Annotated in this window: 44 protein-coding genes and 1 pseudogene; 22 read left to right on the top strand and 23 right to left on the bottom strand. The window is 60.4% G+C overall.

The window, feature by feature from the left end:
• The 8 genes from BMY73_RS23325 to BMY73_RS23285 form a co-directional block, all read right to left on the bottom strand.
• The coding region (locus BMY73_RS23325; protein WP_092410077.1) for a hypothetical protein at positions 1-731 on the bottom strand (731 nt) is incomplete at its 3' end.
• A gap of 8 nt (positions 732-739) precedes the next feature.
• Positions 740-949 (bottom strand): type VI secretion system tube protein Hcp, encoded by a 210-nt coding sequence (locus BMY73_RS23320; protein ID WP_092410075.1) that lies wholly within the window; start codon positions 947-949, stop codon positions 740-742.
• 540 nt (positions 950-1,489) lie between these two features.
• Positions 1,490-2,212 carry a LexA family transcriptional regulator gene (locus BMY73_RS23315; RefSeq protein WP_092410073.1) on the bottom strand — a complete coding sequence of 241 codons (723 nt, stop codon included), beginning with the start codon at positions 2,210-2,212 and terminating at the stop codon, positions 1,490-1,492.
• Between the two features lie 512 nt (positions 2,213-2,724).
• Positions 2,725-3,252, bottom strand: coding sequence for an inorganic diphosphatase (ppa, locus tag BMY73_RS23310; RefSeq protein ID WP_062384817.1), 528 nt, complete (start codon positions 3,250-3,252; stop codon positions 2,725-2,727).
• A gap of 153 nt (positions 3,253-3,405) precedes the next feature.
• Positions 3,406-4,203 (bottom strand): M90 family metallopeptidase, encoded by a 798-nt coding sequence (locus BMY73_RS23305; protein WP_092410071.1) that lies wholly within the window; start codon positions 4,201-4,203, stop codon positions 3,406-3,408.
• 4 nt (positions 4,204-4,207) lie between these two features.
• Positions 4,208-4,855 carry a DedA family protein gene (locus BMY73_RS23300; RefSeq protein WP_092410069.1) on the bottom strand — a complete coding sequence of 216 codons (648 nt, stop codon included), beginning with the start codon at positions 4,853-4,855 and terminating at the stop codon, positions 4,208-4,210.
• Positions 4,856-5,155: 300 nt separating this feature from the next.
• Entirely contained in the window at positions 5,156-5,608 is a 453-nt protein-coding gene (locus tag BMY73_RS23290; protein ID WP_092410067.1) for a GNAT family N-acetyltransferase, read from the bottom strand.
• A gap of 235 nt (positions 5,609-5,843) precedes the next feature.
• Entirely contained in the window at positions 5,844-7,364 is a 1,521-nt protein-coding gene (locus BMY73_RS23285; RefSeq protein WP_092410065.1) for an acetaldehyde dehydrogenase ExaC, read from the bottom strand.
• 322 nt (positions 7,365-7,686) lie between these two features.
• Between BMY73_RS23285 and BMY73_RS23280 the strand changes: the two genes are divergently transcribed.
• The 4 genes from BMY73_RS23280 to BMY73_RS23265 all read left to right on the top strand — a co-directional run bounded on the left by BMY73_RS23280 (position 7,687) and on the right by BMY73_RS23265 (position 12,123).
• Complete coding sequence (locus BMY73_RS23280) at positions 7,687-9,603, top strand: sigma-54-dependent Fis family transcriptional regulator (protein WP_092410063.1); 1,917 nt, start codon at positions 7,687-7,689, stop codon at positions 9,601-9,603.
• Positions 9,604-9,864: 261 nt separating this feature from the next.
• The gene (gene mpl, locus BMY73_RS23275; RefSeq protein ID WP_092410061.1) at positions 9,865-11,214 is read left to right on the top strand and encodes a UDP-N-acetylmuramate:L-alanyl-gamma-D-glutamyl-meso-diaminopimelate ligase; all 1,350 of its coding nucleotides are present in this window, start codon (positions 9,865-9,867) and stop codon (positions 11,212-11,214) included.
• On the top strand, positions 11,211-11,840 hold the full coding sequence (gene ubiX / locus BMY73_RS23270) for a flavin prenyltransferase UbiX (protein WP_062384839.1): 630 nt from the start codon (positions 11,211-11,213) through the stop codon (positions 11,838-11,840). Before mpl ends, ubiX begins: the two co-directional genes overlap by 4 nt.
• Positions 11,833-12,123, top strand: coding sequence for a YceK/YidQ family lipoprotein (locus tag BMY73_RS23265; protein WP_062384963.1), 291 nt, complete (start codon positions 11,833-11,835; stop codon positions 12,121-12,123). The genes ubiX and BMY73_RS23265 overlap by 8 nt, the downstream gene beginning before the upstream one ends.
• Positions 12,124-12,281: 158 nt before the next feature.
• Here BMY73_RS23265 and BMY73_RS23260 read toward each other — a convergent pair whose 3' ends face one another.
• The 3 genes from BMY73_RS23260 to BMY73_RS23250 form a co-directional block, all read right to left on the bottom strand.
• Positions 12,282-12,923, bottom strand: a complete 642-nt coding sequence (locus BMY73_RS23260) for an oxidoreductase (RefSeq protein WP_062384842.1) — start codon at positions 12,921-12,923, stop codon at positions 12,282-12,284.
• A 128-nt stretch (positions 12,924-13,051) separates the two neighbouring features.
• A complete protein-coding gene (locus BMY73_RS23255; RefSeq protein WP_092410059.1) occupies positions 13,052-14,776 on the bottom strand; it encodes a C13 family peptidase in 1,725 nt (574 codons plus the stop codon).
• 140 nt (positions 14,777-14,916) lie between these two features.
• Positions 14,917-15,372, bottom strand: a complete 456-nt coding sequence (locus BMY73_RS23250; protein WP_062384846.1) for a MaoC family dehydratase — start codon at positions 15,370-15,372, stop codon at positions 14,917-14,919.
• Between the two features lie 329 nt (positions 15,373-15,701).
• Here BMY73_RS23250 and BMY73_RS23245 point away from each other — a divergent pair, with 329 nt between their 5' ends.
• The 3 genes from BMY73_RS23245 to BMY73_RS23235 are packed head-to-tail and all read left to right on the top strand — an operon-like array spanning position 15,702 to position 17,378.
• The gene (locus BMY73_RS23245; protein ID WP_062384849.1) at positions 15,702-16,064 is read left to right on the top strand and encodes a CidA/LrgA family protein; all 363 of its coding nucleotides are present in this window, start codon (positions 15,702-15,704) and stop codon (positions 16,062-16,064) included.
• Entirely contained in the window at positions 16,061-16,777 is a 717-nt protein-coding gene (locus BMY73_RS23240) for an LrgB family protein (protein WP_062384852.1), read from the top strand. Before BMY73_RS23245 ends, BMY73_RS23240 begins: the two co-directional genes overlap by 4 nt.
• Before the next feature lie 10 nt (positions 16,778-16,787).
• Positions 16,788-17,378 (top strand): LON peptidase substrate-binding domain-containing protein, encoded by a 591-nt coding sequence (locus BMY73_RS23235; RefSeq protein ID WP_062384855.1) that lies wholly within the window; start codon positions 16,788-16,790, stop codon positions 17,376-17,378.
• A 119-nt stretch (positions 17,379-17,497) separates the two neighbouring features.
• On the opposite strand, the gene BMY73_RS23230 is transcribed toward BMY73_RS23235, so the two are convergent.
• Positions 17,498-18,814, bottom strand: a complete 1,317-nt coding sequence (locus BMY73_RS23230) for a bifunctional DedA family/phosphatase PAP2 family protein (RefSeq protein WP_092410057.1) — start codon at positions 18,812-18,814, stop codon at positions 17,498-17,500.
• Between the two features lie 3 nt (positions 18,815-18,817).
• Positions 18,818-19,501 (bottom strand): DNA-3-methyladenine glycosylase, encoded by a 684-nt coding sequence (locus tag BMY73_RS23225; RefSeq protein ID WP_092410055.1) that lies wholly within the window; start codon positions 19,499-19,501, stop codon positions 18,818-18,820.
• Between the two features lie 344 nt (positions 19,502-19,845).
• Between BMY73_RS23225 and BMY73_RS23220 the strand changes: the two genes are divergently transcribed.
• The 12 genes and pseudogenes from BMY73_RS23220 (at position 19,846) to lipA (ending at position 31,390) form a co-directional block, all read left to right on the top strand.
• On the top strand, positions 19,846-21,120 hold the full coding sequence (locus BMY73_RS23220; RefSeq protein WP_092410053.1) for a glutamate-5-semialdehyde dehydrogenase: 1,275 nt from the start codon (positions 19,846-19,848) through the stop codon (positions 21,118-21,120).
• 73 nt (positions 21,121-21,193) lie between these two features.
• Positions 21,194-21,847: a nicotinate-nucleotide adenylyltransferase gene (gene nadD / locus BMY73_RS23215; RefSeq protein ID WP_092410079.1), complete on the top strand. Its 654-nt coding sequence runs from the start codon at positions 21,194-21,196 to the stop codon at positions 21,845-21,847.
• 114 nt (positions 21,848-21,961) lie between these two features.
• Positions 21,962-22,339 (top strand): annotated as a pseudogene (gene rsfS / locus BMY73_RS23210) (ribosome silencing factor); the annotation flags it as partial.
• A gap of 9 nt (positions 22,340-22,348) precedes the next feature.
• Positions 22,349-22,816: a 23S rRNA (pseudouridine(1915)-N(3))-methyltransferase RlmH gene (rlmH, locus tag BMY73_RS23205; RefSeq protein ID WP_062384870.1), complete on the top strand. Its 468-nt coding sequence runs from the start codon at positions 22,349-22,351 to the stop codon at positions 22,814-22,816.
• 31 nt (positions 22,817-22,847) lie between these two features.
• A complete protein-coding gene (gene mrdA, locus BMY73_RS23200) occupies positions 22,848-24,749 on the top strand; it encodes a penicillin-binding protein 2 (RefSeq protein ID WP_062384874.1) in 1,902 nt (633 codons plus the stop codon).
• A gap of 31 nt (positions 24,750-24,780) precedes the next feature.
• Positions 24,781-25,884: a rod shape-determining protein RodA gene (gene rodA / locus BMY73_RS23195; RefSeq protein WP_167362106.1), complete on the top strand. Its 1,104-nt coding sequence runs from the start codon at positions 24,781-24,783 to the stop codon at positions 25,882-25,884.
• A gap of 41 nt (positions 25,885-25,925) precedes the next feature.
• Positions 25,926-26,936: a lytic murein transglycosylase B gene (gene mltB, locus BMY73_RS23190; protein WP_092410051.1), complete on the top strand. Its 1,011-nt coding sequence runs from the start codon at positions 25,926-25,928 to the stop codon at positions 26,934-26,936.
• Positions 26,936-27,973: a septal ring lytic transglycosylase RlpA family protein gene (locus BMY73_RS23185; RefSeq protein WP_092410049.1), complete on the top strand. Its 1,038-nt coding sequence runs from the start codon at positions 26,936-26,938 to the stop codon at positions 27,971-27,973. The genes mltB and BMY73_RS23185 overlap by 1 nt, the downstream gene beginning before the upstream one ends.
• A gap of 195 nt (positions 27,974-28,168) precedes the next feature.
• A complete protein-coding gene (locus tag BMY73_RS23180) occupies positions 28,169-29,329 on the top strand; it encodes a D-alanyl-D-alanine carboxypeptidase family protein (RefSeq protein WP_062384882.1) in 1,161 nt (386 codons plus the stop codon).
• Between the two features lie 96 nt (positions 29,330-29,425).
• The gene (locus tag BMY73_RS23175; protein WP_092410047.1) at positions 29,426-29,701 is read left to right on the top strand and encodes a DUF493 domain-containing protein; all 276 of its coding nucleotides are present in this window, start codon (positions 29,426-29,428) and stop codon (positions 29,699-29,701) included.
• Positions 29,701-30,348, top strand: coding sequence for a lipoyl(octanoyl) transferase LipB (lipB, locus tag BMY73_RS23170; RefSeq protein WP_092410045.1), 648 nt, complete (start codon positions 29,701-29,703; stop codon positions 30,346-30,348). Before BMY73_RS23175 ends, lipB begins: the two co-directional genes overlap by 1 nt.
• Position 30,349: 1 nt before the next feature.
• On the top strand, positions 30,350-31,390 hold the full coding sequence (lipA, locus tag BMY73_RS23165) for a lipoyl synthase (RefSeq protein WP_062384893.1): 1,041 nt from the start codon (positions 30,350-30,352) through the stop codon (positions 31,388-31,390).
• Between the two features lie 214 nt (positions 31,391-31,604).
• Here the strand turns inward: lipA and BMY73_RS23160 are convergent, their stop codons facing one another.
• The 5 genes from BMY73_RS23160 to leuS all read right to left on the bottom strand — a co-directional run bounded on the left by BMY73_RS23160 (position 31,605) and on the right by leuS (position 37,816).
• Positions 31,605-32,939 carry a lytic murein transglycosylase gene (locus tag BMY73_RS23160; RefSeq protein WP_092410043.1) on the bottom strand — a complete coding sequence of 445 codons (1,335 nt, stop codon included), beginning with the start codon at positions 32,937-32,939 and terminating at the stop codon, positions 31,605-31,607.
• Between the two features lie 88 nt (positions 32,940-33,027).
• Positions 33,028-33,186 carry an alternative ribosome rescue factor ArfA gene (arfA, locus tag BMY73_RS23155; protein WP_062384898.1) on the bottom strand — a complete coding sequence of 53 codons (159 nt, stop codon included), beginning with the start codon at positions 33,184-33,186 and terminating at the stop codon, positions 33,028-33,030.
• 250 nt (positions 33,187-33,436) lie between these two features.
• A complete protein-coding gene (gene holA, locus BMY73_RS23150; protein WP_092410041.1) occupies positions 33,437-34,474 on the bottom strand; it encodes a DNA polymerase III subunit delta in 1,038 nt (345 codons plus the stop codon).
• Positions 34,475-34,516: 42 nt separating this feature from the next.
• The gene (gene lptE / locus BMY73_RS23145; RefSeq protein WP_062384904.1) at positions 34,517-35,122 is read right to left on the bottom strand and encodes an LPS-assembly lipoprotein LptE; all 606 of its coding nucleotides are present in this window, start codon (positions 35,120-35,122) and stop codon (positions 34,517-34,519) included.
• A gap of 87 nt (positions 35,123-35,209) precedes the next feature.
• The gene (leuS, locus tag BMY73_RS23140; RefSeq protein WP_092410039.1) at positions 35,210-37,816 is read right to left on the bottom strand and encodes a leucine--tRNA ligase; all 2,607 of its coding nucleotides are present in this window, start codon (positions 37,814-37,816) and stop codon (positions 35,210-35,212) included.
• A 301-nt stretch (positions 37,817-38,117) separates the two neighbouring features.
• Between leuS and BMY73_RS23135 the strand changes: the two genes are divergently transcribed.
• Positions 38,118-38,501 (top strand): hypothetical protein, encoded by a 384-nt coding sequence (locus tag BMY73_RS23135; protein WP_062384908.1) that lies wholly within the window; start codon positions 38,118-38,120, stop codon positions 38,499-38,501.
• Between the two features lie 86 nt (positions 38,502-38,587).
• Complete coding sequence (locus BMY73_RS23130; protein ID WP_092410037.1) at positions 38,588-39,349, top strand: YdcF family protein; 762 nt, start codon at positions 38,588-38,590, stop codon at positions 39,347-39,349.
• A gap of 124 nt (positions 39,350-39,473) precedes the next feature.
• Here the strand turns inward: BMY73_RS23130 and lnt are convergent, their stop codons facing one another.
• The 5 genes from lnt to miaB all read right to left on the bottom strand — a co-directional run bounded on the left by lnt (position 39,474) and on the right by miaB (position 44,989).
• Positions 39,474-40,994: an apolipoprotein N-acyltransferase gene (gene lnt / locus BMY73_RS23125; protein ID WP_092410035.1), complete on the bottom strand. Its 1,521-nt coding sequence runs from the start codon at positions 40,992-40,994 to the stop codon at positions 39,474-39,476.
• A gap of 26 nt (positions 40,995-41,020) precedes the next feature.
• The gene (locus BMY73_RS23120; protein WP_074757034.1) at positions 41,021-41,863 is read right to left on the bottom strand and encodes an HlyC/CorC family transporter; all 843 of its coding nucleotides are present in this window, start codon (positions 41,861-41,863) and stop codon (positions 41,021-41,023) included.
• A 5-nt stretch (positions 41,864-41,868) separates the two neighbouring features.
• On the bottom strand, positions 41,869-42,369 hold the full coding sequence (gene ybeY, locus BMY73_RS23115) for an rRNA maturation RNase YbeY (protein WP_092410033.1): 501 nt from the start codon (positions 42,367-42,369) through the stop codon (positions 41,869-41,871).
• Positions 42,362-43,366, bottom strand: coding sequence for a PhoH family protein (locus tag BMY73_RS23110; protein ID WP_092410031.1), 1,005 nt, complete (start codon positions 43,364-43,366; stop codon positions 42,362-42,364). Before BMY73_RS23110 ends, ybeY begins: the two co-directional genes overlap by 8 nt.
• Before the next feature lie 294 nt (positions 43,367-43,660).
• Positions 43,661-44,989: a tRNA (N6-isopentenyl adenosine(37)-C2)-methylthiotransferase MiaB gene (gene miaB, locus BMY73_RS23105; RefSeq protein ID WP_062384924.1), complete on the bottom strand. Its 1,329-nt coding sequence runs from the start codon at positions 44,987-44,989 to the stop codon at positions 43,661-43,663.
• Positions 44,990-45,118: 129 nt separating this feature from the next.
• Between miaB and BMY73_RS23100 the strand changes: the two genes are divergently transcribed.
• Positions 45,119-45,445 carry a DUF1820 family protein gene (locus BMY73_RS23100; protein ID WP_062384926.1) on the top strand — a complete coding sequence of 109 codons (327 nt, stop codon included), beginning with the start codon at positions 45,119-45,121 and terminating at the stop codon, positions 45,443-45,445.
• The last annotated feature ends 493 nt before the right edge of the window (positions 45,446-45,938 follow it).

The following is a 45,938-nucleotide window of genomic DNA, read 5'->3' as shown; positions in this document are numbered from 1 at the left end:
CTGCACTGTCGCTCATCCCCGGCCAGACACGCCTCTCTGATCTCCAGCGAGGTGGACGCCACTTCAAGCGCGACGCCGATGTATCCGCCTCGTTTGATGATGGTTGCCGCTTTTGCAACGCCCGCCACGGTGTCGGCGTAGCGGGCGATCTCGCCGTGTTTTGCATAGCTTTTGGTCGACAATCCCAACAGGTCCTTGATGCGGGTGTTTTTGCCCAGGCCTGAGCCGGTGCTGGCGTAGCTGCTCAACTGTTTTTGTATTTTGGCTTCCAGCAGGGTGCGCTTCTGGAAGAAGAGCTCGCGGTTCTGGAGTTTCCCGGAGGAGAAATGGCTTTTGTAGAGCGCATTGATTTCTCCCAGGCTGCCCTCGATGTTTTTGAGATGTCGGCTCCAGCCGTCAGAGATCGTACCTGTCGCGATGGAGGTTCTGTCGAGGACGTCTTGCAAGAAGTCGTAGTTCTCGATCATGTAGCTGTCTCCTGCCATGCCGTTGATGAGCAGCATGTGGTGCACCTTGGTGGCCTTTTTCATCAGGTAGGCCTCTTGGGTGGTGCAGGATTTGGTGGAGTAATCGCCAATGATGACCATCTCGCCAGCGAGCACGACAGTGTCGCGAATGTGCGCGTTGAGCGTATCGAACTTTGCCAGGGACTTCCCGGCCAGGGAGACGCTGGACTTCAGGCCCTGATAGGTTTGCATGCGTGGGTTGATGAAGCTGTAAGGCGTGGCCATGGGATACCTCAGGCGTATTTTTTGTTGCCGATTCGGTCCCATCCACCCGCGACGTTACTGCCGCCGCTGCCATTCTGTGTGTATTCGGAGCTGGCGGTGGCCGTTTTACTTTGGTGGCTGCCGAAGTTGCAGCCGGTAATTTCGATCCAGCCTTTGTGTTTGTCATCCAGAGCCTCGCCACCGATCTCATCCATCTGGATGAATGCGTCAAAGGACATAGACGTTCTCCTAACCGATTCAAGAAATGTTGCGGTTGAGGAGTTTCGGGTAATGCAAGGCTTCGGGATGTAGGCTGAGGCATTCCAAGGTGTAGGACATTTTTGAAGTGAACAGCGATGTTTCTTACGTACTCTGGATTCGGAGTGGGGACACAATCGACTACGACAGCACAAACCGTGACACTCAGTTGAATTGGGACAGGTGCCCGTTAGTAGCGCTGAGCAGCCCGCCATGGCTTGGCTCGATGAAATGCTTCCTGGAAAGCAGGATTTTTAAAAATTTGAGGCATTAAAAAGCCGGCTTGTGGCCGGCTTCTCGGTGACAGGTTTGGTTAGTTTTTGGCTATCCGCACCCATCCGCAAAAGTGCGCGCTACGAAGAGGCGCTTGTGAGGTAGACGAGGCGGTCGCGGGGACGTGGCCTGGTCGGTCACCCCTCCGCGGGTAGCCGAGGGGTGTTGAAACGAAGGCGTGCAGGATACTCATGTTCGTGGCGGATGCACACCCTTGATGCACTGCCATTTGTCCTTTTCCTTGTGAATCAAGGCATTGTCGCGGGGTGGCGGCGGTTGTTGAGGGTGGACCACCAGAAGATCCAGCCGAGGACGTTGATGTTCTGTTCCTGGATTTGTTCGGCGCTGAAGATTTCGTCGGGGTATTCGCCGGCGTTGTGGCTGCGCAGGCGCAGGCCACCGCCGGGGAGGCGGTAGAGGTATTTCACGCGCAGCATGCCGTCGTGCTCGAGGGCGTAGATTTCGCCGTCGATGACGTGGGTGCGGCCTTTGTCGACGCCGATGAGGGAGCCGTCCTGAATCTTGTCGGCCATGCTGTTGCCGACCATGGCGACGCAGATGGCGTTTTGCAGTTCGACGTCCATGGCTTCGAGGATGCGCCGCGCGAGTTTCACGCGGTGGTTGGGGACTTCGCCGACAGCCGTCTTGCCCGGGGTTTCGGTGGGCAGTTCGGTGTACAGGGGGATGTCCAGTTCTTCGCGGCCGCTGCGCTCCGGGCGCAGTTTCACAAGGCCGCCCGGGCCACGCTTGCCGCGCTCTTCGCCGGGGTGTTTGGGGCCTTCGCCCGTGCGCAGCCAGCGTGCGTTGACGCTGAGCAGTTCGGCGACTTCTTCGATGCGTGCCATGGGGATGCCGCGTTTGAACCAGTTGTTCACGTGTTGCGGCGTCACCTTTCGGTTGGCGGCGAAGTCTGTGGCGGAGAGATGGCACTCTCTCAAAAGGATGCGTAGTCGATCACCTGATGTATTCATGGATCGAAGTTTACGGAAGGTTCAAGTTTGTTTAAATGAACGAAGTGTTCAAATGAGTGGGGCGTCAAAGTTGTGAATGAGTCTCGGGATTACAGTGTTTGATGGCGCTTGTAGGGCATTTCTTTCACTGTTTTGTTTTAGGTCAACAGTGTTTGAAAGGTTGTGAGCGTGGCGGTTTTACGGGTGTATTGCAAGGTGTGGCTTTTTAGAGCGTTGGTTGTTGGGTCGCTGATGAACATGGGTGCCTTGATTGTTGCCTGAATAGGCGGATGTTTTAGTGGGGTAAACGAATTGTTTGGTAATCGATGTAATTAAACATCTGGGTGCAAAAAACGTGGGAGCTGATGCGAGTTTGAAGGCGAGGGGGCGTCAGAAGCAGAGGAGGGGGAGGTTTTGCGACTGCTTCGCAGCCGATCACGAATGAATTCGCACACGGGGGAGAGCGGGTCGATTTGCGAAGGGTTGCCGCTTCAGAACACCCGAGGCGGGCGTTCTGAAGCAAGCGAATCGGATCAGCCTTTGTAGGCAGCGACCGATTTGGTGATGGCTTCGCGGGCGGCGTCTGCGCCGGCCCAGCCTTCGATCTTCACCCATTTGCCTTTTTCGAGGTCTTTGTAGTTAGCAAAGAAGTGCTCGATCTGCTGGATCAGCAGTGGCGGCAGGTCGGTGTATTCCTTCACGTCGACGTACAGCTGGGACAGCTTGTCGTGTGGGACGGCGATGACTTTGGCGTCGCCGCCGCCGTCGTCGGTCATGTTCAGCACGCCGACTGGACGGGCGCGGATGACCGAACCAGGGGCTACCGGGTAAGGGGTGACTACCAGCACGTCCAGGGGATCGCCGTCGTCAGCCAGGGTGTTCGGGATGAAACCGTAGTTGGCCGGGTAGAACATCGGGGTGGCCATGAAACGGTCAACGAACAGGCAGTCGCTTTCTTTGTCGATCTCGTACTTGATCGGCGCGTGGTTGGCCGGGATCTCGATTGCGACGTAGATGTCATTCGGCAGGTCTTTACCGGCCGGAATCTTGCTGTAGCTCATTGGGCTTTGCCCCCTTGGTTGACCATTCGGAATGTGGCGTGCAACACCAACGTGCGACACCAAAAGTGGGCCGGATTATAGGCACATTCGGCAACGGTTGCCATGTGCGCCGATCGGCCCTGGACGTTGGTAGGAGCCTGATAGACCGGCTTTTCAGACCGAAGTGCCGGGTTGATGGGCCAACAGTCGCGCCAGCGGGTCCTGACGATAGAACGCCTTGAGCTGCTGATAAACCGCCGGGTAGGTCTCCACCAGTAAATCCGGTGCGCTGAAGAAGTATTCGCTGGTGACGGCGAAAAACTCCGCGGGGTTTTCGGCGGCGTAAGGATCGATGGCGGTTTCGGCGTCGGGGTCCGCGTCCAGCTGCCGGTTCATGTCGTCGTAAGCCGTTTGCATGGCGTCGGTCCAGTCGCTAATGCGCATATCGTTGTGCAGCGGCGGATGGCCGTTGGCGTCGCCGTTGAGCATGTCGAGCTTGTGCGCCAGTTCATGGATGACGAGGTTGTAGGCTTCCCAGCCGCCGCTCGACAGCACGCCCGGCCATGCGAGGATGACCGAGCCTTGCGACCAGGCTTCGCCGCTGTGCTCGCCGTCCCATTCATGCTCGATGCCGTTGGCGTCGCGGTGCTTCTGCGGGCTGATGAAGTCGTCGCCATACAGGACGATTTCGTGAAACCCCTGATACCAGTTCAGGTCGCCCAGTGCGAGTAACGGCAGTTGCGCCTGCGCGGCGAGAAACAGGCGCGACTCGTCATCCAGATGGACGCCTTCCAGCGCCGTGAGGTGTTTGGCTTGCAGGAACAGCACGGCGCTGTCGAGCAGGTAACGGTCCTCTTCGGCGCTCAGGCCATCGAGAATCGGCAAGCGCTGGAGGACCCGCTCCCAGAGCGCCGGGTCAACGGGATGGCGCGCCAGCGTGCGACGATTGAGCCAGCCGCGCAGCGACCACATGAAATCAGCGCGCCTCGGCAGAACGGCCCATGCGGCTGCGAACCAGCCCGATGATCATCGGCAGCAGCGAGAGCAGAATGATGACCAGCACAAGAAGGGTGAGGTTCTTCTTGATGAACGGGATGTTGCCGAAGAAGAAACCGAGCGTGACCAGACCGCCTACCCAGAGGATCGAACCCAGCACGCTGAAACTCACGAAGCGCAGGTAGTTCATCTTGCCCAAACCGGCCACGAACGGAGCGAAGGTGCGGATAATCGGCAGGAAGCGCGCCAGGGTGACGGTCTTACCGCCGTGGCGCTCGTAGAACTCGTGGGTTTTGGTCAGGTAGTCGCGACGGAAGATTTTGGAGTTGGGGTTTTTGAACAGCTTGTCGCCCACGGTCCGGCCAATCACGTAGTTGGTGCTGTCGCCGAGGATGGCGGCGGCCATCAACAGGCCGGCCAGCCAGACCGGGTCCAGGCCACCGCCCGCCGCAACGGCGCCTGCGATGAACAGCAGGGAGTCACCCGGCAGGAACGGCGTGACGACCAGCCCCGTCTCGCAAAAAATCACCAGGAACAGGATCGCGTAGACCCAGGTGCCGTATTGGGTCACCAGCATGTCGAGGTAGACGTCGAGGTGAAGGATGATGTCGAGGGGGTTGAAGTCCATGTACGGCACCTGAGTAAGAGACCCGATCCGGGTCGTGCGGGTGGTTAAGTGGAGGGATGTGGAGCGCATTATAGAGGGAAGGAGCGGGGTGGTGCTTTGGGCGATCGGGAGATTGCAACATTTGGTAGTGATGCCGCTCTTCATTCCTTGTAGGAGCGTGGCTTGTCCCGCGATCGGCTGCGAAGCAGCCGTGAAACCACTGCAGGCGAATGTCCTGAACACCGCACCCGCGGGTTTTGCTGCCGCTTCGCAGCCGATCGCGGGACAAGCCACGCTCCTACAGTTAGCGGTGAAAAACAGTTAGTTAATCGGCAGCACGTAGTTCTTGAACTGGGTGTCTTCGCGGAAGCCGATCGATTCGTAGACCTTCTGGGCGACTTCGTTGTTGGCGCTGGTGGAGACGCGCATCCGCACCGCCTGGGTTTCCCGGGCCATCTTCTTGGCTGTCTGAATCAGGTGATCGGCGACGAGCTGGCGGCGGGCGTCTTCGGCGACGTAGATGTCGTTGAGGATCCAGACGCGTTTGAGCGAGAGCGAGGAGAAGCTTGGGTAGAGCTGACAGAAGCCCAGCAGTTTGCTGTCGTCTTCATCGTGCAAGGCCAGGTAGATCACCGATTCTTCGCGACGCAGGCGCTTTTCGAGGAAGGCGCGCGAGGAGTCGGGGAAGGGCAGTTCGCCGTAAAACTCACGGTATTTGACGAACAAAGGGGTCAACAGGTCCAGGTGCTCCAGGGTGGCTTGGATGATCCGCATGGTTGGGCCTCAGCTTCATTGTGCAATGCATGAAAGGGGGAGGACGCGCCTGGCACTGGGACAGACGGTTTTGACTGTGCCTAAGCGGTTTAGAAAGCGCAATCCAAAAGCGGGCTGGATGCCTGTTTGCCAAGTCCACAACACCGCAGATCCCGTGCCAGGCTTTATTCACTCAATAAAAACGGCCTCCGAAGAGGCCGTCATGTGACGCGCTATCGCTTGATCAGAAGCTGAATCAGAAGAAGCCCAGCGGGTTGATGTCGTAGCTCACCAGCAGGTTTTTGGTCTGTTGGTAGTGTTCGAGGGCAACTTTGTGGGTTTCGCGGCCGACGCCGGACTTCTTGTAGCCACCGAACGCGGCGTGGGCCGGGTACAGGTGGTAGCAGTTGGTCCAGACGCGACCCGCTTTGATCGCACGACCCACGCGGTAGGCGCGGTTGATGTCGCGGGTCCAGACGCCAGCGCCCAGGCCGAACTCGGTGTCGTTGGCGATGGCGAGGGCTTCGGCTTCATCCTTGAAGGTGGTGACGCTGACCACCGGGCCAAAGATTTCTTCCTGGAACACGCGCATCTTGTTGTTGCCTTTGAGCAGTGTCGGCTGGATGTAGTAACCGGTTGCCAGCGAACCTTCCATTTTCTCGACCTTGCCACCGGTGAGCAGCTCGGCGCCTTCGCCCTGGGCGATGTCGAGGTAGGAGAGGATCTTGTCGAACTGCTGCTGCGACGCCTGGGCGCCGACCATGGTTTCGGTGTCCAGCGGGTCGCCGCGCTTGATCTTCAGCACCTTCTTCATCACCGCTTCCATGAACTGCGGGTAGATGGACTCCTGAACCAGGCAGCGCGAAGGGCAGGTGCAGACTTCGCCCTGGTTGAAGAACGCCAGCACCACACCCTCTGCGGCTTTGTCGATAAACTCAGGCTCGGCGCTCATCACGTCTTCGAAGTAGATGTTCGGCGACTTGCCGCCCAGCTCCACGGTGGACGGGATGATGCTGTCGGCCGCCAGTTTCATGATGTGCGAGCCGACCGGGGTCGAGCCGGTAAACGCGATTTTGGCGATACGCTTGCTGCTGGCCAGGGCTTCACCCGCTTCACGGCCATAACCCTGCACAACGTTGAGCACGCCTTTTGGCAGCAGGTCACCGATCAGTTCCATCAATACGGTGATGCCCAACGGGGTTTGCTCGGCGGGCTTGAGCACGATGCAGTTACCGGCCGCCAGTGCAGGCGCGAGCTTCCAGGCCGCCATCAACAGCGGGAAGTTCCACGGGATGATCTGACCGACCACGCCCAACGGTTCGTGAATGTGGTACGCCACGGTATTGCCGTCGATTTCAGCGGCGGAGCCTTCCTGAGCCCGCAGCACGCCTGCGAAATAACGGAAATGATCGACCGCCAGCGGAATGTCGGCGTTCAGGGTTTCGCGAACGGCTTTGCCGTTGTCCCAGGTTTCGGTGACCGCCAGCAGTTCAAGGTTCTGTTCGATGCGATCAGCGATTTTCAGCAGGGTCAGCGAGCGTTCTTGAACGGAGGTCTTGCCCCATACATCGGCAGCGGCGTGGGCAGCATCCAGGGCTTTCTCGATGTCTTCGGCAGTGGAGCGGGGAAATTCGGCGATCAGCTTGCCGGTGACCGGCGACGTATTTTCAAAATACTGGCCTTTGACCGGCGGCACGAATTCGCCACCGATGTAGTTGCCGTATTGGGTCTTGAAGGTAACGATCGAGCCTTCAGTACCGGGATGGGCATAACGCATGGTGAATATCTCCTTGCTCTTGTGATTGTGTGGGGATAACGCACGGCTGCTTGATTCAGCGGCAGTGAGGCGGCTGTGCTTGGTAAGAGCGTAGAGCAAACGGCGGGCCACTGCCGTCTGGTGCCCGGTTTATAAGGGGTTGGTTCATAAATCGGACGCTTGAGGAGTGTCCTTGTGCCAGCGTCGATACGGCCAGGGTGACACTTTGTATCGAATGTGGGACGTTCCCGCCGGGCTGCGCCTTTGGGAGCATTGCAATGACCGAGGGCGAAGAGGATGCTGGGCACAACTCCCCAGGCAGAACCTAGGAAGAACAATAAAAATGCACAGCAGCCCCTTCTCTCGACATGCCCAGCAGGTCCTGACCGTTGCCCAGGGCAACGCTCATCATCAATACGGTCCCGGTGCCGATCCGTCCATTGCCCGTTCGTGGTTGCGTTGTCTGGAGGACTATCACCTCGACCCTGCACAGGCCATGGCGCCCACTGTGCTTGAGCACGCACGGGTGCTGGAAAGCCGCGAGCGTCTGCAACAAGTGCTGACGATCGCCGGTGGCGAGATGAACAACCTGCATCAGCAGTTATCGGCCGGTCATGCCGTGCTGCTGACCGATGCGCGTGGCGTCATCCTCAATTGCGTGACGGAGCCGGGCGAGCGCAGGATTTTCGAGCGTGCCGGATTGTGGCTGGGCGCTGACTGGAGCGAAGCGCGCGAGGGGACCAATGGCATTGGCACCTGTGTGGTCGAGCGGCAGCCGGTGACGATTCATCGCGACGAGCACTTTCGCGGTCGGCACACCGGGCTGACCTGCTCGGCGAGCCCGGTGTTCGATCCGCATGGCGATCTGCTTGCGGTGCTGGACGTTTCCTCGGCTCGGCATGACGTGTCCCGGCAAAGCCAGTTTCACACCATGGCGCTGGTGAATCTGTCGGCGAAGATGATCGAAAGCAGTTATTTCCTTCGTCACTGCGACGATCAGTGGCTGCTGCGCTTCCATTTGCAGGCGGGGGCGGTCGGGCTGTTCAGCGAAGGCTTGCTGGCGTTCGATGGCGAGGGACGCATCAGTGCGCTGAATCAGAGTGCGCTGAATCTCCTCGGTCTGGTGCGCGCGGAGCTCGTCGGGCAGTCCGTGGCGTCGTTGTTTGATTGCTCGCTGGATGAACTGATGGCGCGCGCGTCTCCCGATGCGACGACCCGCTGGCCACTGCGGATGCGAGACGGGCGCGGATTTTTTGCGCTTCTGCGTGGACAGTCACGGCCCGGACCGAAAGCGCTTTCGATCCCCCTTGCGCGCGAACCGGCCTCGCAGGCGGCGCTGAGCGGGATCTGTCTTGGCGATCCGTCGCTGCAAACCGATTTTCGTCGGGCGCTCAAAGTCTTTGAGCGCGATGTGCCGCTGTTGATCAATGGCGAAACCGGTTCGGGTAAAGAGGCCTTCGCCAAGGCGGTGCACCAGGCCAGCCAGCGGGCCGGCAAGCCTTTTGTCGCGCTGAACTGTGCGGCGATTCCGGAAAGCCTCATTGAAAGCGAGCTGTTCGGTTATCGCGGCGGCAGTTTTACCGGCGCCCGCAAGGAAGGGATGCGCGGCAAGCTGCAGCAGGCCGATGGCGGCACGTTGTTTCTCGACGAAATCGGCGACATGCCGGTGGCGTTGCAGACGCGCTTGCTGCGGGTGCTGGAGGACCGGCTGGTGGTGCCGATCGGCGGCGAACCGCAATCGGTGGACGTCCGAATCATCAGCGCCACGCACCGGAATTTACTGAGTCGCGTCGAAGACGGCAGCTTCCGCGAGGACCTGTACTATCGACTCACCGGCCTGGAAATCGCTCTCCCGCCGTTGCGTGAACGCAGTGACAAGTCTCAGTTGCTGGATTTCCTGCTGGAGGAAGAGGCGGGGGGCCATGCTGTGGTGATTGAGCCCGCAGCGCGGGATTCACTGCTTGCGTTCAATTGGCCGGGTAACGTGCGGCAGATGCGCAATGTGTTGAGGACCCTGGCGGCGCTGTGCGAGGACGATCAGATTTGTGTAGCCGATTTGCCGGTGTTGATTCGTCAGGGCGTTGTGCAAAAACGCGCTGAGGTCGAACCCGGTGAGTCGCCACTGGACGATGCCGAGCGCGCTGCATTGATAGCGACCCTGGAGGCTCAAAGGTGGCACATGACCCACGCGGCGCAGGAGCTTGGGGTCAGTCGCAATACCTTGTATAGAAAGCTGCGCAAGCATGGGATTTCCCGATAAGCGCTGCGTACGCAGTCTGAATTGTGGGAGCCGGCTTGCTGGCGAATGCAGTGGGTCAGCACCATCAGCAGTGGCTGACGCTCCGCATTCGTCCGAGTGCGGCCCAGACCCTCGTAACCTCGGACGGCTCCTACAGGATCCGGGTTAACGCAAGCATCTGTGTCTATACCGCAGACCACAGTAGAAAGCCATTGCACCGATTGAACTGTGCGAATCGACCCTCTCTAAGCTAACCTGCGCGAAGGTTTAAAGAGGTTGGTCATGCACATTCATATTCTGGGTATTTGCGGCACGTTCATGGGGTCGCTGGCGGTTCTCGCCAAGGATTTGGGCCATACAGTCACCGGCTCCGATGCCAACGTCTACCCGCCGATGAGCACGCAGCTCGAAGCGCAGGGCATCACGCTGATGCAGGGTTACGACCCTGCACACCTGGAGCCTGCTCCGGATCTGGTCGTGGTCGGCAACGCCATGTCGCGCGGGAATCCGGCGGTTGAATACGTGCTCAACAAAGGCCTTCCGTATGTGTCCGGGCCTCAATGGCTGGCCGATCACGTGCTGCGCGGTCGCTGGGTATTGGCGGTTGCCGGCACCCATGGCAAGACCACCACCAGCAGCATGCTGGCCTGGGTGCTGGAGCACGCAGGCATGTCGCCCGGTTTCCTGATCGGTGGCGTTCCTCAGAATTTCGCGGTGTCCGCCCGCCTGGGGGACACGCCGTTCTTCGTGGTTGAAGCCGACGAGTACGACAGTGCGTTCTTCGACAAACGCTCGAAGTTCGTTCACTACGGCCCACGCACCGCGATCCTCAACAACCTTGAGTTCGATCACGCCGACATCTTCCCTGATCTGTCCGCCATCGAACGTCAGTTCCATCACCTGGTGCGCACCATTCCCAGCGAAGGTCTGGTGATTCATCCGACCACCGAGCCTGCGCTGGAGCGTGTGATCCAGATGGGGTGCTGGACGCCGGTACAGACCACCGGGCAGGGCGGTCAATGGCAAGCGAAGCTGCTGAGCGGAGACGGTTCGAAGTTTGAAGTCCTCTTCGAAGGCGTCGCCCAAGGCATGGTGAACTGGGGCATGACCGGTCAACACAACGTCGCCAATGCCCTCGCCACGCTGGCAGCGGCTCGGCACGTCGGCGTCGTCCCGCAACAAGGCGTCGAAGCGTTGAGTGCGTTCAAAAGCGTGAAGCGGCGCATGGAGAAAGTCGCTGAAGTGCGCGGCATCACCATTTATGACGACTTCGCTCACCACCCGACCGCCATCGCCACCACGCTGGATGGCTTGCGCAAGAAGGTTGGCGACTCGCCGATCATTGCCATCGTCGAGCCACGCTCCAACTCCATGAAGCTGGGCGCGCACCGGGACGGACTGCCCGAAAGCGTCGATCAGGCCGATCAGGTGGTCTGGTATGCGCCCGCCAATCTGGGTTGGGATCTGGGCGCAACCGCTGCTCAGTGCAAGGTGCCGGCGGTGGTCTGCGACTCGCTGGAAGGCATCATCGAGCGCGTGAAAAGTCAGGCCCAGCCCGGCACTCACGTGGTGATCATGAGCAATGGCGGCTTCGGCGGACTGCACGGCAAACTGGCTGAGGCGCTGAAATGAGCGGCCCGGAGCGCATTACGCTGGCGATGACGGGCGCGTCTGGCGCGCAATACGGCCTACGCCTGCTCGACTGCCTGGTGCGTGAAGATCGCGAAGTGCATTTCCTGATCTCCAAGGCAGCGCAGTTGGTCATGGCCACCGAGACAGACGTGACCTTGCCGCCCAAACCTCAGATGATGCAGGCGTTCCTGACGGAATACACGGGCGCTGCCGCCGGGCAGATTCGGGTGTACGGAAAAGAAGACTGGATGTCCCCGGTGGCGTCTGGTTCGGGTTCGCCGAGCGCCATGGTCGTCGTGCCGTGTTCGACCGGCACCTTGTCCGCCATTGCCACGGGCGCCTGCAACAACCTCATCGAACGCGCGGCCGACGTGACCCTCAAGGAGCGCCGTCAACTGATTCTGGTGCCGCGCGAAGCGCCGTTTTCCAGCATCCACCTGGAAAACATGCTCAAGCTGTCGAATCTGGGCGCGGTCATTCTTCCGGCCTCGCCAGGTTTCTATCACCAGCCGCAGACCATCGATGACCTGGTCGACTTCGTCGTCGCACGGGTTCTGAATCTGCTCAACATTCCTCAGGACATGCTGCCGCGTTGGGGCGAGCATCATTTTGGCGCCGATGAATAAGAAACTGTTTGTCCTCACCCTGGGCCTTCTGCTCGCCACCGGTTGTTCAACGGTGCGTACGCTGGATGCCAATCAGCCGGGCGCCCCTGTGGTGTATTCAGGCACGCGGCTGGATCTGTATGCGATTCGCGGAGGTTGCTGCGAGAAGGACCGGTTCGGTGCCGAGGCGCCGAAATACCCGATGCTGGACCTGCCGGGCAGCGCATTGCTGGACACGCTGTTGCTGCCGCTGTCGATTCTGACCGCGCTGGGCGTAGGGTTTCAGGCGACGGGTGGGTTGTAGGTCGGTAAATGACCTGCTGATAAATGACCTGCTGATAAACACCTGTGGGAGCGAGCTTGCTCGCGAATGGTCAATAGAACCGACACATTCGCATCGGTTGAAAGATCATTCGCGAGCAAGCTCACGCCCACAGGTAAGCGTCAGCTTTGATCCTGGGCTTATTTCCCCAGCCGTCTCAGTTCATCCGACTCTACCACCCGAACCCCGTCCTGCTCTTCCAGCGCCAGTCGCCAGAGTGCGCGGGCGAGTTGGCAGGCCTCAATGCCGCCGTATTTGCCGGGAATCAACCGGGAGATCGGCGCCGCCAGTTGCTCGACCAGTCGCTGGTCTTCGCGCTCGCCAATCAACAGGGAAGGGCGGGCGATGGTCAGTTGGGGCCAGTTCTGATCCTTCAGTGCTTCTTCCATTTCGCCTTTGACACGGCTGTAGAAAATGCTGGATTCAGGGTCGGCGTTTACCGCGCTGATGACCAGCAAGTGACGCGCACCCATCTCGCGAGCGCGCTTGCCAAACGCCACGACCATGTCCATGTCGACGGCGCGGAACGCATCTTGAGAGCCTGCCTGCTTGATCGTGCTGCCCAGGCAACAAAACGCGATATCGACCCGACCGCTCAGTTCGGCGAGCAGGGAGGTGAAGTCGCCTACGGGATTTTCCAGATGAGGATGTTCGGCCAGCGGCCGACGGCTGGGCGCCAGCACCCGGCTGACGGTGGGCTCATTGAGCAGACGATCGAGCAAGTGTTCGCCCGTCAGTCCAGTCGCTCCGGCAAGCAGGATGTGTTGCGGCGTCAAGTACATGGTCGTTCTCCCTTGATACGCACAAGCATAGGCGCTCTATCGGAACAGACTCTTTGCGGATAACGCTGGTTTCACAAAACTCACGAATTTTTCATGTTGCCGCGGTTTCGGCTGCCTGATGCGGAGAATCAGTGGCTGGCTGCCGCCTTCATGCCTTTCCCGACCGAAACGGTGTTCAACGCACGTTCTGCCTGACTTTTGCGCAGTTGCTGCCAGCGTGCGAGTACGCCTTTGGGCGCCCAGATCTGCGGCTCGGAGGCTTCGAAGTTTTCCTCAATCTCGCGCTGCGCCACGATGGCTTTGGCGTCGTTGAAGGCTTGCATCAGGTCATCGGTTTCCACCAGTGCCTTGCCGAATAGCGCGTCGCCAAAATACGTGAAGTCAGCCTCTTCCGAGCAACCGAACGACACACGATCTTCACGCGACGCGGTGATGACCAGGGTTCTGTCGTCTTTGATGGCCGGGATGAATCCGCCCGAATAACAGGCCGAGATCACCACCACCTTGTCTCGATTCTTCAACGGCGCGAGCACGCTCGCCATCTCGTTGGCGGGCAAGTCCGAGAGTTCGAGGCGCGGCTGGTCCAGCACCAGTTCGTGCTCCTGGGTGCCGTGACTGGTGAGGTAAATGAAGATCAGGTCTTCCGGCCCGCTGCGCTGGGCGAGGGTTTGCACCGCGCGGCTGATGTTTTCGCGTGTCGCCAGCGGGCGGTCGGTCATGTGGTCGCGATGGTTGACCAGGGTAATCTGGCCGTACGCGCCGAAGCGGCTCGACAGCAGCGAGTTGACGTAATCTGCTTCGCGCAGGAAGACACTTTGCTTGCCGTCGCCGCCGACCACCAGACTGTACAGCTCAGTCGCAGGTGTGGACGCCGGTACGGCGGCAAGGGCCTTTTCGAGTAACGGGCCCTGTGCAAGCAAACCGACTTCCAGCGGATCAGGCAGCAGTTTGCCCAGCGCATCGCGCACGCGTTGGCCGTTGGACCATGTGCCGCTTAGCACACGTCCGTCTGCCGAGGTCAGCACGCCGGCGCCGTTGTAGTTATCGTTGTCGAACTGACCGACGTAGAGGCTGCCGTCGGGCAATTTCAACCGCCCTTCGCCTGCAAAGCGCCAGTTACGGAATTGCCCTTGATAGTTGGTGCCGTCTGAACCGATCAGTTCGCCCTTACCGGTAAACGCGCCGTCCTTGAACTGGCCGGACCAGACATCGCCATCAGCGTTTTCATAGCGACCGCGACCGCTCAACTGATTGTTGTGGAAGCCGCCGACATATTGATCGCCGTCGGCGCTGGTGAAATTGCCGGTGCCCTCCAACTGGCCGTCGACGAATCTGCCACTGAATTGATTGCCCGAAGCATCGCTGCGCTGGCCTTCGCCGTTAGGTTTGCCGTGGGAGAACTGGCCTTGGTATTGACTGCCGTCTTCGAGTTCCAGGTGGCCGAGGCCGTCGTAAAGGTCGGCCTTGAATTCGCCGCGGTAACTCATGCCGTGCTCTTTGAGCGTGCCTTCGCCGTCGCGCCGCCCCAGTTTGTAGCCGCCGACGTAACTGCCGCTGCTGGTCGTCAGCGTGCCCTGACCATCGAACAAACCGTCCCGAAAGCCGCCTTTATAGACGTCGCCATTGCTCGCATGCCACTCGCCCTGACCGTTCCACTGACCTCGGGCGAACTCCCCGGCATACCAGCTGCCGTTGGGGTAGTCGATGCGACCCTTGCCCTGAAGCACGCCATTGACGACATCGCCACGGTAGCGGCCACCGTCGGGCAAGCGTGCGTCGGGCGGCAATAGCGATTCGCCGTCACCGCACGCGGTAATCAGAAGGGTAAGGGCCAGAGGAGCAAGCGCGCGCATGGTAAATCCCGAAAATGAGGTGTTTCGGCGTGATCGGATCGCGGACTTGTTTCGAGTCGCTCACACAGCCGCAGCGAGTATGCCGCAGCCGGGAAGCGCGGTGAAACAGTCTGTTACGACTGTTTCACGTTTTAGGAGGTTTACACGAAGGCGAGGGAGAGTGGTTCAGCGATGAACGCGGGTTTCTCCTGGCCTTCGATTTCAAGCGTTGCGGTGGCTTTGAGCAACCACTGGCCGGGCTTTTTCTCGGTCACTTCCGTGAGCGCAACTTTTAGACGAACGCGCGAATCGACTTTCACCGGTTGAATGAAGCGCACGCTGTCCAGGCCATAGTTGACCACCATCTTCAGACCTTCAGGCAGCACCAGCAGCGATTCCATGAGTTTGGGAATCAGCGAGAGCGAAAGAAAACCGTGGGCGATGGTCGAGCCAAACGGCGTTTGCGCCGCTTTGACCGGGTCGACGTGGATGAACTGGAAGTCGCCGGTGGCTTCGGCAAACAGATTGATCCGTTCCTGGTCGATGGTCAGCCATTCGGAACTTCCCAGTTCCTTGCCTTCATAACGTTTGAGCTCTGCAACGGGTACGTAGGGCATCGATACTCTCCTTAGTGAATTGTTTTCGGCGTGCGGTTTTGTTTTTTCAGGGATCTGCGGCTATAGGCTTCTTTATTGCTGCGCTCGACTGCGGTTGATTAGCTCATGTAGGAGCGCGCTTGCCCGCGATTGTGGCGTGTCTGTGAAGCATCCGTCGAATGACACTCCGTCATTCGCGGGCAAGCGCGCTCCTACACGTTGTTGCTGTACGCGAAGAAGATCAGCACGCCACAGGGCTGTGGTCAAGAATCTGAAGGGTTGCGAATACCGACCCATAGCTCACAAGACGGCGTGCGTATAATGGCGCCGCGAATTGGCTGGAGTTTTCTATGTTGTTAAGAGGCCTGACATGGCTGGTGCTGTTCCAGTTGGTGGGGACGGCACTGAATCATTTATTCCTGTCGATCCTGCCAGGCCCGATCATCGGGCTGGTGCTGTTGATGATCTACCTGATGATTCGCGGAGAGGTGACCGAGCCTGTCAGCCTGGCCGCCAGCAGTTTGTTGCGGTATTTGCCGTTGTTGCTGGTGCCGCCTGCGGTGGGCGTCATGGTCTATGCCGGGCAGATCGCTGACGATTTCTGGGCGATCGTCGGATCGCTGGTGTTGTCCCTGATGATCTCGCTCACCTTTGCCGGATGGTTGATGCAGAAGCTCATCGACCGTCAGGTCCGCCGTCGGGAGCCATCATGAGTCTGGATTGGCAAGGCGCATGGTTGTCCGTGATCCATCACCCTTTATTCGGCATCGCCATCACGCTGGGCGCCTACCAAATGGTGCTGGCCGGTTATGAAAAGACCCGCTGGGTCTTTCTGCAGCCGGTGCTGGTCTCGATGCTGGTGGTAATCGGCGTGCTGGTCACCTGCGGGCTGAGTTACGTCGAGTACCGCAAAAGCACCGAGATCCTCAGCATTCTGCTGGGGCCTGCGACCGTCGCGCTGGCGGTGCCGCTTTATCTGAATCTGCGGCGTATCCGGCAGTTGTTCTGGCCGGTCTTGACTACGCTGGTGATTGGCGGTGTGTTTGCGACGGCATTGTGCGTGGGGCTGGGTTACGTGCTCGGCGCCGATCATATGATCCTGATGACCATGGCGCCCAAGTCCGTGACCTCGCCCATCGCCATGCTGGTGGCGGAGCAGATTGGCGGAGTGGCGGCGCTGGCTGCGGTGTTCGTGTTGATCACAGGCGTCATCGGCGGCATATTCGGCCCCGGCTTGCTGACCCTGGCGGGCGTGCAAAGCCCGGAGGCCCGGGGCATGGCGCTGGGGCTGACCGCCCACGCGGTGGGGACGTCGGCGGCTTTGCAGGAAGGTGAGGAGTGCGGTGCCTTTGCGGCGCTGGCCATGAGTCTGATGGGTGTCGCCACGGCGTTGTTCCTGCCGTTGGCGGTGTCTCTGGTTGCTTGAGGGTGTGTCTATGTCGTTGCCGTTGTTTCCGCTGAACGCTGTGCTGTTTCCGGGGTGCGTACTCGATCTGCAGATTTTCGAGGCGCGGTACCTGGACATGATTGGCCGCTGCATGAAACAGGGTGAAGGCTTTGGCGTGGTCTGCATCACTGAGGGTAGTGAGGTGGGTGACGTGCCTGAAGGCTTTTCGCAGATCGGGTGTGAAGCGCTGGTGACCGACTTCCAGCAGCAGGACAACGGTCTGCTGGGCATTCGTGTGGTGGGCGGTCGACGGTTTCGAGTGGTCGAAGCCCAGACCCAGCGCGACAACCTGTTGCTGGCCGAGGTGGAGTGGCTGGAGGAACCGGACGAAAGACCGCTGCAGGAAGAGGACGAGGACCTGGTCGCGTTGTTGGCCGCGCTCGCTGAACACCCCATGGTGGCCGCGCTGAATATGGGCCTGACGGCCAGTGGCCAACAGTCGCTGTCCAACCAGCTCGCTTACCTGCTGCCGTTTGCCGAGGAAGACAAGATCGAACTGCTGGAAATCGACGACGCCGAAGAACGCCTCGACGCTATCCAGGATTTGCTGGATGAGATGCAGGGCGATATGCAGGCGTGACCGTGGTCAACTGAACGGTAGGATCGCACTTGCCCGCGATGGCGATACATCCCTGGCATCGATGTCGACTGACACGGCCTCATCGCGGGCAAGCGCGCTCCTACAATGCGTACCGCGCCTTAATACTCATACCGAATCAAGCCATGCGCCATCGAATGGAAGGCAAACCCTCCCAGCAGCGCGACCATGGCCGGTAGCAGCAACCACCACACCCGCAATGGCAAGGGTGGCAATACTTCTTTGTTCTGCACGAAGGCCAGACTCGCCGCACAGGTGAAGAACGCCAGCAGCATGCCTGCCAGTACGTCCGTCGGCCAGTGAACACCCAGGTACACCCGCGATACGCAGATCGATGCGGCAGGTATCGCGCCGAGCAGCAGCCAGGTCAGGCGCAACCGGGCAGGTTGCCCTCGGCCCGCGAGGACGGCCAGCGTCATGAACAGGGCGAACGACGCCGAGGCGTGTCCGCTCGGCATGCTGAAGGTCGCGAGCGGCTCCGCCAGCACCTCCGGCCGCGCCCTGGCGAACGTGTGCTTCATGCTCTGATTGATGATCGCCGCGCCCAGCGTCGTGGCGCAGGCGAAGATCGCATGCCGCCATTGGCGAGTGGCGACCAGAATGATCAGAAGCAGGGCGGCTGCGCAGAACTGTGTCCGGAAGTCGCCAAGACCAGTGACCAGGATCACGAAGTTCTGGGCGGCGGCGCTGCGGTGTTCTTGCACCAGCGTCATCACGCCCTGATCGAGGTGGGACAGATAGGGCCAGCCCAGAAACACGGCAATCAGCATGATCAGGCTGGTCAGCGCGATCAGCTTGGTGGCGTTGCGCCTGGCCCGCACGCTGCTCTGAATCGCCACGCCGAGCAGGATCGCCAGCCCCGCCCCCACAACGGCGGCCTCTGGCCAGAACCCGTCAGGCAACGGCAGGCGGATGGCCGCACCGGCTGCCCAGCCCGGCAGAATGTAGGCGACAGACCATCCGGCCGCCGCGATCAGGCTGACCCCGGCGAAGCGCACGAACGGCATGTCGAACATCCCGGCCACCATCGGCAGCATCGGGCGCAGTGGGCCGATGAAGCGCCCGACCAGCAGACTGGCAATGCCATACCGCTGGAAGTAGGTTTCAGCGCCTGCGATCCATTCCGGGTGATGGCGCAAACCCGGCAGGCGGCGAATGTTCTGATGGAAGCGCCGCCCCAGAAAGTAGGAAACGACGTCACCCAGCAGGCCGCCCAGAAAACCCAGCAGCAGCGCCTCACTCAACGGCAGGATGCCGCTGCCGGCCAGCGCGGCAATGGCGAACAACGCCACAGTGCCCGGCACCACGATGCCGGCGATGGCCAGGCATTCGAGGCACGAAACCAGAAAAATCGCAGCGCCCAGCCACGACGGGTTGATGGTCAGCCACGCGGTGATGCTGTCCAGCCATGAGCCCATGGGTCAGTGTCCTTGCTCGATAATGAAGTAATCGCGGCCTTCGACTTGCCCGCGCCGCAACGGGTTCCGCGTACAGAAACGCGCATATTCGGCATCAACGAAGCGGTACATCAGGTGCTCGTCGCGTCCGGAGGGAATGCCCAGGCGCGCGGCTTGAATGATTCGCGCAGGTCGTGGCCCGGCGTCTTCGACGAAGATCTGCTGATGATCGAAGCGCTTGGCGTCCCACATCGGCACTTTCAGGCCAAGGGCTTTGCACAACAGCGTCTGGCCGGCGCACAGCCGCTCGGGTGGGCGGAGATTGCCGCTGGCGTCGGGGTTGTTGAGTTGCATCTGCGCCAGACTGTTTTCGTCCGAGAACGCATCGACCCATGGATAAGCCGATTTGATCAGCACGGCGTTGCCCGGACCCTGCGCGCTGAAGTTCAGCGAGTCGCCGCCTCTTGCGTAATACATATAGATGTGGCCGCCTTCCAGAAACAAAGCCTTACGCTTTTCTGTATAGCCGAGCGAGGCGTGGCTGCCTTTTTCTTCAAGGTAATAAGCTTCGGTTTCGATGATTCTGGCGGACAGCCATAGCTCACCGACCTTGTGCCGGATGACTTTCCCCAGCAAATCGCGGGCAAGTGTCTGGGCGTCACGGTTGAAGAAGCTGTCGGGCAGGGCGTGGGCAGACGGGTCGGGCATGGCTTGGCGTGAGGTATCGGTATATCGGACCGCGATGATAGCAACGCCGAGCTTAATTGCACCTGAATGGCGTATCTGGGGCGGTTCAACGTGCGCGTGATCATTTCCACGCTCTGCGTGGTAATGCCGAACGTGACGCTCCGCGTCCATCATCGGCGGACGCGGAGCGTCCAAGGCTGCATTACCCACGCAGAGCGTGGGAACGATCAGGGTTGAAAGCCTGGGCTCCGGGGTTTTACCGAACAAAAACGGCTTATATCGACCATCCGCCTGTCGCCGCTGTCGTTCAGCCCGCCCGACAGCTATAATCGGCCGCTTTCTTCTCTGCCAAGACCTCTGAGACCATGACTGAGTCCGTTCTTGACTATATGACCCGTCTGGGTCGCGCCGCCCGCGAAGCTTCGCGCGTGATCGGCCGTGCCAGTACGGCGCAGAAAAACCGCGCGCTGGCCGCCACGGCTGCAGCGCTGGATGCTGCCCGTGACGAACTGACCGCCGCCAACGAGCAGGATCTGGCTGCTGGCCGCGCGAATGGTCTGGAACCTGCCTTGCTTGAACGCCTCGCCCTGACCCCGGCTCGTATCGACAGCATGATCGCCGGTCTGCGTCAGGTCGCCAGCCTTCCTGATCCGGTGGGCACGATCCGCGACATGAATTTCCAGCCTTCGGGCATTCAGGTTGGCAAGATGCGCGTGCCGCTGGGCGTGGTCGGTATCATCTACGAGTCGCGTCCGAACGTGACCATCGATGCCGCCAGCCTGTGCCTGAAGTCCGGCAACGCCACCATCCTGCGGGGCGGCTCCGAGGCGATTCACTCAAATCGCGCCATCGCCACCTGCATTCAGCGCGGTCTGGCCGAAGCCGACCTGCCGGCTGCCGTGGTGCAAGTGGTCGAAACCACCGACCGCGCCGCCGTTGGCGCGCTGATCACCATGCCTGAATACGTGGACGTCATCGTCCCGCGCGGCGGCAAAGGGCTGATCGAGCGCGTCAGCCGTGAGGCCAAGGTGCCGGTCATCAAGCACCTCGACGGGATCTGCCACGTCTACGTCAGCGCGCATGCCGACCTGACGTCTGCGCAGCGCATCTGTTTCAACGCCAAGACCTATCGCTACGGCATCTGCGGCGCTATGGAAACGCTGCTGGTGGATCAGGCGATTGCCGCTGACTTCCTGCCGCAGATGGCCGCCCAGTTCCGCGAAAAAGGGGTCGAGCTGCGTGGTTGTGAGCGTACCCGCGAGCTGATCGACGCGATCCCGGCGACCGAAGAGGACTGGCACACCGAGTATCTGGCGCCGATTCTGTCGATTCGCGTGGTGACCGGGCTGGATCAGGCCATCGAGCACATCAATCATTACGGCTCGCACCACAGCGACGCCATCCTCTCCGATTCTCAGTCTCAGACGCGCCGCTTCATGGCGGAAGTCGACTCCAGTTCGGTGATGATCAACGCGCCCACCTGCTTCGCCGACGGTTTCGAGTACGGCCTGGGTGCCGAGATCGGGATTTCCACGGACAAGATTCACGCCCGTGGGCCGGTCGGTCTGGAAGGCCTGACCTGCGAGAAGTACATCGTCGTCGGTGACGGTCGCCAGTTGCGCGGGCAGGGGCCTGTCTGACTTGGCCGAGATTCGGCAGCACGCAGGCAACCTTGCGAAAGCTGTGATCGAGCCTGCCGGGGGAGAACCTTCCATTGCACGCAAGCCGAAGCGTATCGGCATGCTGGGTGGGACGTTCGATCCGGTCCATATCGGCCATTTGCGCGGCGCGCTGGAAGTCGCCGCGCTGCTTGAACTCGATGAGTTGCGTCTGACGCCCAGCGCCCGACCGCCTCATCGCGATACGCCCAGTGTTTCGGCACAGGACCGTCTGGCGATGGTTCAGTGCGCGGTCCAGGGCGTGTCACCTTTGACGGTGGATGACCGCGAGCTGTTGCGGGACAAGCCGTCGTACACCATCGACACGCTGGAATCGATGCGCGCTGAACTGGCCGTCGATGACCAGCTGTTTTTGCTGTTGGGATGGGACGCCTTTTGCGGGCTGCCCTCCTGGCACCGGTGGGAAGAGTTGCTGGAGCACTGCCATATCGTGGTGCTGCAACGCCCGGACGCCGACAGTGAGTCGCCGGACGCCATGCGTAACTTGCTGGCGGCGCGGGCGGTCAGCGATCCGAAGGCCCTCAAGGGGCCCGGCGGACACATTACATTCGTCTGGCAGACGCCGCTTTCGGTGTCTGCCACCCAGATCCGCCAACTGCTGGCCAGCGGGAAGTCGGTACGTTTTCTGGTGCCAGACGCGGTACTGGCCTATATCGATACGCACGGGCTGTACCGTGCGTCGAACTGAAGGTGTGTTTCAACGCTGCCGAGAGCGCGAAGAAATACCCAAACATACGAGCTGAATGAGTTTTATATGACGAACAAAGATGCAGTGATTGAAAACCCGATGATCAAAGTGATCACCGATGCCCTGGAAGACGTGAAGGCGCAGGACATCCAGGTGCTGGACGTGCGCGACAAGCAGAGCATCACTGACTACATGATCATCGCGACCGGTACTTCCAACCGCCAGATCAACGCGATGCTCGACAAGGTTCGCGAAGAGGTCAAAAAGCAAGGTCTCAAGCCGTTGGGCGAAGAAGGCAAGGGCGACAGCGACTGGGTGCTGCTGGACCTGGACATCGCGATCGTGCACATGATGACCGCCTCGGCACGCCAGTTCTACGACCTGGAGCGTCTGTGGGCCGGTGCCGAGCAAAGCCGTTCGGCCAGTGCTGCACACCACAGCCCGGAAGTCGCGCATGAGCACTTCACCAAGCTGAACAAAGAGCAACAATAAGGGCTCATCGTGCGTCTGCGTCTGATTGCTGTCGGTTCACGCATGCCCAAATGGGTGGAAGAGGGTTGGCACGAATATGCCAAGCGTCTGCCATCCGAACTGGCGCTGGAACTGGTAGAGATTCCGCTCAACACCCGTGGCAAAAACGCCGACGTGGCACGCCTGATCCGTCAGGAGGGTGAGGCCATGCTGGCGAAAGTGCAGCCGGGCGAACGGATCGTCACCCTCGAAGTGCACGGCAAGCCGTGGAGCACGGAGCAGTTGTCGGTCGAGCTTGACCGCTGGCGGCTGGATTCGCGTACGGTCAACCTGATGGTCGGTGGCCCGGAAGGGCTGGCGCCGGAAGTCTGTGCCCGTGCCGAGCAGCGTTGGTCTTTGTCGCCGCTGACATTGCCGCACCCGCTGGTGCGCATTCTCATCGGTGAGCAGATTTATCGTGCCTGGACGGTGTTGTCCGGTCACCCTTATCACAAGTAGCGCTGCTGCCTTCACTGTGAACACGCCCTAAATGTCTCAGCCGATTCGCCTGAAAGACCACGAAAAGGACGCACGTCTGGTGCGCAGCCGAGTCGTGGTCGGTGCCGTGGCCGTCATCGTGCTGATTTGCGTGTTGGTGGCGCGCCTGTATTTTCTGCAGGTGATCCAGTACGACTATCACTCGACCCTGTCGGAAAACAATCGGGTGCACGTGCAACCGATCCCGCCGAGTCGTGGGCTGATCTTTGACCGCAATGGCGTGGTGATCGCGGACAACCGGCCCAGCTTCAACCTGAGCATGACTCGCGAGCGCGCGGGCGGTGAGTGGGCCAAGGTCCTTGATACGATCGTCGAAGTGCTGGAGCTGACACCGGATGACCGGATCATCTTCGAAAAACGCATGAAACAAGGGCGCCGTCCCTTCGAGCCGGTGCCGATCCTGTTCGAGCTGACCGAGGAGCAGATCGCCCGGATCGCGGTCAATCAGTTCCGCCTGCCGGGCGTGGAAGTGGTCGCGCAGTTGATTCGACACTACCCGCAAGGCGCGCATTTCGCGCACTCGGTGGGGTACATGGGGCGCATCAACGAGAAGGAGCTGAAAAGTCTCGATCCGGTGAACTACAGCGGCACCCATCACATGGGCAAGACCGGGATCGAGCGGTTCTATGAGCCCGAACTGCACGGTCAGGTGGGCTACGAGGAAGTCGAGACCAATGCGCGCGGCCGGGTATTGCGGGTCCTGAAACGAACCGATCCGGTGCCGGGCAAGGACATTGTGCTGAGCCTCGATATTCAGTTGCAGGAAGCCGCGGAAACCGCCCTGGCCGGACGTCGTGGCGCCGTGGTGGCGCTGGACCCGAACACCGGCGAAGTGCTGGCGATGGTCAGCCAGCCAAGCTTCGACCCGAACCTGTTTGTCACGGGCATCAGCTTCAAGGCTTACTCGGAATTGCGCGACTCGGTGGATCGTCCGCTGTTCAACCGTATCCTGCGGGGGCTGTACCCGCCGGGTTCGACCATCAAGCCTGCCGTGGCCATCGCCGGCCTCGACACGGGCGTGGTGACGGCCAGTACTCGAGTATTCGACCCCGGCTACTACATGCTGCCCAACTACGATCACAAATACCGTAACTGGAACCGCACCGGTGACGGCTGGGTCGATCTGGACACGGCGATCATGCGGTCCAACGACACCTATTTCTATGACCTGGCGCACAAGGTCGGCATCGACAGGCTGTCGACCTACCTGAACAAGTTCGGCATCGGGCAAAAGGTCTCACTGGACATGTTCGAAGAGTCGCCCGGTCTGATGCCGTCCCGTGACTGGAAGCGCGTCACTCGGCGTCAGGCGTGGTTCCCGGGCGAAACATTGATCCTCGGTATCGGCCAGGGCTACATGCAGGCCACGCCACTGCAACTGGCTCAGGCTACAGCGCTGGTGGCGAACAAGGGCAAATGGAACCGTCCGCATCTGGCCAGGACCATCGAAGGCCAGAAACCGGTGGATGAAAACCCGATGCCCGATATCGTCCTGCGCGACCCGTCGGACTGGGCCAAGGTCAACCACGGCATGCAACAGGTGATGCACGGGGCCCGTGGTACCGCGCGTAAAGCGGCCATCGGCGCGCAATACCGCATCGCGGGCAAGAGCGGTACGGCGCAGGTCGTCGCAATCCGTCAGGGTGAGAAGTACGACCGCTCCAAGGTGCAGGAGCGCCACCGCGACCACGCGTTGTTCGTTGGCTTTGCGCCGGCCGACAACCCGAAAATCGTGGTGGCGGTCATGATTGAAAACGGTGAATCGGGCTCCGGCGCCGCTGCACCTGTCGTGCGTCAGGTCATGGATGCCTGGCTTCTGGACCCTCAGGGTCATCTGAAACCCGAATACGCCAGCAATACACTGCCTCCGGAGACCGCGGCCCGTGAAGAGTAATTTCGACCGCATCCTCTCCAGCGAAGATGTGATGCGCCGTCGCGCCACCTTCCTGCAGAAAATCCACGTCGACGGCCCTTTGCTGATCCTGCTGCTGACACTGGCGGCGGGCAGCCTGTTCGTGCTGTATTCCGCCAGCGGCAAGAGCTGGGATCTGCTGATCAAGCAGGCCACCTCGTTCGGCATCGGGCTGGTATCGATGTTTGTGATCGCGCAGCTGGAGCCGCGCTTCATGGCCCGCTGGGTGCCGATCGCCTACGTCTTCGGCGTGCTGTTGCTGGTGGCGGTGGACGTCATGGGCCACAACGCCATGGGCGCGACGCGCTGGATCAACATTCCCGGCGTGATCCGTTTCCAGCCGTCGGAATTCATGAAGATCATCATGCCGGCGACCATCGCCTGGTACCTGTCCAAGCGCACTCTGCCTCCGCATCTGAAGCATGTGGCTGTCAGCCTCGGATTGATCGGGCTGCCGTTCATTTTGATCGTGCGTCAGCCGGACCTTGGCACCTCGTTGCTGATTCTGGCGTCCGGGACCTTCGTATTGTTCATGGCGGGCCTGCGCTGGCGCTGGATCATCAGCGTGATCGCGGCGGCGGTGCCGGTTGCGGTGGCGATGTGGTTCTTCTTCATGCACGACTATCAGAAGCAGCGCATCCTGACGTTCCTCGACCCCGAGAGCGATCCGCTGGGCACCGGCTGGAACATCATTCAGTCCAAGGCCGCGATCGGCTCAGGCGGGGTCTTTGGCAAGGGCTGGTTGCTGGGCACCCAGTCTCACCTGGATTTCCTCCCGGAAAGCCACACCGACTTCATCATTGCCGTGCTGGGCGAGGAGTTCGGTCTGGTGGGTATCTGTGCCCTGTTGCTGATCTACCTGCTGCTGATCGGTCGCGGTCTGGTCATCACGGCTCAGGCGCAGACGCTCTACGGCAAGCTGCTCGCGGGCAGTCTGACCATGACATTTTTTGTGTATGTTTTCGTCAACATCGGTATGGTCAGCGGCTTGCTGCCGGTGGTGGGCGTGCCGTTGCCCTTCATTAGTTATGGCGGAACTTCGCTGGTGACGCTGCTGTCAGCGTTTGGGGTTTTGATGTCGATCCATACTCATCGCAAGTGGATCGCTCAGGTTTGATTAAAGTGGATAACCGCTCAGGTTTTAAGGTCAGGAACTCAATGCAAGTAGTGCGTGGCTGGGCTGCTCGATATGTGCCGCTGGTCGGTCTGATGGGCATCCTCGGTTCAGTGCAGGAGTCGCTTGCGGGTGACTATGAGGGCTCTCCTCAGGTCGCCCAGTTCGTCAGTGACATGACCCGGGATTATGGATTCGCAGGCGAGCAATTGATCGAAGTGTTTCGTAATGTTGAGCGCAAACAGTCGATTCTCGACGCGATTTCCCGGCCGGCCGAGCGGGTCAAAGCATGGAAAGATTACCGTCCGATGTTCCTGACCGACGCGCGCATCGCGCGGGGCGTAGACTTCTGGCGACAGCACGAGGCAACGTTGGCGCGTGCCGAGCAAGAGTATGGCGTGCCCGCCCAGGTGATCGTCGCGATCATCGGCGTAGAAACCTTTTTTGGGCGTAATACCGGAAATTACCGGGTAATCGACGCTTTATCGACGCTGAGTTTCGACTATCCTCCCCGTGCCGAATTCTTCCGCAAGGAGCTGCGTGAGTTCCTGCTGCTGTCTCGCGAGGAGCAGGTTGACCCGCTGACCGTTAAAGGTTCGTACGCGGGCGCGATGGGGTTGCCCCAGTTCATGCCGAGCAGTTTTCGCGCGTATGCGGTGGATTTCGACGGCGATGGTCACATCAATATCTGGAACGATCCGGATGATGCCATTGGCAGTGTCGCCAGCTACTTCAAGCGTCATGGCTGGGTCGCCGGTGAGCCGGTGGTCAGCCGGGCCAGTGTGAGCGGTGATCGGGTCGATGAGGGATTGAGCCCGGGAATCGAGCCAGTGAAGACCGTTGGGGAGTTGCGAGCCTTGGGGTGGGCGAGTCATGATGCGCTGCGCGATGATATGCCAGTCACGGCGTTTCGCCTCGAAGGCGACAATGGCCCTGAATACTGGATGGGTCTGAAGAATTTTTACGCTATCACGCGTTACAACCGCAGCGTGATGTACGCCATGGCCGTGCATCAGCTGTCTGAAATGCTAGTTCAAGCTCGGGGCGTCAAGTAATGCGGTCATTGCCGATGCAACAACCATTGAAGTTGATGGCCTTCGCGGCGCTGGCATTGCTGGTCGTCAGTTGCTCCACCAGTCGACCGACCGTCCAGAAGGGCAACATCATCCGCGCGCAACCAGGACTGGACATCAACCGTGCCCACAAAGACGGTGCGCCGTGGTGGGACGTTGACGTTTCGCGTATTCCCGATGCCGTGCCGACCCTGCATACCGGCCCGTACAAGGCCAACCCGTACACCGTACTGGGCAAGACCTATTTCCCGCTCAGCGACTCCAGTCATTACATCGCGACCGGGACTGCTTCCTGGTACGGCACCAAATTCCACGGTCAGAACACGGCCAACGGTGAAGTGTATGACCTGTATGGCATGAGCGCCGCGCACAAAACGCTGCCGCTGCCCAGTTACGTGCGCGTCACCAACCTGGACAATAACCGCTCGGTGATCCTGCGGGTCAACGATCGCGGGCCGTTCTATTCGGATCGCATCATCGACCTGTCCTACGCGGCGGCGAAAAAGCTGGGTTATGCCGAAATCGGCACCGCTCGGGTCAAGGTCGAAGGCATCGACCCTGCGCAATATTGGGCGCAGCGCGGCAAGCCTGCGCCGTTGATGCTCGATCAGCCTCAGGTTGCGAGCAATCCTGCGCCACGACAGGCGCCACCGGTCGCAGCGCCAGTGATCACCGCATCGGCGGGCACCATCGAACAGTGGACACCGCCACCGGCTCAGCACGCCGCGCCGGTGTCGCCGGTCCCGATCGACGCAAAAAAAAACGCTTCCGGACAAGCGTCTGGGCTGTTTCTCCAGGTGGGAGCCTTCGCCAACCCGGACGCTGCGGAACTCCTGAGGTCGAAACTGAGCGGGATGGTTCGAGCCCCGGTTTTCGTGAGTTCGATAGCGCGCAATCAACAGACGCTCTACCGCGTACGGATGGGGCCGGTCGACACGCCGGGTGAAGCCCAGCAACTGCAAAACAGCGTAAGGTCGGCCAACCTTGGCTCGCCAAGCGTGGTTACATCGGATCAGTGACGTCAGACCAGTGATTCGCTCCTGGTAACGGGGTCGAATCGAGGCTGCCTGGCAAGCGACTTGCCGCCAGAGCATGCGTTGTCAGCAGCTTTTCACGGGTTCATCTGTAGAATGTGAGCCCGTTTGCCGGGGTAGCCCGGCACCACCGCTTTGCCCGCAAGGGCATGTTTGCCCATTAGCATTTTCGAGAGACGGATGAACATCACCACCTTTGCAAAACGCCTTTGCCTGTTAATCCCGCTATTCACCGCACCTGTCGCGTTCGCAGCAGAACAGATGACGCCGTCGGCACCTCAACTGGCTGCCAAGGCTTACGTGTTGATGGATGCCAACAGTGGCAACGTTCTGGTCGAAAACAACGGTGATCAGCGTCTGCCGCCCGCCAGTCTGACCAAGCTGATGACCGCGTACATCGCTACGCTGGAAATCCGCCGTGGCCAGATCGGTGAGAACGACCCGGTCACCGTCAGCGAGAACGCCTGGCGTACCGGCGGCTCGCGGATGTTCATCAAGGTGGGCAGTCAGGTTACGGTCAGCGACCTGCTGCACGGCATTATCATCCAGTCCGGTAACGACGCCAGCGTTGCACTGTCCGAGCACATTGCCGGCAGCGAAGACGCGTTCGCCGACATGATGAACAAGACGGCGGCTGACCTGGGGATGGTCAACAGCCACTTCATGAACCCTACCGGCCTGCCGAACCCTGATCACTATGCCACCGCCCATGACATGGCGATTCTGGCGCGTGCGATCATCCACGAAGACCCTGCTCACTACGCGATCTACTCGCAAAAGGAGTTTCTCTGGAACGGCATCAAACAGCCAAACCGCAACCTGCTGCTGTGGCGTGACAAGACCGTCGACGGTCTGAAAACCGGTCACACCGAAGAAGCCGGCTATTGCATGGTGTCCTCGGCCGTTCGTGACGGCATGCGTCTGATTGCCGTGGTGTTCGGCACCAACAGCGAGCAGGCTCGTGCAGCGGAGACCCAGAAGCTGCTGACGTATGGTTTCCGTTTCTTCGAAACCCAGACCTTCTATCAGAAGGGCACCGAACTGGCTCAGGCGCCTGTCTGGAAAGGCACCGAGCGTCAGGTCAAGGCCGGTCTGGCGGATGATCTGTCCATGACCATGCCGAAGGGCGAGATGAAGAAGCTGACGGCCAGCATGACCATCAACCCGAAACTGGTTGCGCCCATCGCCAAGGGCGACGTCATCGGTCAGGTTGAAGTGAAGCTGGACGACAAAGTCGTTCGCACCGCTAATCTCATCGCCATGGACGGAGTCGAAGAAGGTGGTATCTTCCGCCGCCTGTGGGACAGCATTCGCATGTTCTTCTACAGTCTGTTCAACTGATCGCGATTGATCACTGATTGATCGTTGCTCCGTACGCCCCTGCCGCCATCGCGGTGGGGGACTGTCCGTTTTCCGGCTTACGAGGCCGTCACTGCCATGACAGATTCCGAAGTAAAAGCACCGAAAATCGAATTCCCTTGCACTGATTATCCGATCAAGATCATCGGCGACACCGGCGTCGGGTTCAAAGACCAGGTCATTGCGATCGTCGCCAAGCACGCAACGATCAATGATGAAAAAGTGGCCGAGCGCCAGAGCAGCAACGGCAAATACACCACCTTGCAGTTGCATATTGTCGCTACAGGCCAGGATCAGCTTTACGACATTAACAGCGATTTGCGCGCTACGGGTAAAGTGCACATGGTGCTTTGATGGGCGGTTGTCTGGGCTTTCGCGATCTTGGATTGATCGACTACGAGCCCACCTGGCAAGCCATGCAGCGGTTCACGGACGGACGTGACCGCGACACGCCCGATGAAGTGTGGCTGGTGCAGCACCCGCCGGTTTTCACCCAGGGACAGTCCGGAAAACCCGAGCATCTGCTGCTTCCGGGTGATATTCCGGTGGTACAGGTCGATCGCGGTGGCCAAGTGACTTATCATGGCCCCGGTCAACTGGTGGCTTATCTGATGCTGGATGTTCGTCGCCTGGGTTATGGCGTGCGCGAGCTGGTCACGCGGATCGAGCGCAGCCTGATCGACCTGCTGGCCAGTTACGGCGTAACGGCGGCAGCCAAACCCGAAGCACCGGGGGTCTACGTCGACGGGGCGAAAATCGCGTCCCTGGGCCTTCGTATCCGTAATGGCTGTTCATTTCATGGACTGGCGCTGAATGTCGACATGGATCTGGACCCGTTTAAACGGATTAATCCCTGCGGGTATGCGGGGCTGGCGATGACCCAGCTGCGCGAACAGGCAGGCCCGATTGAATTTGCCGAGGTTAGTGCCCGGCTGCGTGCGCAGCTCGTCAAACACCTCGACTACGCTGAGCAGACGACCCTAACGGGCGGAATCGATTGATATGACTACTGCGCATGAGACGGCAGATGCCGTGCAAACCCTGATCCCGACAGCGACCGTGGCAACGCCTGAGCGTGCCGCGCGTCCAAAAGTTGAAGCGGGTGTGAAGCTGCGTGGCGCGGAAAAAGTCGCGCGCATCCCGGTAAAGATTATCCCGACGGTGGAATTGCCTAAAAAGCCGGACTGGATCCGTGTCCGTATTCCCGTTTCGCCTGAGGTCGACCGTATCAAGGCGCTGCTGCGCAAGCACAAGCTGCACAGCGTGTGCGAAGAGGCTTCTTGCCCGAACCTGGGTGAGTGCTTCTCCGGGGGGACCGCGACGTTCATGATCATGGGCGACATCTGCACCCGTCGTTGCCCGTTCTGCGACGTGGGCCATGGCCGCCCGAAAGCGCTGGACGTTGACGAGCCGAAGAACCTGGCCGTCGCGATTGCCGACCTGAAACTCAAATACGTGGTGATCACCTCGGTTGACCGCGACGACCTGCGTGACGGCGGCGCTCAGCATTTTGCTGACTGCATCCGCGAGATCCGCGCCCTGTCGCCGAACGTGCAACTGGAAACGCTGGTGCCGGATTACCGTGGCCGTATGGACATCGCACTGGAAATCACCGCTGCAACGCCGCCAGACGTGTTCAACCACAACCTGGAAACCGTGCCGCGCCTGTACAAGGCTGCGCGCCCGGGGTCGGACTATCAGTGGTCGCTGACCCTGCTGCAACGCTTCAAGGAAATGGTCCCTCACGTACCGACCAAATCCGGCTTGATGCTGGGCCTGGGCGAAACCGATGAGGAAGTGATCGAAGTGATGCAGCGCATGCGCGAGCACAACATCGACATGCTGACCCTGGGCCAATACCTGCAGCCTTCGCGCAGCCACCTGCCAGTGCAGCGCTTCGTACACCCGGACACCTTCGCCTGGTTCGCCGAAGAAGGTTACAAGATGGGCTTCAAGAACGTCGCGTCGGGGCCGCTGGTGCGTTCCTCGTACCACGCCGACGAGCAGGCGAAGCTGACCAAGTCGTTGCTGACGGCGGGCTGATCGCTAGCGTTATCGACGCGCAAAAAAGAACGGGCCGGATAGCAATATCCGGCCCGTTTTTGTTTGCACGTCAACAACGCGCTATGAACGCTGACCGTGCTTCGCGTCAGGTCCTCTTGTAGGAGCCGGCTTGCTGGCGAACGCGGTGAGTCAGATACGACACTGCTGAATGACGCACCGCATTCGCCAGCAAGCCGGCTCCTACAGCCGATGTTTAGGGCCTTCTGAGGCTGTCCAGCAGCTCTTGCGTCGGATAGCCATCGGCGGGCCAGCCAAAGGATTGCTGGGCGCTACGGATGGCCTTGCGGGTATTGGCGCCGATGATCCCGTCGGGAGCGCCGGCGTCGTATTGGCGGGCCGAGAGCAGGGTTTGCAGTTCGATGCGCTCGGAACGGCTCAGAGGACGGTCACCGCGTGGCCATTGGCCCATTACGTAGCCGCCACCGGTAAAGCGCTCCGACAACAGTCCGATGCCCAATGCGTAAGAGGATGAGTTGTTGTATTTGAGAATCGCCCGGAAGTTGTCCATGACCAGGAAGGCGGGGCCTTTGTGGCCCGCTGGCAGCAGCAAGGCGGCTTGCTGCTGCAACAGATTGGCCGGTAGTGCCGAGCCGTTGGGGAGCTTCATGCCCAACTGTTGCCATTCAGCGATGGTCTTGCGCGTCGACGCGTCGGCCAGGGCGTAATCGAAACCTTGCGCCAGTTGCACTTCAAAGCCCCACGGTTGGCCTTTCTGCCAGCCCGAGCTTTGCAGGTAGTGCGCGGTGGACGCCAAGGCATCCAGTGGTGAGTTCCAGATGTCGCGGCGGCCGTCACCGTCAAAGTCCACGGCGTGGGTGTTGTAGGTCGTGGGAATGAACTGCGTCTGTCCCATCGCCCCGGCCCATGAGCCCAGCATGCTCGGCGCATCGATGTCGCCGTGCTGAATGATCTGCAAGGCCGCGATCAGTTGATCCTGGGCGAACTGTGGGCGCCGGCCTTCATAGGCCAGCGTTGCCAGTGAACGGATCACCGATTGCGTACCCTGGAACTGACCGAAGCTGCTTTCCATGCCCCACACCGCGATCAGTGCCTGGCGGTCCACGCCGTAGCGTTGCTCGATTGCCGTGAGGGCGTCCGCGTACTGCGCCAGCAACGCCTGGCCTTTGCGTACGCGCACGGCAGACATTGCACTGTCGAGGTATTCCCAGACCGGACGGGTGAATTCCGGTTGGCTGCGATCGGCTTTGACCACGCTCATGTCAGGTGTGACGCCGGCAAAAGCGCGGTCGAACACGTCAGGACGAATACCCGCATTCAACGCTTGCGCGCGAAACATGTTCTGCCACTCGCTGAAGCTCATCGCAGGCAGAATTTCAAAGTTGGCGTCGTCAGGCTGGGCCACGGCAGACGGCGCGGAAGGCGACGCTTTGGCGACATTGAGAGGAGCGGCTTGGAGAGGCGTGGCGACGGCAGCGGTAGGTTGTTCCGCGCAGGCGACCAGTACGGAGAGGCTGGAGGCGGCGATCAGTTGGCGAACAGGCCAACGACGGGGAAAGCTAAAGGGCATTCTGGGGTCCACAGGTATAAACCGTAAGGTGCAGACCTTAACATGCTGACCAGGCTGGCGGGGTGCCAGTCAGTAACCTGAAGTGTTTTCAGGCCGCCATAACGGAAGAAGCCTCCCAGTTTTTCGACTGGAAGGCTTCGCGGCGGTAGCTGCCTTTGCCCTTGGCGGGTTGTTCCTGACGGCTGCGGAACAGGGGCTGGGCGATGATGGATTTGGCCTTGTTCGGCCGTTTCTTTGGCTTGCTCATGGCAGGTCTCTCTCGGTGGGGGGATGAAGCGGCGGTGATGATCGGACAGATGGGCGCGAAGGTCTAATTGATCTGCGCTATGGGTTAGATGTGCTCCCTGTAGGAGCGTGGCTTGTCCCGCGATCGGCGGGGAACCCGTCGCAAGATCAGGCAAATGCAGCTTGGCTGACACACCGCGCCGTTCGAATTGGCGACGACTGCGTCGCCGATCGCGGGACAAGCCACGCTCCTACAAAGGGGGTGGTGTGAATCATTCCGATGGCAACGCCAACCGCTGTCCCGCCATTTGCAGAGACAATCGGCTCAAGCTGTTCCACACCGAGCCTTGCGCCTGGCCCTTGATCTGCGCGTCGATGTGCTGCGCGTCCATCAGCAGTTGAGCCCAGCGACGCGCGGAATGCCGTTGCAGCGCCTTGCTCATCAGCGGCTTGCGCTTGTCCCAGATGGGCGGCCGTGCCTGGCTGAATGCCTTGTCCAGAGGCACGCCCTGGCTGTATTGCAAGGCCAGGTTGGCGAGCACGCGCAGCTCACGAGACAGCGCCCAGAGAATCACCGGAGGCTCAACGCCTTCGCCGCGCAGACCTTCGAGCATCCGCAGTGCATGGGCGGCTTCACCATTGAGAATGGCATCGGTCAGCCCGAACACGTCGAAGCGCGCGCTGTCTGCAACGGCGGCCTGCACGGTTTCGACGGTGATCTGACCCTGCTCGGCCATCAGCTTGAGCTTCTCGATTTCCTGCGCCGCTGCCAGCAGGTTGCCTTCTACCCGGGCGGCGATCAGTTCGACGGCGTCGGGACTGGCTGCCAGGCCTGCTTGCGAAAGCCGTTGGCGGATCCACTGGGGTAACTGGCTCGCATCCACCGGCCAGATCTGCACGAACTGGGTTTGCGCGCCTTCGACCAGCGCCTTGCCCCATTTGGTTTTCTGTGCCGCACCGTCGAGTTTGGGCAGGCTGATCAGCAGCAGCGTGTCTTCGGCAGGGCGGTTGCAGTATTCCAGAAGTGCCGCGGCACCTTTATCGCCGGGTTTGCCAGACGGCAGGCGCAGTTCCAGTAGGCGACGTTCGGCGAACAGCGACATGCTCGCGCCCGCCTGCAGCAACGTGCCCCAGTCGAAGTTCGAATCGGCGCTGAAGACCTGGCGCTCATCGAAGCCCTGCTGTCTGGCCGCAGCACGAATGGCGTCGCAGGCCTCCTGGCATTGCAGCGGATCATCGCCGCTGACGATGTACACAGGCGACAACGTACCCTGGAGGTGTTTGGGGAGTTGGGCGGGGGCGAGTTTCATGGGTCAGAAGAGGTTGGGACCGGCGAACCGGCCCCAGCGCCATCACTTGGTCGGGATTTCGACGGGAGACTGTTGCGGTGTCTCGTCGCGAATCCGTTGAGCTGCGGCTTCCGCATCGGCTTGCGCACGGGCAGCGGCGTCCGCCTTGGCTTGCAGTTCGTCCAGGCGCTCAGGTGTCAGCTGCTGCAGACGGGCGATCATTTTCTGCACCAGGTCGTTGCGCATTTCCTTGCGGACTTGATCGGCTTCCTGGTCCGACCCGATCAGGTTGTTGCCGTCGTGAACGAACGTTTTGGTCGATTGCACGTTGTCATCCAGCAGCACAACGCCTTTGCTGCCCTGGATTTCGTATTTCAGCACGGTGGTCAGCTCGTATTCAGCCGAGCGACCAGAGCCTGCGTAGCTGGCGGCGCGTTGAGTTTCGTCTTCGCGGGCCAGGAACAGCTTGTACTGCGCGCCGGTGTAGACGTGCACACCGCTGTTGGTCAGGGTCCGACGCAGTTGAGTCACGACCTCGCCATAGGCATCACGTGCGCTGACGTCCAGTTCCTTGATCGACAAGGCGTTGGTGCCGGTGCCACGCAGCTGGAAACCGCAGGCGCTCAGCAAGACAGCGAGGCCCATTACCAGCAGATTGCGTTTGATCATCTTGTTGCTCCCCTTGAATCCGTTTGAGCCCGAAGTGCGGGTCCTGGAAGTATGTCTGGCGCCCGGCGAACCGGGCGCGCGATCCCATCAGCTAGCGACGATATTCACCAGTTTGCCGGGCACCACGATCACTTTGCGGATCGTCAGGCCGTCGATGAAGCGCAGGACGTTTTCATTGGTCCGTGCCGCTGCTTCGACGTCTTCCCGGCTGGCGCTGGCCGGCATTTCGATCTGGCCGCGCAGCTTGCCGTTGACCTGAACAACCAGTGTCAGGCTGTCCTGAACCAGTGCGCTGTCATCCTGAACGGGCCAGGGCGCATCGATCACCGCATCGGAATGGCCCAGTCGGGTCCACAGTTCATGGCTGATGTGCGGCGTGATAGGCGCCAGCAGCAAGGTCACGGTTTCCAGACCTTCGTGAACCAGCGCGCGATCCTGTTCGGTGGCTTGCGCGGCTTTTTCCAGCACGTTCATCAGCGTCATGACCTGAGCGATGGCGGTGTTGAATTTGTGGTTCTGCCCGACGTCGTGGCTGGCCTGCTTGATAGCCAGGTGAATCGAGCGGCGAACGGCTTTCTGTTCTTCATTCAGGTTGGCGATGTCGAGCTTGCCCGGCAAGCCTTGCGTCACGTGCGCTTGCGCCAGACGCCAGACACGCTTGAGGAACCGATGTGAGCCTTCGACGCCCGAGTCGGACCATTCCGCGCTCATGTCGGGAGGAGAAGCGAACATCATGAACAGGCGGCAGGTGTCTGCGCCGAACTGGTCAATCATCGACTGTGGGTCGACGCCGTTGTTCTTCGATTTGGCCATCTTCTCAGTGCCGCCGATCTCGACCGGCAGGCCGTCTGCAATCAGTCTGGCGCTGATGACCTTGGCCTTGCTGTCGCGCTCGAGCTCGACTTCCGCCGGGTTGAACCAGGTGTAGGCACCGTTGGCTTCGCGACGATAGTAGGTTTCGGCGATCACCATGCCTTGGGTCAGCAGGTTTTTGAACGGCTCGTTGGAGCTCACCAGGCCTTCGTCACGCATCAGCTTGTGGAAGAAGCGGGCGTAGAGCAGGTGCAGGATCGCGTGTTCGATGCCACCGATGTACTGATCCACCGGCAGCCAGTGGTCGGCTGCGGATTTCTCGACCAGGCCGCCTTCGAAGTGCGGCGACGCATAGCGTGCGTAGTACCACGAGGACTCGACGAACGTGTCCATGGTGTCGGTTTCGCGTTTGGCGGGCTTCCCGCATTTCGGGCAGTTGCACTCGTAAAATTCGGGCATGCGCGCCAGAGGCGAACCTGCGCCGTCCGGCACCACGTCTTCCGGAAGGACGACGGGCAGTTGATCTTCCGGCACAGGCACGTCGCCACAGGCGTCGCAGTGGATGATCGGAATCGGGCAGCCCCAGTAGCGCTGGCGGCTGATACCCCAGTCACGCAGGCGGAACTGGGTGCGCGACTTGCCGAGTTCTTTCTTGATCAGTGCCGCTTCGATGGCATCGAATGCGCCCGCGAAGTCCAGGCCGTCGAACTCACCGGAGTTGATCAGTTGACCGTGCTCACCGTAAGCGTCCTGCCATGGCGCGGGGGATGTGTCGCCCGCGCTGGTGCGGACCACCGGCTTGATCGGCAGGTTGTACTTGGTGGCAAATTCGAAATCGCGCTCGTCGTGCGCCGGTACGGCCATGACAGCGCCGTCGCCGTAGTGCATCAGCACATAGTTGGCGACCCACACCGGCAATTTTTCGCCAGTCAGCGGGTGCTCGACGAATAGGGAGGTTGGCAGGCCTTTCTTTTCCTGGGTGGCGACGTCGGCTTCGGCGACGCTGCCGCTTTTGCATTCGTTGATGAACGCTTGCAGCTCAGGATCGTTTTGCGCGGCCAGTGTCGCGAGCGGGTGCTCGGCTGCGACGGCGACATAGGTGGCGCCCATCAAGGTATCAGGACGGGTGGTAAAGACTTTCAGCGCACCGGCTTCTCCGATGGAGTCATGGTCGTACGGGAACTGCACTTCCATGCCACGGGATTTGCCGATCCAGTTGCGTTGCATCGTCTTGACCTGCTCAGGCCAGCCCGGCAGCTCGTCCAGACTCTCCAGCAGTTCATCGGCGTAGGCCGTGATCTTGAAGTAGTACATCGGAATTTCGCGTTTTTCGATCACCGCGCCCGAACGCCAGCCGCGCCCGTCGATCACTTGCTCGTTCGCCAGCACGGTCTGGTCGACCGGGTCCCAGTTCACGGTGCCGTTCTTGCGGTAGATCACGCCCTTTTCGAACAGGCGAGTGAACAGCCATTGTTCCCAGCGATAGTAATCGGGCTTGCAGGTGGTGACTTCGCGCGACCAGTCAACCGCCAGACCCAGGCTGCGCAGCTGAGTCTTCATGTAGGCGATGTTTTCGTAGGTCCACTTGGCCGGCGCCACGTTGTTCTTCATGGCGGCGTTTTCCGCCGGCATCCCGAAGGCGTCCCAGCCCATCGGTTGCAGGACGTTCTTGCCGAGCATGCGCTGATAGCGGGAGATAACGTCGCCGATGGTGTAGTTACGCACGTGACCCATGTGCAGCTTGCCGCTTGGGTAAGGGAACATCGACAGGCAGTAGTAGGTTTCCTTGCCTGGCTGTTCACTGACTTCAAAGGACTTTTGCTCGTCCCAGAACGACTGAGCGGCGGCTTCGATTTCGCGGGGCTGATAGAGTTCGTGCATGGCTACTTTTGGCTAGAAATGGGTGACCCTTGACCGCTTCGCTGCGTTCCCTGGGCGGACCCATTCGCTTGCCTGGCTGAGCCTTTGGCGGTGCGACGGGTTCGGGGCCGGGTCAGCCGAAGTGGAATTACAGGAAAGCGCCGTAGCATACATGAGGCCGAAGGATCGAGGGAAACCAAGATTGTCGTAGATCGCCGCATAAGCCCCGGGAGCCGCCGTTGGTCGCGGCATCGCGCCGGTTTTTGCAGTGCCGCTAAGCTCAGTGACGAGGGTATGTGTTTATCTTCAGTGAGGTGAACGGATGGCAGAGCTGCGGCACCAAGTAAAGAAACCTGATCTGTATGACCGTTTGATTGATCGTCTGGGGCTTGCCCTGGACATGGCGAAAACATCAGTCCGGCTTCGCAATGAATGCCCCGTTGAACTGGAGTTGCGTGGATTGAGCCAAGCCGAATTCCAGTTCATCGAGGCGTATCTGGATGCTTGTCCAGAAAAGAAGGACGTCGTTGTAAAAGAGGATTCACTGACCACAACGAAGGGGAGTTCCACCACTTCACGGGAGCCTTCGGAGCCGATGCGCGCCCCGCACCCTTCAGCCAATGTCATCTGGCTGAAGGACCAGCGTCGCGCCAATGTGTCGGCAAAGTTGCGTCGTTACAGTTCCACCAAACATTTCAAGCGTTAACCTTCACGGGCAATGACCCCGTCTGATTAAGCATTGTTGCTTAGCGTCAATCCTTTTAGGCTTCGGGCATCTTCTGGAGATGCCCGATGCCTTTTCGCTACGTGATCAAAAACCTGCTGTTGCCACCCGGCATCTTCCTGCTTCTTCTGGGGCTTGCCTGGTGGCTGAGAAGTCGCAGGCCGCGTCTGGCGCGTCTGCTGTTTGCGATCGGGTTTGTCGGAATGTTGGCCATGAGCCTGCCCATCGTGGTGCAGTGGTCGGCGCGCGGCCTCGAAAGCATCCCGCCGTTGCCGCAGGATCAATGGGCCGATCTGGCCCGGCGCGCGGACGCCATTGTGGTGCTCGGGTCCGGGCGAGAGCGAAGGGACCCGACGTGGGGCAGCGATATCCCGACTGGCGTGGCGCTGGAGCGAATGCGCTTTGCAGCCAGGCTTTCAAAGGCCTCCGGTCTGCCGATTCTGACGACGGGCGGCCTGCATTATGGTGAGCCGCCCAGTGAAGCAGCAATCATGGCCGATTCGTTGCGCGACGACTTCGGCGTGAATGTTCGCTGGCAGGAAGCCGAGAGCCGCACCACATGGGAAAACGCCAACATGACCGCCGCGATCCTGCTGCCGCAGGGGATCAAACGTGTGGTGGTGGTGACCCAGGCCTGGCACATGCCGCGTTCGGTGTGGAGTTTCGAAAAGGCGGGATTCAGCGTGGTCCCGGCGCCAGTGGGATTTTTGAGCGTGGACAACGCGCGGCCGTTTGGCGGCTGGGTGCCTGAGTCGAAGGCGGTCTGGCAGAACGGGCAATTGTTGAACGAAGTGGCGGGATTGATCGGGTATCGGTTGTTTTACCGGTAATACGGCTTCTCTCCAGTCTGTAGGAGCGCGCTTGCCCGCGATGAATATTTCCGGCTACATCGTTGTGTCGGATTTACCGACGCATCGCGGGCAAGCGCGCTCCTGCAACGTCTCGCGCTAACGGCTAAACGGTTTTTGCAATCCGGCTCGCCACCAGCGCCCAACCGATCAACAGCACCGAGAGCGTGATCAGCGGCCACGAACGCCAATGCAGGTAAGGCGTCAGGTTCTGCATCGGCGTGACTTCGCCGTACATCACGGCTTGCTGGAATTGCGGCACGGTGGTGGTGATCTTGCCGAACGGGTCGATCAGCGCGCTGACGCCGTTGTTGGTCGCCCTGATCATCCAGCGGCCAGCCTCCAGCGCACGCATTTGCGCCATCTGCAGGTGCTGCAGTGGGCCAATGGAGGTGCCGAACCACGTGTCGTTACTCACCGTCAGCAGCAAGTCGCTCTGGGCGGAAAGACCGGCTGCGAACTCCGGATACACCACCTCATAGCAAATGAAAGGCGCAATCTCATAACCCTTGGCCTGCAGCAGTGGCTGCTCGGCCGGTCCGCGAGCGAAGTCCGACATGGGCAGGTTGAAGAACGTGATCAGCCCACGCAGGAGATCCTGCAAGGGCACGTACTCGCCGAACGGGACCAGCTTCTGTTTCAGGTAAGTACCGTCGCCTTCGCCGACCACGGTAATCGCGTTGTAGTAGCGATATTCGCCATGGCCGCCTTTCTGGCGCAACGGCACGCCCGTGATCAAGGCCGAGTCGCGTTCTGCCGCAAACTTCCCCATCACCGACAGGTAGCCTTCAACTTGCTCCTTGAGAACGGGCACTGCCGTTTCCGGCCAGATGATCAGATCGGCTTTTCGGGCGCTGAACGTCATGTCTCGATAGAGCGCGAGTTGGGCATTCAGGGCCGCCGGGTCCCACTTCATGCTTTGCTCGACGTTGCCCTGCATGGCGGCGACTTTCAGTGGATCGCCGGACGGCTCGGTCCAGGCGTGATGCTTGAGTGCCACACCGATCACCCAGGGTGCCAGTAATAAAGCAACGGCGGCGGCCAGAAAGCTTCGACGTGCGCGCAGGCGATGCAGGTTGCACAGCAGTGCCGCGGTCAGTGCCAGGCTGAAGGAGATCAGCCACATTCCGCCGAGCGGGGCGAGGCCTTTCAGCGGTCCATCGAGCTGGCTGTAACCGGAATAAAGCCAGGGGAAGCCGGTCAGAAACCAGCCACGAAACATTTCCTGACCAAACCACAGTGCAGCGAACGCCAGAGCATCGGCCAGCGGCGCTTCGTTGCGACGGATCCAGCGCGCCCACAGCCAGGCGGGGAGGGCGAAGAAGAACGCGACGGAGGCGCAGAACAGCACCATGAGGAAAACGGCAAGCCAGACCGGTGCTTCGCCGTATGTGTGGATGCTGACGTAGATCCAGCTGGTGCCGCCGCCGAACAGGCCGAAACCGTAACACCAGCCTCGCCACAGGGCCTGGCGAGGTTTGAGGTCACGCAGCCCGAGATAAAAAACCACCAGCGCAACGATCGCCAGTGGCCAGATATCGAACGGCGCCAACGCCAGGGTGATCAGCGCGCCGGCCACCATGGCCAGCAGGTTACCGGGCCAGCCGGGGCGGGTGATCCAGCGCATTTACATTCCTTATTAGGGATAAGACCTTACGAGCGGGAGATCGGGCTCAGTCGCAGCAAGTGAATACGGCGGCTGTCGGCATTCAGAATGCGGAAACGATACGCGCCGATTTCGGTGATTTCATTACGCTTGGGCAGGTGCCCGAACGCATTCATCACCAGACCGCCGACCGTGTCGAATTCGTCATCGGAGAATTCGCTGTCGAAGAACTCGTTGAAGCTTTCGATTGGCGTGAGCGCCTTGACCAGGAAGTCGCCGCTGGGCAGCGGTTTGATGTAGCTGTCTTCCTCGACGTCGTGTTCGTCTTCGATATCGCCGACGATCTGCTCCAGCACGTCTTCGATCGTCACCAGGCCCGCCACGCCGCCGTATTCGTCGATGACGATGGCCATGTGGTTGTGGTTGGCGCGGAACTCACGCAGCAGCACGTTCAATCGCTTGGATTCCGGCACGAACGTCGCCGGACGCAGCAAATTCTTCACGTCGCCAGCGCCGCCGTTGTCCTTGAGGATCAAGGGCAGCAGGTCTTTGGCGAGCAGCACGCCCAGCACGTCGTCGTGGCTTTCCCCGATCACCGGGTAGCGCGAGTGCGCCGAATCGATCACCGCCGGCAGGAATTCACGAGGGCTCTGGCTGGCCTTGATGCTGATCATCTGGGAGCGAGGCACCATAATGTCGCGCACCTGCAGGTCTGCGACCTGAATGGCACCTTCGACAATGGCCAGCGCCTCGCTGTCCAGCAGTTTGTTTTGATGGGCTTCGCGCAGCAGCTCAAGCAGCTCCTGGCGGTTTTTCGGCTCATGGGCAAATGCCTGGGTCAGTTTGCCCAACCATGACTTTTGCCCGTTGCTCGATCGGTCTTCGCTCATAGCCCTTACTCGTGGTCCTTGCCTGGTGTTTCTGTATGGGGGGTGTCGACGTTTTCATCGTCGGCGTAGGGATCCGGATAGCCCAACTCTGCAAGCAACTCTCGTTCCAGTGCTTCCATCTCTTCGGCTTCGTCATCGTCGATGTGATCGTAGCCCAACAAATGCAGACAGCCGTGAATCACCAGGTGCGCCCAGTGTGCATCCAGCGCCTTGCCCTGTTCGGCGGCTTCGCGGGCGACGACAGGGACGCAGATCACCAGATCGCCCAGTAACGGGATATCCAGGAGCTCATCGGGTACATCGGCCGGGAACGACAGCACGTTGGTGGCGTAGTCTTTGTGACGCCAGGTGTGATTCAGGTCGCGGCCTTCGGCCTCGTCGACCAGCCGAATGGTCATCTCTGAATCAGCCGAGCGTTGGCGCAGGCCCATTTCACACCAGAGGCGGAATTGGGCTTCGCTCGGCGCACTGGCTTGACTGGCGACCTGCAGATCCAGCTCAAGCATCGCGGCGGTTGTCCCGTGAGCCATTCTGGTCGCTGCGCTCTTCAAACCGTTCGTACGCCTCGACGATGCGTTGCACCAGCGGGTGGCGCACGACGTCCTTGGGTTTGAAGTGAGTGAAGCTGATGCCAGGAACGTCCTTGAGCACTTCGATGACATGGGTCAGACCCGACTTCGTGCCTTTGGGCAGGTCGATCTGGGTGATGTCACCGGTGATCACCGCCGTTGAGCCGAAGCCGATACGGGTCAGGAACATCTTCATCTGCTCGACCGTGGTGTTCTGACTTTCGTCGAGAATGATGAAGCTGTTATTGAGCGTCCGGCCACGCATGTAGGCCAGCGGCGCGACTTCGATGACCTGTTTCTCGATCAGCTTGGCCACGTATTCGAAGCCCAGCATCTCGTACAGCGCGTCGTAGAGCGGTCGCAGGTAAGGGTCGATCTTCTGCGCCAGATCGCCGGGCAGGAAGCCAAGCTTTTCGCCCGCTTCGACTGCCGGACGCACCAGCAGGATGCGCCGGATCTGCTCTCGCTCCAGCGCGTCGACAGCGGCCGCCACGGCAAGGTAGGTCTTGCCGGTACCGGCTGGCCCGATGCCGAAGTTGATGTCGTTGGCGAGGATTTCCTTCACGTACCGCTGCTGATTCAGGCCACGAGGGCGAATCATGCCTTTTTTGGTACGCAGGGCTACGCCGACTTCGGCGGCAGGGTGATTGTCCAGCTCTTCAACGCCGGATTCCTGGAGAAACAGATGCACCATGTCTGGCGACAGCTCGGTACTTTTGGTTTCCCGGTACAGCCGACGCAGCAGGTTTTCTGCCGAAGTGGTTTGTTTTCGTTCGCCGATCATCTCGAACTGGCCTCCGCGATTGCGGATCTCGATGTCCAGGCGCTGTTCGATCAGGCGCAAGTGCTCGTCGAATTGCCCGCACAGATTGGCGAAGCGGTGTGCCTCGATAGGTTCGAGGCTGAAACGATGTGGTTCGATAGGTGCGTTCAAAGTGGTTTTTAGCCGCCCGACGGCAATGAAGGTGAAAGGAAGGATAACCCCTGTGGGCAGTGTCCGAAAGGGCTCACTTACTAATGGTTGGATTGGCGTTGCGATACAACCTGTAGGAGCGTGGCTTGTCCCGCGATCTGGCGCGCAGCGGCAGCAACCTCAGCTACCTCTGAATGCCAGATGTAACCGGGTATCCGGGTTTGCTGCCGGTTTCCGGCAGATTGCGGGACAAGGTATAGCGCCTTCCCGGCGTCGCCTATTGGCGTAGTGCGTCGCTTTTGTAGCTTTTCGGCGTTACTGCAACAACGACCCGCGCAGCGAGTGCGGCTGCGCGCTGTCGATGTACACGTCGGCAAACTGGCCGATCAGCTTCGGGTTGTCGCAACGGAAGTTGACGATGCGGTTGTTCTCGGTACGGCCTTGCAACTCGCCCGGGTCTTTTTTTGAGTAATCGGTCACCAGAATGCGCTGCACGGTGCCCGCCATCTTGCGGCTGATTTCGAAGCCCTGACGGTTGATCAGGTCCTGCAGCTGTTTCAGTCGTGCCTTCTTCACGTCTTCCGGAGTGTCATCGGCGAGGTCCGCTGCGGGCGTGCCAGGGCGAGCGCTGTAAACGAAGGAAAACGAGAAGTCCATGCCGACATCCTCGACCAGCTTCATGGTTTGCTGGTGATCTTTCTCGGTTTCGCCGGGGAAGCCGACGATGAAGTCCGAGCTGATGCAGATGTCGGGTACTGCGGCGCGCAGTTTGCGCAGGCGCGATTTGTATTCGAGCACCGTGTGGTTACGCTTCATCGCCGCCAGAATGCGGTCCGACCCTGATTGCACCGGCAAATGCAGGTGTTTCACCAGTTCGGGCACTTCGGCGTGGGCCTGAATCAGGCTGTCCGAGAACTCCAGCGGGTGCGAGGTGGTGTAGCGAATGCGGTCGATGCCATCGATGGCCGCCACCACGCGGATCAGCTCAGCCAGGTCCGCAACGCGTCCGTCGTGGGTCGTGCCGCGATAACCATTGACGTTCTGGCCCAGCAGCGTCACTTCGCGCACGCCGTTTTCCGCCAGATGGAAAACCTCGGTGATGACGTCATCGAACGGGCGGCTGACCTCTTCGCCGCGGGTGTAGGGCACCACGCAGAACGTGCAGTATTTGCTGCAGCCTTCCATGACCGAAACATAAGCGCTCGGGCCATCGACGCGGGGTTCGGGCAGATGGTCGAATTTCTCGATTTCCGGAAATGACACGTCGACTTGCGGCAGGCGGGTCACGCGCGCCGCGTCGATCATGTCCGGCAGGCGGTGCAGGGTCTGCGGGCCGAAGACCACGTCCACGTAAGGCGCGCGATCACGAATCGCCGCGCCTTCCTGACTGGCCACGCAACCACCGACGGCGATCACCATGTCCGGGTTCGCCAGTTTCAGTTCGCGCCAGCGGCCAAGCTGGGAGTAGACACGGTCCTGCGCCCGCTCGCGGATGGAGCAGGTGTTGAGCAGGATGACGTCGGCATCTTCCGCGCGAGCGGTGACTTCCAGTGCTTGATGTTCGCCCAGCAGGTCGACCATGCGCGAGCTGTCGTACTCGTTCATCTGGCAACCGTGGGTTTCGATGTAAAGCTTCTTGGCCATGCGGGTTCATCAGGTGATTCAAAGAACCGCGCATTATAGTGACCAAGGCCTCGGGTTCCTAGCGTCGTCTACCGAGCGGCATGCTATAGTTCGCGCCCTTTTTCAAACCCCGATCATTGCCTGCCTGTTATGACCAAACGCGAAGCTCCAATCTACAAGGTGATTTTTCTCAACCAGGGTCAGGTGTACGAGATGTACGCCAAGCAGATCTATCAAAGTGATCTGTGGGGCTTTCTGGAGGTCGAGGAGTTCGTCTTTGGTGAGCGCACGACGGTGGTGGTGGACCCCAGCGAAGAGAAGTTGAAGGCGCAGTTCGACGGTGTGGTACGCAGTTTCGTGCCGATGCATTCGATTGTGCGTATCGATGAGGTTGAGCGGATGGGGACGGCGAAGATCAGCGAGGCGCGTCAGACCGGGAATGTGATGCCGTTTCCGATGCCGATGCCTGATAAGTAGGTTTTTTGGTTTTTGGTGTTGGCTGCTGGATGGTGTGAATATCCGTTGCTGCGGTAACGGCGGATTATGGTTCCGCTCTTACAGCGGGTCACTTTTGGCAAAAGCGCCCGGAATGCCGGCCCAGCCAAAAGTGACCAAAAACGCTTTGCTCCCGGCTTGGCCCTCCTGCGTCGGGTACCCGCACTCCGACGACGCTCCGTGGGCCCGCGCTGAACGGACATCCATGTCCTGGCAGCGCTCTCGCGGCATCCATGCCGCTCGGCCCACTGCGCGTCGTCTGCGTTTGGCCTGCACCCAAGTCGCGTTTTGTGGTGTCTGGACTGTCGCGTACAATAGCAATGCTGGCTGGAGCTAACGCTCCTCGCATTCTTTGATGCGTGCATCAATCCTTCGCACACCACCTTGTAGGAGCGTGGCTTGCCCCGCGATCTGCCGCGCAGCGGTAGCAAAATCAGACGACTCGATCTCCCTGTCACCCCGCATGCGCAGATCC

The organism is Pseudomonas sp. NFACC02 (assembly GCF_900110765.1).
Taxonomy (GTDB): Bacteria; Pseudomonadota; Gammaproteobacteria; order Pseudomonadales; family Pseudomonadaceae; genus Aquipseudomonas.
Note: the sequence above shows the minus strand (reverse complement) of the source record. Positions and strands in the feature narration are given on the sequence as shown.

Coding starts and splice junctions, on each gene's coding strand:
- BMY73_RS23235 (WP_062384855.1), top strand. CDS start 16,788: ATGTCGTTGCCGTTGTTTCCGCTGAACGCTGTGCTGTTTCCGGGGTGC.
- arfA (WP_062384898.1), bottom strand. CDS start 33,186: ATGAGCAAGCCAAAGAAACGGCCGAACAAGGCCAAATCCATCATCGCC.
- BMY73_RS23320 (WP_092410075.1), bottom strand. CDS start 949: ATGTCCTTTGACGCATTCATCCAGATGGATGAGATCGGTGGCGAGGCT.
- BMY73_RS23285 (WP_092410065.1), bottom strand. CDS start 7,364: ATGCGTTATGCCCATCCCGGTACTGAAGGCTCGATCGTTACCTTCAAG.
- BMY73_RS23220 (WP_092410053.1), top strand. CDS start 19,846: ATGACTGAGTCCGTTCTTGACTATATGACCCGTCTGGGTCGCGCCGCC.
- BMY73_RS23250 (WP_062384846.1), bottom strand. CDS start 15,372: ATGCCCTACGTACCCGTTGCAGAGCTCAAACGTTATGAAGGCAAGGAA.
- BMY73_RS23280 (WP_092410063.1), top strand. CDS start 7,687: ATGCACAGCAGCCCCTTCTCTCGACATGCCCAGCAGGTCCTGACCGTT.
- mltB (WP_092410051.1), top strand. CDS start 25,926: ATGCAAGTAGTGCGTGGCTGGGCTGCTCGATATGTGCCGCTGGTCGGT.
- BMY73_RS23300 (WP_092410069.1), bottom strand. CDS start 4,855: ATGGACTTCAACCCCCTCGACATCATCCTTCACCTCGACGTCTACCTC.
- BMY73_RS23175 (WP_092410047.1), top strand. CDS start 29,426: ATGACAGATTCCGAAGTAAAAGCACCGAAAATCGAATTCCCTTGCACT.
- BMY73_RS23100 (WP_062384926.1), top strand. CDS start 45,119: ATGACCAAACGCGAAGCTCCAATCTACAAGGTGATTTTTCTCAACCAG.
- ppa (WP_062384817.1), bottom strand. CDS start 3,252: ATGAGCTACAGCAAGATTCCGGCCGGTAAAGACCTGCCGAATGACATC.
- BMY73_RS23120 (WP_074757034.1), bottom strand. CDS start 41,863: ATGAGCGAAGACCGATCGAGCAACGGGCAAAAGTCATGGTTGGGCAAA.
- leuS (WP_092410039.1), bottom strand. CDS start 37,816: ATGCACGAACTCTATCAGCCCCGCGAAATCGAAGCCGCCGCTCAGTCG.
- BMY73_RS23130 (WP_092410037.1), top strand. CDS start 38,588: ATGCCTTTTCGCTACGTGATCAAAAACCTGCTGTTGCCACCCGGCATC.
- ubiX (WP_062384839.1), top strand. CDS start 11,211: ATGAGCGGCCCGGAGCGCATTACGCTGGCGATGACGGGCGCGTCTGGC.
- holA (WP_092410041.1), bottom strand. CDS start 34,474: ATGAAACTCGCCCCCGCCCAACTCCCCAAACACCTCCAGGGTACGTTG.
- BMY73_RS23180 (WP_062384882.1), top strand. CDS start 28,169: ATGAACATCACCACCTTTGCAAAACGCCTTTGCCTGTTAATCCCGCTA.
- BMY73_RS23315 (WP_092410073.1), bottom strand. CDS start 2,212: ATGAATACATCAGGTGATCGACTACGCATCCTTTTGAGAGAGTGCCAT.
- BMY73_RS23305 (WP_092410071.1), bottom strand. CDS start 4,203: ATGTGGTCGCTGCGCGGCTGGCTCAATCGTCGCACGCTGGCGCGCCAT.
- rodA (WP_167362106.1), top strand. CDS start 24,781: ATGCGCCGTCGCGCCACCTTCCTGCAGAAAATCCACGTCGACGGCCCT.
- BMY73_RS23135 (WP_062384908.1), top strand. CDS start 38,118: ATGGCAGAGCTGCGGCACCAAGTAAAGAAACCTGATCTGTATGACCGT.
- miaB (WP_062384924.1), bottom strand. CDS start 44,989: ATGGCCAAGAAGCTTTACATCGAAACCCACGGTTGCCAGATGAACGAG.
- BMY73_RS23240 (WP_062384852.1), top strand. CDS start 16,061: ATGAGTCTGGATTGGCAAGGCGCATGGTTGTCCGTGATCCATCACCCT.
- BMY73_RS23260 (WP_062384842.1), bottom strand. CDS start 12,923: ATGTACTTGACGCCGCAACACATCCTGCTTGCCGGAGCGACTGGACTG.
- lipB (WP_092410045.1), top strand. CDS start 29,701: ATGGGCGGTTGTCTGGGCTTTCGCGATCTTGGATTGATCGACTACGAG.
- lnt (WP_092410035.1), bottom strand. CDS start 40,994: ATGCGCTGGATCACCCGCCCCGGCTGGCCCGGTAACCTGCTGGCCATG.
- BMY73_RS23160 (WP_092410043.1), bottom strand. CDS start 32,939: ATGCCCTTTAGCTTTCCCCGTCGTTGGCCTGTTCGCCAACTGATCGCC.
- BMY73_RS23290 (WP_092410067.1), bottom strand. CDS start 5,608: ATGCGGATCATCCAAGCCACCCTGGAGCACCTGGACCTGTTGACCCCT.
- BMY73_RS23185 (WP_092410049.1), top strand. CDS start 26,936: ATGCGGTCATTGCCGATGCAACAACCATTGAAGTTGATGGCCTTCGCG.
- BMY73_RS23225 (WP_092410055.1), bottom strand. CDS start 19,501: ATGCCCGACCCGTCTGCCCACGCCCTGCCCGACAGCTTCTTCAACCGT.
- mpl (WP_092410061.1), top strand. CDS start 9,865: ATGCACATTCATATTCTGGGTATTTGCGGCACGTTCATGGGGTCGCTG.
- BMY73_RS23230 (WP_092410057.1), bottom strand. CDS start 18,814: ATGGGCTCATGGCTGGACAGCATCACCGCGTGGCTGACCATCAACCCG.
- lptE (WP_062384904.1), bottom strand. CDS start 35,122: ATGATCAAACGCAATCTGCTGGTAATGGGCCTCGCTGTCTTGCTGAGC.
- BMY73_RS23265 (WP_062384963.1), top strand. CDS start 11,833: ATGAATAAGAAACTGTTTGTCCTCACCCTGGGCCTTCTGCTCGCCACC.
- BMY73_RS23255 (WP_092410059.1), bottom strand. CDS start 14,776: ATGCGCGCGCTTGCTCCTCTGGCCCTTACCCTTCTGATTACCGCGTGC.
- ybeY (WP_092410033.1), bottom strand. CDS start 42,369: ATGCTTGAGCTGGATCTGCAGGTCGCCAGTCAAGCCAGTGCGCCGAGC.
- mrdA (WP_062384874.1), top strand. CDS start 22,848: ATGTCTCAGCCGATTCGCCTGAAAGACCACGAAAAGGACGCACGTCTG.
- lipA (WP_062384893.1), top strand. CDS start 30,350: ATGACTACTGCGCATGAGACGGCAGATGCCGTGCAAACCCTGATCCCG.
- BMY73_RS23245 (WP_062384849.1), top strand. CDS start 15,702: ATGTTGTTAAGAGGCCTGACATGGCTGGTGCTGTTCCAGTTGGTGGGG.